The 55,371-nt window shown below is 59.9% G+C and carries 54 protein-coding genes; 26 read left to right on the plus strand and 28 right to left on the minus strand.

The features are described 5' to 3' along the window. The 3 genes from PspCFBP13528_RS25040 to PspCFBP13528_RS25050 all read right to left on the minus strand — a co-directional run. Positions 1-2,263 (minus strand): DUF6531 domain-containing protein (locus tag PspCFBP13528_RS25040; protein WP_137201741.1); only part of this gene is annotated, 2,263 nt, incomplete at its 3' end. Between the two features lie 197 nt (positions 2,264-2,460). Next, on the minus strand, positions 2,461-3,942 hold the full coding sequence (locus tag PspCFBP13528_RS25045; protein ID WP_065949218.1) for a methyl-accepting chemotaxis protein: 1,482 nt from the start codon (positions 3,940-3,942) through the stop codon (positions 2,461-2,463). 95 nt (positions 3,943-4,037) lie between these two features. After that, positions 4,038-4,844 carry a TatD family hydrolase gene (locus tag PspCFBP13528_RS25050; RefSeq protein ID WP_137201742.1) on the minus strand — a complete coding sequence of 269 codons (807 nt, stop codon included), beginning with the start codon at positions 4,842-4,844 and terminating at the stop codon, positions 4,038-4,040. Between the two features lie 236 nt (positions 4,845-5,080). Here PspCFBP13528_RS25050 and PspCFBP13528_RS25055 point away from each other — a divergent pair, with 236 nt between their 5' ends. The 3 genes from PspCFBP13528_RS25055 to PspCFBP13528_RS25065 all read left to right on the plus strand — a co-directional run bounded on the left by PspCFBP13528_RS25055 (position 5,081) and on the right by PspCFBP13528_RS25065 (position 7,606). Next, positions 5,081-6,502: a transglycosylase SLT domain-containing protein gene (locus PspCFBP13528_RS25055; protein WP_137201743.1), complete on the plus strand. Its 1,422-nt coding sequence runs from the start codon at positions 5,081-5,083 to the stop codon at positions 6,500-6,502. 104 nt (positions 6,503-6,606) lie between these two features. Further along, positions 6,607-7,041 (plus strand): DoxX family protein, encoded by a 435-nt coding sequence (locus PspCFBP13528_RS25060; protein ID WP_065949204.1) that lies wholly within the window; start codon positions 6,607-6,609, stop codon positions 7,039-7,041. A 256-nt stretch (positions 7,042-7,297) separates the two neighbouring features. Further along, positions 7,298-7,606: a hypothetical protein gene (locus PspCFBP13528_RS25065; RefSeq protein ID WP_065949203.1), complete on the plus strand. Its 309-nt coding sequence runs from the start codon at positions 7,298-7,300 to the stop codon at positions 7,604-7,606. A gap of 17 nt (positions 7,607-7,623) precedes the next feature. On the opposite strand, the gene PspCFBP13528_RS25070 is transcribed toward PspCFBP13528_RS25065, so the two are convergent. The 3 genes from PspCFBP13528_RS25070 to PspCFBP13528_RS25080 are packed head-to-tail and all read right to left on the minus strand — an operon-like array spanning position 7,624 to position 11,024. Next, positions 7,624-9,363 (minus strand): Gldg family protein, encoded by a 1,740-nt coding sequence (locus PspCFBP13528_RS25070; protein ID WP_065949202.1) that lies wholly within the window; start codon positions 9,361-9,363, stop codon positions 7,624-7,626. Positions 9,364-9,375: 12 nt separating this feature from the next. Continuing rightward, positions 9,376-10,101, minus strand: a complete 726-nt coding sequence (locus tag PspCFBP13528_RS25075) for an ABC transporter permease (RefSeq protein ID WP_101220241.1) — start codon at positions 10,099-10,101, stop codon at positions 9,376-9,378. Next, entirely contained in the window at positions 10,098-11,024 is a 927-nt protein-coding gene (locus PspCFBP13528_RS25080) for an ABC transporter ATP-binding protein (RefSeq protein WP_065949200.1), read from the minus strand. Before PspCFBP13528_RS25080 ends, PspCFBP13528_RS25075 begins: the two co-directional genes overlap by 4 nt. A 238-nt stretch (positions 11,025-11,262) precedes the next feature. Between PspCFBP13528_RS25080 and PspCFBP13528_RS25085 the strand changes: the two genes are divergently transcribed. Both PspCFBP13528_RS25085 and greB read left to right on the plus strand, forming a co-directional pair. After that, positions 11,263-12,267, plus strand: a complete 1,005-nt coding sequence (locus PspCFBP13528_RS25085; RefSeq protein WP_101220240.1) for a hypothetical protein — start codon at positions 11,263-11,265, stop codon at positions 12,265-12,267. 119 nt (positions 12,268-12,386) lie between these two features. After that, positions 12,387-12,860 carry a transcription elongation factor GreB gene (gene greB, locus PspCFBP13528_RS25090; RefSeq protein WP_065892558.1) on the plus strand — a complete coding sequence of 158 codons (474 nt, stop codon included), beginning with the start codon at positions 12,387-12,389 and terminating at the stop codon, positions 12,858-12,860. A 39-nt stretch (positions 12,861-12,899) separates the two neighbouring features. Here greB and PspCFBP13528_RS25095 read toward each other — a convergent pair whose 3' ends face one another. Both PspCFBP13528_RS25095 and PspCFBP13528_RS25100 read right to left on the minus strand, forming a co-directional pair. Beyond that, complete coding sequence (locus tag PspCFBP13528_RS25095; protein WP_137201744.1) at positions 12,900-15,410, minus strand: ABC transporter permease; 2,511 nt, start codon at positions 15,408-15,410, stop codon at positions 12,900-12,902. Further along, on the minus strand, positions 15,410-16,093 hold the full coding sequence (locus tag PspCFBP13528_RS25100) for an ABC transporter ATP-binding protein (RefSeq protein ID WP_065885127.1): 684 nt from the start codon (positions 16,091-16,093) through the stop codon (positions 15,410-15,412). Before PspCFBP13528_RS25100 ends, PspCFBP13528_RS25095 begins: the two co-directional genes overlap by 1 nt. Positions 16,094-16,103: 10 nt before the next feature. Here PspCFBP13528_RS25100 and PspCFBP13528_RS25105 point away from each other — a divergent pair, with 10 nt between their 5' ends. From PspCFBP13528_RS25105 to PspCFBP13528_RS25115, 3 genes are all read left to right on the plus strand, one after another. Next, a complete protein-coding gene (locus tag PspCFBP13528_RS25105; RefSeq protein ID WP_162515438.1) occupies positions 16,104-16,709 on the plus strand; it encodes an arylesterase in 606 nt (201 codons plus the stop codon). Positions 16,710-16,767: 58 nt separating this feature from the next. Continuing rightward, entirely contained in the window at positions 16,768-17,061 is a 294-nt protein-coding gene (locus tag PspCFBP13528_RS25110) for a hypothetical protein (RefSeq protein ID WP_057722836.1), read from the plus strand. Positions 17,062-17,142: 81 nt separating this feature from the next. Then, positions 17,143-18,111: a L,D-transpeptidase family protein gene (locus tag PspCFBP13528_RS25115; protein ID WP_137201745.1), complete on the plus strand. Its 969-nt coding sequence runs from the start codon at positions 17,143-17,145 to the stop codon at positions 18,109-18,111. A gap of 93 nt (positions 18,112-18,204) precedes the next feature. Here the strand turns inward: PspCFBP13528_RS25115 and oprI are convergent, their stop codons facing one another. After that, the gene (gene oprI / locus PspCFBP13528_RS25120; protein WP_003172710.1) at positions 18,205-18,456 is read right to left on the minus strand and encodes an outer membrane lipoprotei OprI; all 252 of its coding nucleotides are present in this window, start codon (positions 18,454-18,456) and stop codon (positions 18,205-18,207) included. 612 nt (positions 18,457-19,068) lie between these two features. On the opposite strand from oprI, the gene PspCFBP13528_RS25125 reads away from it, so the two are divergent. Next, a complete protein-coding gene (locus PspCFBP13528_RS25125; RefSeq protein WP_003233387.1) occupies positions 19,069-19,350 on the plus strand; it encodes a GNAT family N-acetyltransferase in 282 nt (93 codons plus the stop codon). 74 nt (positions 19,351-19,424) lie between these two features. On the opposite strand, the gene PspCFBP13528_RS25130 is transcribed toward PspCFBP13528_RS25125, so the two are convergent. Together PspCFBP13528_RS25130 and PspCFBP13528_RS25135 are read right to left on the minus strand one after the other, a co-directional pair. Then, a complete protein-coding gene (locus PspCFBP13528_RS25130) occupies positions 19,425-20,501 on the minus strand; it encodes a 3-deoxy-7-phosphoheptulonate synthase (RefSeq protein ID WP_065949195.1) in 1,077 nt (358 codons plus the stop codon). Positions 20,502-20,632: 131 nt separating this feature from the next. Beyond that, entirely contained in the window at positions 20,633-21,067 is a 435-nt protein-coding gene (locus PspCFBP13528_RS25135) for a PilZ domain-containing protein (RefSeq protein ID WP_101220238.1), read from the minus strand. Between PspCFBP13528_RS25135 and PspCFBP13528_RS25140 the strand changes: the two genes are divergently transcribed. From PspCFBP13528_RS25140 to cysB, 5 genes are all read left to right on the plus strand, one after another. Further along, positions 21,066-21,452 (plus strand): thioredoxin, encoded by a 387-nt coding sequence (locus tag PspCFBP13528_RS25140; protein WP_065949193.1) that lies wholly within the window; start codon positions 21,066-21,068, stop codon positions 21,450-21,452. The genes PspCFBP13528_RS25135 and PspCFBP13528_RS25140 overlap by 2 nt on opposite strands. Further along, a complete protein-coding gene (locus tag PspCFBP13528_RS25145; RefSeq protein WP_065949192.1) occupies positions 21,449-22,411 on the plus strand; it encodes a putative 2-dehydropantoate 2-reductase in 963 nt (320 codons plus the stop codon). The genes PspCFBP13528_RS25140 and PspCFBP13528_RS25145 overlap by 4 nt, the downstream gene beginning before the upstream one ends. Before the next feature lie 15 nt (positions 22,412-22,426). Continuing rightward, a complete protein-coding gene (locus PspCFBP13528_RS25150) occupies positions 22,427-23,344 on the plus strand; it encodes a 5'-nucleotidase (RefSeq protein ID WP_101220236.1) in 918 nt (305 codons plus the stop codon). A 66-nt stretch (positions 23,345-23,410) separates the two neighbouring features. After that, positions 23,411-23,917: a universal stress protein gene (locus PspCFBP13528_RS25155; RefSeq protein WP_065949190.1), complete on the plus strand. Its 507-nt coding sequence runs from the start codon at positions 23,411-23,413 to the stop codon at positions 23,915-23,917. A 96-nt stretch (positions 23,918-24,013) separates the two neighbouring features. Continuing rightward, entirely contained in the window at positions 24,014-24,988 is a 975-nt protein-coding gene (gene cysB, locus PspCFBP13528_RS25160; RefSeq protein WP_017849520.1) for an HTH-type transcriptional regulator CysB, read from the plus strand. A 6-nt stretch (positions 24,989-24,994) separates the two neighbouring features. Here the strand turns inward: cysB and PspCFBP13528_RS25165 are convergent, their stop codons facing one another. Continuing rightward, positions 24,995-25,477: a GreA/GreB family elongation factor gene (locus PspCFBP13528_RS25165; RefSeq protein ID WP_137201746.1), complete on the minus strand. Its 483-nt coding sequence runs from the start codon at positions 25,475-25,477 to the stop codon at positions 24,995-24,997. A gap of 5 nt (positions 25,478-25,482) precedes the next feature. Further along, positions 25,483-25,851, minus strand: coding sequence for a hypothetical protein (locus PspCFBP13528_RS25170; protein ID WP_137201747.1), 369 nt, complete (start codon positions 25,849-25,851; stop codon positions 25,483-25,485). Between the two features lie 131 nt (positions 25,852-25,982). Here PspCFBP13528_RS25170 and earP point away from each other — a divergent pair, with 131 nt between their 5' ends. Beyond that, a complete protein-coding gene (earP, locus tag PspCFBP13528_RS25175; protein WP_137201748.1) occupies positions 25,983-27,116 on the plus strand; it encodes an elongation factor P maturation arginine rhamnosyltransferase EarP in 1,134 nt (377 codons plus the stop codon). 49 nt (positions 27,117-27,165) lie between these two features. Beyond that, on the plus strand, positions 27,166-27,738 hold the full coding sequence (locus PspCFBP13528_RS25180) for an elongation factor P (RefSeq protein ID WP_137201749.1): 573 nt from the start codon (positions 27,166-27,168) through the stop codon (positions 27,736-27,738). Positions 27,739-27,803: 65 nt separating this feature from the next. On the opposite strand, the gene PspCFBP13528_RS25185 is transcribed toward PspCFBP13528_RS25180, so the two are convergent. From PspCFBP13528_RS25185 to PspCFBP13528_RS25200, 4 genes are all read right to left on the minus strand, one after another. Continuing rightward, positions 27,804-28,820, minus strand: coding sequence for an alpha/beta hydrolase (locus tag PspCFBP13528_RS25185; RefSeq protein ID WP_137201750.1), 1,017 nt, complete (start codon positions 28,818-28,820; stop codon positions 27,804-27,806). 27 nt (positions 28,821-28,847) lie between these two features. Next, a complete protein-coding gene (locus tag PspCFBP13528_RS25190; RefSeq protein WP_065949186.1) occupies positions 28,848-29,267 on the minus strand; it encodes an organic hydroperoxide resistance protein in 420 nt (139 codons plus the stop codon). 177 nt (positions 29,268-29,444) lie between these two features. Further along, on the minus strand, positions 29,445-29,897 hold the full coding sequence (locus PspCFBP13528_RS25195; RefSeq protein WP_065949185.1) for a MarR family transcriptional regulator: 453 nt from the start codon (positions 29,895-29,897) through the stop codon (positions 29,445-29,447). 77 nt (positions 29,898-29,974) lie between these two features. Continuing rightward, positions 29,975-30,925: a LysR family transcriptional regulator gene (locus PspCFBP13528_RS25200; RefSeq protein ID WP_101220233.1), complete on the minus strand. Its 951-nt coding sequence runs from the start codon at positions 30,923-30,925 to the stop codon at positions 29,975-29,977. A gap of 109 nt (positions 30,926-31,034) precedes the next feature. On the opposite strand from PspCFBP13528_RS25200, the gene PspCFBP13528_RS25205 reads away from it, so the two are divergent. Further along, positions 31,035-31,784, plus strand: coding sequence for a sulfite exporter TauE/SafE family protein (locus PspCFBP13528_RS25205; protein WP_065949183.1), 750 nt, complete (start codon positions 31,035-31,037; stop codon positions 31,782-31,784). Here PspCFBP13528_RS25205 and PspCFBP13528_RS25210 read toward each other — a convergent pair. After that, positions 31,774-32,628, minus strand: coding sequence for a LysR family transcriptional regulator (locus PspCFBP13528_RS25210; protein ID WP_065949182.1), 855 nt, complete (start codon positions 32,626-32,628; stop codon positions 31,774-31,776). The two genes, PspCFBP13528_RS25205 and PspCFBP13528_RS25210, sit on opposite strands and share 11 nt — an antisense overlap. 97 nt (positions 32,629-32,725) lie before the next feature. Here PspCFBP13528_RS25210 and PspCFBP13528_RS25215 point away from each other — a divergent pair, with 97 nt between their 5' ends. Both PspCFBP13528_RS25215 and PspCFBP13528_RS25220 read left to right on the plus strand, forming a co-directional pair. Continuing rightward, positions 32,726-32,932: a DUF1127 domain-containing protein gene (locus tag PspCFBP13528_RS25215; RefSeq protein ID WP_065949181.1), complete on the plus strand. Its 207-nt coding sequence runs from the start codon at positions 32,726-32,728 to the stop codon at positions 32,930-32,932. Between the two features lie 44 nt (positions 32,933-32,976). After that, on the plus strand, positions 32,977-34,206 hold the full coding sequence (locus PspCFBP13528_RS25220; RefSeq protein WP_101220232.1) for a winged helix-turn-helix domain-containing protein: 1,230 nt from the start codon (positions 32,977-32,979) through the stop codon (positions 34,204-34,206). 96 nt (positions 34,207-34,302) lie between these two features. On the opposite strand, the gene PspCFBP13528_RS25225 is transcribed toward PspCFBP13528_RS25220, so the two are convergent. Continuing rightward, positions 34,303-35,649, minus strand: a complete 1,347-nt coding sequence (locus PspCFBP13528_RS25225; protein ID WP_065949179.1) for a 3-deoxy-7-phosphoheptulonate synthase class II — start codon at positions 35,647-35,649, stop codon at positions 34,303-34,305. A 123-nt stretch (positions 35,650-35,772) separates the two neighbouring features. Here PspCFBP13528_RS25225 and PspCFBP13528_RS25230 point away from each other — a divergent pair, with 123 nt between their 5' ends. Then, positions 35,773-36,528, plus strand: coding sequence for a spermidine synthase (locus PspCFBP13528_RS25230; RefSeq protein WP_137201751.1), 756 nt, complete (start codon positions 35,773-35,775; stop codon positions 36,526-36,528). A 112-nt stretch (positions 36,529-36,640) separates the two neighbouring features. On the opposite strand, the gene PspCFBP13528_RS25235 is transcribed toward PspCFBP13528_RS25230, so the two are convergent. After that, a complete protein-coding gene (locus tag PspCFBP13528_RS25235; protein ID WP_065949177.1) occupies positions 36,641-37,432 on the minus strand; it encodes a crotonase/enoyl-CoA hydratase family protein in 792 nt (263 codons plus the stop codon). Between the two features lie 422 nt (positions 37,433-37,854). Between PspCFBP13528_RS25235 and PspCFBP13528_RS25245 the strand changes: the two genes are divergently transcribed. Next, entirely contained in the window at positions 37,855-39,528 is a 1,674-nt protein-coding gene (locus PspCFBP13528_RS25245; protein ID WP_065885148.1) for a DEAD/DEAH box helicase, read from the plus strand. 107 nt (positions 39,529-39,635) lie between these two features. On the opposite strand, the gene PspCFBP13528_RS25250 is transcribed toward PspCFBP13528_RS25245, so the two are convergent. Beyond that, on the minus strand, positions 39,636-40,403 hold the full coding sequence (locus tag PspCFBP13528_RS25250; protein ID WP_065949176.1) for a class III extradiol ring-cleavage dioxygenase: 768 nt from the start codon (positions 40,401-40,403) through the stop codon (positions 39,636-39,638). A gap of 103 nt (positions 40,404-40,506) precedes the next feature. Here PspCFBP13528_RS25250 and PspCFBP13528_RS25255 point away from each other — a divergent pair, with 103 nt between their 5' ends. Next, positions 40,507-41,163, plus strand: a complete 657-nt coding sequence (locus PspCFBP13528_RS25255) for a thiopurine S-methyltransferase (protein ID WP_101220229.1) — start codon at positions 40,507-40,509, stop codon at positions 41,161-41,163. 56 nt (positions 41,164-41,219) lie between these two features. On the opposite strand, the gene htpX is transcribed toward PspCFBP13528_RS25255, so the two are convergent. Together htpX and PspCFBP13528_RS25265 are read right to left on the minus strand one after the other, a co-directional pair. Next, positions 41,220-42,107 (minus strand): protease HtpX, encoded by an 888-nt coding sequence (gene htpX / locus PspCFBP13528_RS25260; protein WP_065885152.1) that lies wholly within the window; start codon positions 42,105-42,107, stop codon positions 41,220-41,222. 304 nt (positions 42,108-42,411) lie between these two features. Further along, positions 42,412-43,623, minus strand: a complete 1,212-nt coding sequence (locus PspCFBP13528_RS25265; RefSeq protein ID WP_065885153.1) for a pyridoxal phosphate-dependent aminotransferase — start codon at positions 43,621-43,623, stop codon at positions 42,412-42,414. Between the two features lie 201 nt (positions 43,624-43,824). On the opposite strand from PspCFBP13528_RS25265, the gene msrB reads away from it, so the two are divergent. Next, entirely contained in the window at positions 43,825-44,217 is a 393-nt protein-coding gene (gene msrB / locus PspCFBP13528_RS25270) for a peptide-methionine (R)-S-oxide reductase MsrB (RefSeq protein ID WP_065949173.1), read from the plus strand. 199 nt (positions 44,218-44,416) lie between these two features. After that, positions 44,417-44,902, plus strand: coding sequence for a glutathione peroxidase (locus PspCFBP13528_RS25275; RefSeq protein WP_065949172.1), 486 nt, complete (start codon positions 44,417-44,419; stop codon positions 44,900-44,902). Between the two features lie 16 nt (positions 44,903-44,918). On the opposite strand, the gene PspCFBP13528_RS25280 is transcribed toward PspCFBP13528_RS25275, so the two are convergent. Next, complete coding sequence (locus PspCFBP13528_RS25280; protein WP_101220248.1) at positions 44,919-47,228, minus strand: response regulator; 2,310 nt, start codon at positions 47,226-47,228, stop codon at positions 44,919-44,921. A 161-nt stretch (positions 47,229-47,389) separates the two neighbouring features. Between PspCFBP13528_RS25280 and PspCFBP13528_RS25285 the strand changes: the two genes are divergently transcribed. Continuing rightward, a complete protein-coding gene (locus PspCFBP13528_RS25285; RefSeq protein WP_137201752.1) occupies positions 47,390-48,280 on the plus strand; it encodes an ATP-binding protein in 891 nt (296 codons plus the stop codon). Then, a complete protein-coding gene (locus PspCFBP13528_RS25290) occupies positions 48,277-48,759 on the plus strand; it encodes a GAF domain-containing protein (RefSeq protein WP_101220228.1) in 483 nt (160 codons plus the stop codon). The genes PspCFBP13528_RS25285 and PspCFBP13528_RS25290 overlap by 4 nt, the downstream gene beginning before the upstream one ends. Before the next feature lie 158 nt (positions 48,760-48,917). On the opposite strand, the gene PspCFBP13528_RS25295 is transcribed toward PspCFBP13528_RS25290, so the two are convergent. The 4 genes from PspCFBP13528_RS25295 to PspCFBP13528_RS25310 form a co-directional block, all read right to left on the minus strand. Next, positions 48,918-52,553, minus strand: a complete 3,636-nt coding sequence (locus PspCFBP13528_RS25295; RefSeq protein ID WP_137201753.1) for a transporter substrate-binding domain-containing protein — start codon at positions 52,551-52,553, stop codon at positions 48,918-48,920. 8 nt (positions 52,554-52,561) lie between these two features. Continuing rightward, positions 52,562-53,188: a response regulator transcription factor gene (locus PspCFBP13528_RS25300; RefSeq protein WP_065949168.1), complete on the minus strand. Its 627-nt coding sequence runs from the start codon at positions 53,186-53,188 to the stop codon at positions 52,562-52,564. Between the two features lie 264 nt (positions 53,189-53,452). Further along, on the minus strand, positions 53,453-53,839 hold the full coding sequence (locus PspCFBP13528_RS25305) for a response regulator (RefSeq protein WP_065949215.1): 387 nt from the start codon (positions 53,837-53,839) through the stop codon (positions 53,453-53,455). A gap of 166 nt (positions 53,840-54,005) precedes the next feature. Further along, the gene (locus tag PspCFBP13528_RS25310; protein WP_137201754.1) at positions 54,006-55,337 is read right to left on the minus strand and encodes a deoxyguanosinetriphosphate triphosphohydrolase; all 1,332 of its coding nucleotides are present in this window, start codon (positions 55,335-55,337) and stop codon (positions 54,006-54,008) included. Positions 55,338-55,371 lie beyond the last annotated feature (34 nt).

The following is a 55,371-nucleotide window of genomic DNA, read 5'->3' on the forward strand; positions in this document are numbered from 1 at the left end:
CCTCACCCGGAAACAGCGCCACCAAGCGTCCGGCGTCGTCGTACTGATAGGCCGTCACCGCGCCCAGCGGGTCCTGCTCGACGGTCAGTCGGCCCTTGTCGTCGTAGGATTTGAAATGCCGGGCGCCGTCGGGATCAATGCGCTGTACCAGTCGCGCCCGGTCATCGTGGACATACACTTCCTGGCTGCCATCGGCGTTGTGCACGTTGACGCTGCCGTCATCGCCCCATACATAGCGCGTGTCCATCTGCGAAAAACTGGCCCAGTGCCGGACACAGCGCGCGGCTTTACCAGAGCTTTCCCACGCCCAAAAGAAACTCGCCCCACCGGCCAACTGCCGCTCAAGAATGACGTGCTGTTCGTCGTACCGATAAACCTCGCGCTCACCGACGGCATTGGTCGCCGATACCAGTCGTCCAGCATCGTCATAGGCGTAGGAAACGACGTTTTGCTCGGTCATCCAAACGAAGGGTTCGTGGCCTTGGGCGCGATGAACCTGGTAGTCCACCGCCACAATCCGGCCCAACTCGTAGCGCAAGAGCAAAGAACGCCCTGCACCGTTATCCAGTCGCTCAATGCGCCCCAACCGATCCCGGAAAATGCGCAATCGGTTGTCATACGCATCGCTGATCGCCGTCAGCACGCCGTCGCAAAAGTGATAAAACCGAGAAGACTGGGCCAGCACCAACTCATCCGGTGCAGACCCCAAGTAGATCGCCGCTTCCGCCAGGCTGTTGGTAATCGCCGGCCGAGCAGCCGTCGGCAAGGGCAGGGTGGTCGAGCGATTCTCATGGTCCGTCCACACCACCAAATCGCCTGAAACCACAAGCCGCTGCGCCAGCGCGTGACTCCAGCCAAACCCCAACCCGCAATCCACTTCCACCGCACTGGTGCGGTACAACCGCGTCCACTCGAACGGCAAGATGCCATCGAGCGCGCCATCGGTCAGGGTCAGCAGTTCCTCTCCGGTGACCATCGACACCGGGCAACCGTTAGTAACTGTTTTATCCGCAGAAGCCGCCGCATCGCCCTTCGGGTTCGACGCCACGGCCGGCACGTCATCCACCGACTCCTGCCGCACTAACGCCGTACGCTGCGTCTTATTGCGCACCATCGGCACCGCGTTCGAAACCAGCGTATCGCCCGCCTTCAACGGCGCTACCGGCACTGCCTTGACCGGCGTCGCCGCACTCCCCAGCAGCAACGGTTTGGCCGTCTGCACATGGGTTTCCAGCCCAGGCCCCGGCACCTGCCTGGCCAGCAACTCCAACAACGCCCGCGCCCGGCCGGATTTAATAGAACTCAACACCTGAGCCCCCAACCGAAGCTGCACCCCCATCCCCCGCGTAGCCCATATCAGCAGCAGGTTGATCAAGACTTCACCGGTGATCTCACCCAACAGTTCGTACATCTCGGGCGGCGGCAGCAGGCGTATCCAGCTGACCACCGCCGACAAATAGATAAACAGCAGCGGCTCATCACTGAGCACCAGCAAGCCCTGGGCGAGTGTGTCCTTGCCCAGTTTCAGCAGTTCATCGAGTTCGGCTTGGGAGAGGTACTGCAGCAACTTCTCGCTGTTGGACTTGAGGTTGGCCAGCAGGTCGTACAGCTCGGTGATGTTGTCCCACAGGTTGTAAAAGGCCTTGCCAATCCCGCTTGCAAAGGCCGCGCCCTGTTTGGCGCTGCGCTTGAAGGGCGGGGCCTTGGCGAAATCAGCCCACTGAGGCTCGAAGCGCTCGTGCCATTGCTTGCGCAGATCCGCTTCCAGCCCGGCGACCACCGACTGGTAGGACGCATACAGCGCCTTGACGTGGTCTTTGGAAACATTGGGGTAGAAGGTGATGCGGTACTGCTGATCGCGGGTGCACTCAGGGACTTCAAGCATGCCGCTGGGGCCGATGGTGCGGTGCAGCGGCGCGCCAATGGGCGTGCCGTCCGGTGCAATGGCTTGCAGCGTCACCGGCGTGTTGCCGATGGGGACGAAGCGGGTGCTCTCGAACAGATGCACCAGGGTCAGCCCACCCTGGGCCTTGCATTGAGCGACTGTGCGACTGGGCGTGTCGGAAGAGATCGGCGCCACCAGTGCGACGTCATCCCCGACCTTGAACACCTGCTCGACTTCCAGAGCCGAGCCACTGAAAAAGCTGTCGGCCCACGCGTCGAAGGTGTTCAGGCAATTGCGCAAATCCCCAAGCACACGTTCAACGTCCGGCGCTGTGGGGTCCATGGGCGCCAGGACGAAGCTGGCTATCACCGGAATCAAAAGACGGCCCCGACAACCGGAGCCCTAACGAAAAAAACCATCTGCACTCCTTCGCACTGACTAATCAGGCGAGGGACTTTGCAGCGGTTTGCGGGGCGGGGGAGTAGAGCTTATCTGGCAGTTACGTAGGAAGTTTCGTTTTGACCTCAAGTACTCTGAAACATGGCTGTAGGAGTCGGATTACGGGCTGATCGGTCCTACAGCTTCAACTGCCCAATCGCCTTACTCAGCTCTCCCGCCAGTGTCGCCAGTTCGTTGCTGGTGGTCGCTGAGTCGACGGTCTGCTGCACGGTATTCTCGGTCACATCACGAATGCTCACCACGGCGCGGTTCATCTCTTCGGCGACATGGCTCTGCTGTTCGGCGGCCACCGCAATCTGGGTGTTGCTCTCGCGCATCTGCGCCACGGCGCCGGTGATTTCGGCGAGCGCGGCGCCGGCTTCCTGGGCCTGCTGCACGCAGTCATCGGCCTTGAACGAGCTTTCCTGCATGAAGTCCACCGCGTCGCGGGTGCCGGCTTGCAGCGCCGAGACCATGCGGGTGATTTCGTCGGTGGAGCTCTGCACGCGTTTGGCCAGGTTGCGCACTTCGTCGGCGACTACCGCAAAGCCACGGCCCATTTCGCCAGCGCGGGCAGCTTCGATGGCGGCGTTGAGGGCGAGCAAATTGGTCTGTTCGGCGATGCTGTGGATCACCCCGACCACACCGTTGATTTTCTGGCTGTCTTCGGCGAGTTTCTGGATCATCTCAGCGGTCTGTTGCACACCGCTGGACAGCCCGGCGATTGAACGTTGCACGCGTGTGACCACTTCCTGGCCGCTGCCGGCAAGGGTATCGGCGGTTTGCGAGAGGTCGCGGGTGGCCCCGGCGTGCTGGGCAATATGGTGGACGGTGGCGGTCATTTCGTTGATCGCCGTGGCGGCCTGGTCGGTCTCGCTCTGCTGGCCGAGCATGCCGTGCTGCACCTCGTTCATGCTGCTGGCCAGGCGTGCGGCGCCCTCGTCCAATTGCCTGGCGGTCCGCGCCACGGTGTTGACCACCCGTTGGTAGCCGGCTTGCATGGCATTGAAGGCGCTGGCCATCTGCCCGACTTCATCCTTGCAAGCCAGGGGCACGCGGGCGGACAGGTCGCCGCTCTTTTCTACATGCAGCATCACGTCCTTGAGGGTGTTGAGCTGGCTGAGCAGGAAGCGGATCAGCAGTTGCGAGGCGCCGAGCATCGCGAGCATCAGGATCGCAACCGCCACCGCATAGTTGACGAAGCGTTCGCCGAACACTTGGCGCAGGCTTGGCGCGTAAGCAAGTACGGCGACCTGTTGTCCGTCGGCACGGCGGATGACCTCTGCGCCTATCAGCGGGTTTACGCCGAACAACGGCAGGTGACTGAGTTCGACCCAGCCGCTGGCGCCTTGCAAGATGGACAGATCCTGGCCTGCCCGTTGTGGCGCTTGGTCGCCGGTAAAGGTCAGCCAGTTCTCGCCAGTGGGGAGTGTCTTGTCGGTCGGCCAGGCGTTGAGCACCTGCGCCTGGGCCCTGGCCGAAACCTGGGACGCCTGGCTGCGGGCCTGTTGTTCGAGCTGCACGGCATACAGCACCAGCAGCAGGGTAGTGATGAAAGCCACCGCGTTGACGGCCCAGAATTTGTACTTCAGCGAGATATTGCTAAGCCAGGCACCCATGGAGGTTTTCTCTGATAGCGGAAACAGCATTGGCAAGGTGCCATTATTGTGCCGCTGCTCAGGAAAGGCTTTTTGACATGGGTCAATGCGCCGCATCACTCCACGGCAGGTAAGCCGAAGAAAGCGCGGGCACAGGCGGTACTGTGCGTCGCCAGGTCTTCCAGCGTTTCATGGCGATGCAGGGCAACTTCGCGCAGTACTTCGGTGAGGAAGGCGGGCTCATTGCGGCCGTTCTTCGGCTTGGGGCGCAGCGTGCGTGGCAGCAGGTAGGGCGCATCACTTTCCAGCATCAGACGGCCGCGGGGAATCTCCCTGACTAATGGGTGCAGATGCGTCCCACGCCGCTCATCGCAGATCCAGCCGGTGATACCAATGTGCAGATCAAGGTCGAGGTAGCTGAAAAGCGCCTGTTGTTCGCCAGTAAAGCAATGCACCACGGCGGCGGGCACGTGGTCACGGTAATCCTTGAGGATCTCCAACAGGCGCTGGTTGGCGTCGCGCTCGTGAAGGAACACTGGCAGTTTCAGTTCGACAGCCAGGGCCAGGTGTTCCTCGAGGACTTTTTCTTGCTGCGGACGCGGCGAAAAGTCCCGGTTGAAATCCAGTCCGCACTCGCCGACGGCACGCACACGCGCTTGGTTGAGCAAGTCGCGTAGACGCTGGGCGCTGTCGCTGCTCCAGGTGCTGGCGGAGTGGGGGTGGATGCCGGCCGTGCTGAACAGGCGTTGCCCACTTTCATCGAGGCTCGTGCACAGCGCCATGGCCTGCTCGCTGCCTTCGACACTGGTGCCGGTGAGCACCAATTGTTGCACGCCGGCGGCGTAGGCCCGCTCGAGAACGGCCGAGTGCCTCTCGTCGAAACTGGGGTTGGTCAGGTTGACGCCGATATCAATGAGTTGCATGGTGCTACCTCCGCCTGCGGCCGGAAAGCATATCAGAGCTGTAGATTTATAAGAAAAACGAAGAACTACAACGCGTTATAGCTGTCTTTGAACGTCGCCAGCGACATTGTGGCGGGCCCTTTGCCTCTCACCCTGTCGCCGTTGCACGCCTTGCCAGCGCATAAAGCGCTCTGTTTCTGACGCCCAACACCTGGTTTTTGACGAAGGCGTTGGCCAGTATTCTTTCCGGAGAGCGGATGATCCGACCCTCGGCGTTGCTTATGATGTGCGTGACGTTACTGCTGCCCATGGCGGCGGTCGCGCGTCTGGATGGGCCGCTGGAAGTGACCAAGCCCGGCAAGGTTCGTGACCTGGCAGAAATTCGCTCCAGTCGTACCCTGCGTGTGTTGGTCAACCAGAGCCGTAACAGCTCAGGTGAAGTGCAGGGCCAGGCCATCGGTGTCGAATACCATCGCCTGCGTGCTTTCGAGCAATACCTCAATGGCCGTGCCCGCGATGGGCAGGCGATCAACCTCAAGATCATTCCCAGGGCCAAGGACCAGTTGCTTGGCGCGCTGGCTCGTGGCGAAGGCGACCTGGTGGCCCCCGGCGAACTGCTGGACGTGAAGGCCGCGCACAAGATCAGCAGCAGTGACCCGATCGCCAGCGACGTGCCGTTGTGGCTGGTCGGCGTCAAGGGTGAGCGGCGATTTACCAGGTTGGAGCAGTTGTCGGGCCGTACCCTGGCGTTGACCACCGGCAGTGCGGCGGCCGATGCGATCAGCCAGGTCAACCAGAAACTGGCCCTGCACAAGCGCCCGCCGATCAAGGTGGAATGGGTCGACCCGAGCCTGGCTGTGGAAGACGTGCTGGAGATGGTGCAGGCCGGGATCTTTCACCTGACCATCGTTGAAAAACCGATTGCCGAGCGCTGGTCGAAAATCCTGCCCAAGTTGCGTTTTGACAAGCAGGTGGTCATCAGCGAGCCGGGCGACGAGTACTGGTTCGTGCGCCAGGATGCTTCGATGCTGCGGGCGAGCATCGATCGTTTCCTCAAGACTTACCACACCCCTTCCGATCAGGATGTGGCGTTCCAGCGTATCTATCGACGTCTTTACCAGGTGCGCAACCCGTTGGCCCGCGCCGACCGTCAACGCCTGGAAAAACTGCGCCCGGTCCTGCAAAAGCATGCGCGCGAGCAGGGCATGGACTGGTTGAACCTGGCCGCGCTGGCCTTCAAGGAGTCTGCGCTGGACCCTGGCGCACGCAACAGCGGTGGCCCTACCGGTTTGATGCAGATCACGCCCTCGGCGGCGCAACGGGTGGGCGTGAACAATATCGAGAATCTGGACAGTAATGTGCAGGCAGGCGCGCGCTACCTGGCCATGATCCGTCGCAAGTTCTTCGCCAGCCCCAAGCTCAATGAGCGTGAACGCATGGCCTTTGTGCTGGCGGCGTATAACATGGGCCCGGAGCGGGTGCAGGGCATGCGCACTGAAGCCAGGCGCCGGGGGCTCAACCCCAATCAGTGGTTCTTTCAGGTTGAACGCATTGCCATGGAGCAGGTAGGGATGGGCGGCGTCAGCTATGTTAATAGCGTCAACAAGTACTATCTGGCGTTCGACCGGGAGCGAGAGTCCCTGGAGCCGTCTGTGCCGAAAGTCGCGTCGGGTAAATAATCGAATTTACCGATGTTGATAACGCATTTTTTCGGCTTTTATCATTGTTTAAACTGATTAATATGGCGGCCAACCAACCCCTACCTGAAAAAGGATTTACCCTCATGAGCCCATTGATTACTCGTGTCCTGTCCACTCGCGCAGGTTTCGGCCTGACTGTTCTGCGCATCTTCGTCGGTATCATCTTTGCTGCCCACGGCTCGCAAAAACTCTTCGGCTGGTTCGGCGGTGGTGGTCTGGCTGGCACTGCCCAATGGATGGAAAGCATCGGTCTGGCGCCGGGCACCCTGATGGCAGTGTTGTCCGGCGGCACCGAGTTCTTTGCCGGCCTGGCGCTGATCATTGGCCTGCTCGCACGTCCTGCGGCACTGGGCCTGACCTTCCTGTCGCTGGTGGCGATCTTTTCGGTGCACATTCACAACGGGCTGTTCATGGCCAACAATGGCTATGAGTTTGCACTGGCGCTGCTTGGCGGCTCGCTGGCGGTACTGTTCGAAGGTGCCGGCAGACTGTCGGCTGACCGCGCCATCGCCAACTGACCGTTTCGCCAGGCACCAGGGGCCCGCCACGTGCGGGCCTTTTCGTTGCTCGGGATTCTTGACACTGCCCCGCCAGCTTCTCTAGGATGCTGCTCATGCGCCGATTTAAACAGCTAATTGCGGGGCGCCACTGGGCTCGATGCAGTCCGACAGAACCATGCACTGATCAGCAGGCACGGGTCGAAATACCGCTAAAGCGCTGGTTCGGTGTTGCCTCTCACCTGCCCGCAGACTTTTGAGGCAGAGACACGACACGATGAATGCACTACGCCCTCTGATACGCCTGGCCCCGATCACTGCGGACCTGACTCAGCGCAACCCGAAAATCCTCTTGGGCGGCAAGCACCAGCCGACGCTGCTGCGCTACCTTGATGGCTGGCCGCGTCGCACCGGGCGGCCTTCGGCGTTTCTGATCCAGTTCGTGGAAGACGGCGACTCCCTGACGCGTTTCGCCAGTAACAGCTTTGATCTCGCGGTGATCCAGGCACCGAGTGCAGGCAATGCCGAAGAGGTGATTCGCCAACTGACCCGGATTGCCCGGCAAGGGTTGATTGCCCGTCGCTGATTCCCGCCGCAAAGTGATCAGCTATAGGCCACTGGCGAACATCGGCGTCGACGCAGGCAGCGATACCGTAGCCAGGCTATCAGGCACAGCATCAGTGGTACCGTCGCGATCATCAGCAGCTTTATGTTGCGTTCGAAGCGGTTCAACGGCGCATACGCCTGCGCCTTGAGGGCGTGCAGTTCCATGGGCAGGCGCAGGCGCTCCTTGTTGAGCGCCTGCAATTGGGTATTGGTGTCCACAACCTGGGTGGCCAGGCCTGTGGCCTTTGGATTCAACCGTTGCCACGCTTGTTCGGTACGCTCAAGGCGACGTTCCAGTTCCGCTGCCTTTTCCCGATACGCCTGTGCAGCAGCTTCGCGCATGGGTTCCAGGGTGGTGAACGAACGCGACGTGATGTGCGGGCGTATATTGGCAAGTGATGCGGGAGCCGCCAGGTTATCCAGCGTATTCAGTACGAACTGTATGTTGTTGTTGGCCGTTGCCTGGCTGACAGCGTCGGCGAGTAAATCGGTATCGGCAACCACCACGACTTCGATCCGGGCAGCTTTTTGCAGGCCCGGCGGCTGTCCGCTGAAACCGTCAGGAAATGTCGAATAGGCCGGCCCCTCGAGACGCGCGGCGATCACCTGGCGCTGGCCTGAAGTGGAGGCTTCGTCAATCAGCGCATCGAACTGCGTCGCTGAAGCGAAACGCTCGGCGTCCAGCAGCGCAGACTGCCGAGAGCTTTGCAGCAGCGGGGTGAACGTCGTCCGGTTTTTTCGGGTACGCAAGAGCGCGCCACTGCTTGATACGCTCAGGCTATTGAGTTTCCAGGTGCTGATATCGTGAGCATTCATCGCTTGTCGTGGCAGTTTCAACCTGGCTGGGTGCAATACGGTGGGCATGCCTGGGCCGAGCGTTGCCGACGAGGCGTACAGGCTGTCAACCAGCAGCTTGTTGGCGGGTATGCGTATGCCCCAGGCGGTCAACATGTCATCGAGCTTGGAATCTACCGATACGGCTTCAGACCCCATCTCGCTGACCGGGTCGATGAAGATCATCAGCTTGCCGCCCCTGAAGACAAACTGTTCGATGGCGTAAAGCGCTTGTTCGGCCAGCGCCCTTGGTTGCACGACCATCAAGCTACCTATCGAGGCAGGCACCCGGGAGATGTTGGAGGCCAACTCTGTCAGGTTGAAATGCCCGCGCATCTGCTCCATCAATTGGCTGGCGGACTCATTCAACGGCAGCCCGGACAGCAGGGCGACGCTGGACGGTTGAGGGTGCATCAACCTATAGATCAGTTGGCTGATTTGATACTCAAGCAGCGGTTCGTCGACAGGGTTGAACGCATCGATGCGTTGCATACCTTGGCCGGCACGCGTGCCTATAAGGCCAAGGAATCCGTGTGTGTCATCCAGGCCGAACAAGCTGGCTTTGTAGGCATCTTCGGAAAAGGGGGCCGGATCAATAATGTGCAGATTGATCATGCCGTTGGCGGCTGCTTCGAACTCCTGGAGCAAGTCCTCTACGCGTTGGCCGAAGCGTTTGACGCTTCGGCTTTTTTTCGGGGCTGTGAGCGAGTTGAAGTAATACAAGTCCAGTGGGCTTTCAAGCGTCGCGAGCAGCTGCTGCGTCGAAGGTGACAACGTATGAATTTTCTGTTGTGAAAAGTCCCAGCGGATATCGGGTAGTTTGTTTAGCCAGACCAGATTGAATGCCAGGAACAGTAATGATATGACGGTCAACGTCATACCCATACGAAGAGCGGATCGCATCAGCGACTTTCCTTAGCTGTTTTTATAGTTGAGTGTCACGATGGTTGCAGAAAGGAAGGCAACGATCATGCTGACAAAATATAAACCGTCATGCAGTGTTATTTTGCCGTTGTCCATTGAACCGAAGCGGGAGATCGGGTCAAGTTTCATGAGGCTGTCAACTATCCAGATCGGCGCTTGATGTTCAAGTGCATCCAGGATTAAAGAAAGCCCGCTGATGGTCAGCAGCAAACCCATCGTGAGTAGGAAAATAATAATCCGCTGGTGCGTGAGTGCACATATAAAGCAACCGACAGACAGGTAACTTCCCGCCAGTAGCCAACTTGCCAGAAATTGTGATGCGATCACCCCGTTGTCGGGCGTTCCAAGATAATGGGCGGCCACCACGATAGGAAAATTCAACAACAGAGCCACACTGCATACAACCCAGGCTGCGAGGAATTTTCCGATCACGCGTTCTGCCGAGGTGAGGGGCAGGGTTTTCATCATGTCGGAAAAGCCGATGTTGCGTTCATCACACCACAGTTGCATCGATAAGCTGGGTATCAACAGCAGGTAGAGCCAGGGGTGCAGTTCGAAAAAAGCCTGCAAGTCATTGCTGTCGCGCTCCATCCAGCGATGGGTATGCAACCCCAGCGCCGTACATAGCACCAGGAAAAACGCCACGCTCAGGTAGGTGTGGGGGGTACAGGCATAGCTGGCGAGTTGGCGTTTGAATATCAGGGGCAGCAGTTTCAAGAGGATACCTCGTGGCTCAGATGGTGAACGACATCGTTCAGGCGACCAGGCTCCAGATGCAGTGACGTGATGTTCCAGCCGCGATGGGTGATGAGTGAATTGATGGCGGGGAAGATGGCGTGCCCGGGCATGGCCAGAACCGTCACTTTTCCTGGGCTTTGACGGTCTTCTTCGATGCCGGCAACTCCGGGCAATACGGCAAGGGCGAGTAAATCCAGGGGCGGATCCGCTGCGAGCGTCACCGCTTGGAAGTGCCGGGAGCTGCGCTGCAAGTCCGCCAGCGAAGAGTCGGCAATCAGCCGCCCGCCTGCGATTACCAAGGCACGGGTACAAATCTCGGACAGCGCGTCGTAATGGCGGGAGGCGATGATGATGCTCATTTCTTCGGCCAGGGACTGAACAAGCACCCTGAATTTGAGCCGTTGCTCGGCGTTCAGCCCTTCGGTGGGCTCGTCCAGCAGGAGGACGCTGGGGGAGTGCAAAATGGCTTGTGCAATTGCGACTCTGCGCTTCAAGTCAAGGCTGAGCCTATCGATAGGGCAGTTGAGTACGGGGTGTAGCTCCAGTCGCGTGGCGACCCGGTCCACCTGCCGGCGTTTTTCGGCACCCCTGAACCCTCGAGCGGCGGCAACAAAGTTGAGGATATTTTTGACCGACAGCGTGTGATGGGTTATGCCCCCCTGGAGCTGGTAACCGACGGCTTGCCTGGCGAGAATTGAATGGGTTTGGGTACTCAGACTCTGAATGCTGATGTGCCCACTGGTGGGCCTGGTCATGCCGGAAATCAAATTCAGCAACATTGTTTTACCGGCGCCATGCTCTCCAAGCAATCCCACGCATTCATGGCGTTGGGCACAGAACGAAAAGTCGCTTATCACGCTTTTTTTGCCCAGGTACTTTGTCAGGTTGCTGACTTCTATCATAGGTTTACCGAATCAATTGGGCGGTGCCTGAAGAAGGTTTCGTTGGTGGTGTCGGTGCGTTAAAAAGATTACGTTCAATACCTGCTCTTGGGAACGCTGGGTTCACTTAATAAGTAAAGTCCTACGTTTGAATTGATAATGCGCTGAAACAATTGTGTTGTTCTGAGTACTTAATAATGGTCGGATATTTGTCTGATATTTATATAAGGTTTTCTTTTTGCAATGAGGCCTGACTGCCATGATGCTTCTACGTACCCTTGTTCTTGAGCGCAGCGGGGAGGATGCTCCCGTCAACGGCGCACTGTTGTGTGGCTTTGCGGTCGAACAGACATCCTCCAACTTCCTGGTGTATAGCCTTGATGAAGAAGCCGAACCTGGTCATTCCAGGGTGTATATCGCCGCCTTGCGCAAAAAGCTCGAACGGTACTTTCTTGGCGGGATTGAGTCCAAAGAGGACTTGCAAGTAGCGATGCAAGTCTTTAAGCAAATTCTGATGATGGCGGCGGCATCCGGCAATAAGGAAAATGCCGTCACCGAGTCTCAGATCCCGTTTCACTTCATTGATCTGAAAGGCTGCAGATTGCCGCCTGCCAGGCCCGAAGATCATCACTCAGTGATCGTCAAAAAAGCGCTGGTGATGAAGGTGATTACATTGGGTATGTCCGCCCCCGCTGCGCCTGCCATCGAAAGCAGCGCGGTCATCGTGCCGTCGATCCGCTTCTCATCGCAAATGGTTGCACCGCCGCGGGGCAAGAGTCAGCCGGAGCCCGTGCCGACGCCTGTGGATGAAGTGTTAGTTGAAGAGCCGCCTCATTTGCCGGTCACGGTACCCGAGGTGCCGCGCGAGCCCGTCGAATCCAGCGCGCCGATCGCTCAGGCAGAGCCCATCGAAATGCCGTCGCAACCCCACGCTCCAAAGGAGAAGACCTCCATTCTCGAGATAGACAGCACGCTGAGCAATCTGGCCAGGGTTGCCCAGGAACTCACACAGAAAAAACAGGCGGTCATTGAGCGCGAAGAGATGCTCGAACAGTGGCAGGCTCGACTGCAGCAACAGCAGAATCAGCAGGATGAAAGAAGCCGAGCGTTGGACCAGCACCATTCGCGCCTGCAGGAACAAGAGCTGGAGGTGAGCCAAAGAACCGAAAAAATGGTGCTGATGATGTCGCAGTTATCGCTGATGCGACAACGCCTGCAAGGCACGCTCGTTGAACTCGACCAGGTCCTCGACGGGCAGGGCTGAGTCACTGTCGGGCTGGCTACTTTGCGCCGTTGATTTATGATCGATCCCCGCCAGCCGACGCCAGGGTATGATGCCGTGGTCTGTCGACACTATTGGACATTGCCTGGGGATGTACGCGTTTGAGTACCAAGCTGATTACCAAAGAAGGCCATGAAGCACTGAAAAAAGAGCTGGATTACCTTTGGCGTGAAAAGCGCCCGGACACCACGCGCAAGGTGACGTGGGCAGCCTCCCTGGGAGATCGCAGCGAAAACGCGGATTACCAGTACAACAAGAAGCTGTTGCGTGAGATCGATCGGCGGGTGCGCTACCTGCGCAAACGTCTGGAAGATATGCGCGTGGTGGAATACATGCCCGAGCAGGAGGGCAAGGTGTTTTTTGGTGCGTGGGTCGATGTCGAAAACGAGCAGGGCGAGACCAAGCGTTTTCGCATTGTGGGTTATGACGAGATCTACGACCGGATGGATTACATTTCTATCGACTCCCCCATGGCACGTGCACTGCTGCGCAAAGAGGTGGACGATGAAGCCATCGTACAGACCCCCGGCGGTGAGGTGTGCTGGTGGATTACCCGGATTGAATATGTGAAATAGCAACTGAGGGCCCTTGCTGGAGCAAGGGCCTTCAGCGTTTCAGCCCTCGCGCAGTACCGTCAGCGGGCTGGCGTTGAGCGCACGACGCGTGCCGAACACCCCGGCGGCACCGATCAGCGCCGCACCGATCACCGGCAACAGCAATAGCCAGGGGTGAGGGTGCCAGGTCAGGTCAAAGGCGTAGCGGTACAGCGCCCAGGTCACCAGTTCCGTGCCCAGTGCCGCCAGCAAACCACTGACCGCCCCCAGCAGGCCGAACTCGATGCGCCGGGCCTTGACCAGCAGCCTGCGCTCGGCGCCCAGCGCACGCAGCAGCGCACCTTGGCGGATCCGCTCATCCAACGTGGCCTGCAAGCCGGAAAACAGCACGGCCATGCCTGCAGCGAGCACGAACAGCAGCACGTATTCCACCGCCAGCGTCACCTGGGCAAGGATGCTGCGCAGCTGTTCCAGCAGCGCCTCGACCTGCAGGATAGTGACCGCCGGGAAGGCTCGGGACAGGTCGACGATCTGCTGGTCATGCCCGGGCGCCAGGTAGAAGCTGGTCAGGTAGGTGGTCGGCAAATCCTTCAAGGTGCCCGGTTGGAAGATCATGAAGAAGTTGGGCTGGAAGTTGTCCCAGTTGATGGTCCGAAGGCTGGTGACTCGTGCCTCGCGATTCTCCCCGCCAATGGTGAAGACCAGATGGTCGTTGAGCTTGAGTTTCAGGCTTTCAGCCACCTTGGCTTCCACCGAGACCCCAGGCATGCCATCGCCCGGTTGCGCCGTCCACCAGGTGCCCGCCGTCAGTACGTTACCCTGGGGTAAATCGGCGGCCCAGGTCAGGCTCAAGTCCCGTTGCACCGCGCGATCACCGCTGGAGTCCTTGCTGACGATCTCTTGTACGGGCTCGCCGTTGATGCTGATCAGCCGGCCGGGTACGACAGGATAAAGCGGTGCCGATTGCGCCTGAACTTCCAGAAGACGGGCGCCAAACGCCTCTTTGTCGGCCGGCAGGATATTCAGCGCGAAATAGTTGGGTGCATCCTTGGGCAACTGGTTCTGCCAGGTGTCGAGCAGCTCGCCGCGCAACAGGGCGATCAAGCCCATGGACAGCAGGATCAAGCCAAACGCCAGGGACTGGCCGGCTGCCGCCAATGGGTGGCGCAGCAACTGGCCCAGGCCCAGGCGCCACGGCAGGGAGGCCCGTGCGAGTAACCGGCGCAGGCTTTGCAGTAACAACAGCAGTAAGCCACCGAGGATCAATGCCGCCACCACGCCGCCGCCCAGTAATGCGAAGGTCAACACCAGATCAAGGCTCAGGCGCCACATGATCAGGCCCAGGGCAAAGAGCGCCGCGCCGTAAACCATCCAGGTGCTCGAAGGGATCGGCAGCAGGTCGCGACGCAATACCCGCAATGGCGGCACCCGGCCCAGCGCTGCCAGGGGCGGGAGCGCGAAGCCGGCGAGGGCGACGAGCCCGGTACCGATACCGGCAACGGCCGGCAACAGCCCACCGGGTGGCACGTCCGCCGGCAGCAGATCGTGCAGGAAGTAGAACAGCCCGAATTGTGCGAGCCAGCCGAGGAGGGCGCCGGTCAGGCTCGCCAACAGGCCCAGTACGCTCAGTTGCAGACTGAACAGCAACATGGCTTCGCGGCGTGACAGCCCCAGGCAGCGCAGCAGGGCGCTGGCATCGAAGCGACGACTGGCAAAGCGGTTGGCCGACAGCGCCACGGCCACACCGGCCAGCAATACCGCCACCAGGCTGGCCATATTCAGGTAACGCTCGGCCTTGCCCAGGGCGCCGCCAATCTGTTGGTTGCCATCGCGCGAGTCCTGCAGGCGCTGGTTGGCCGCCAGGCCCGGCTTGACCAGGTCGCGGTAGGTTTGCAGCGCCGTACTGCCGGGTGGGGCGCGCCACAGTTCGCGATAGCTTACGCGGCTGCCAGGCTGGAGCACGCCGGTGGCGTCCAGGTCCGCCAGGTTGATCATCACCCTGGGCGTGAGGCTGTAGAAATTGCCGGCGCGGTCGGGTTCATAGGTCAGTATGCGAGCCAGGCGCAGGGTTTTCATGCCGACGTCGATGCTGTCGCCGACCTTCAGGTCCAGTGCTGTCAGCAGCCGTGCTTCCACCCAGGCTTCGCCGGGTTTGGGGCCACCGCCTGGGGTTTCGGCACCAAAGGGCTCCCCCGTACTTTTGAGCTCGCCCCGCAGCGGGTACTGCTCGTTGACCGCCTTGATACTGGAGAGCTGGATGCCGTTGTCGGCCGCAATAACACTGGAGAATTCCACGATGCGCGCATGATCCAGGCCCAGTTCGGTGCCGGATCGGATTTGCTCGGGACGGGCCGGCGAGCTGCCTTCGAGTACCAGGTCCGCGCCCAGGAACTCGGTGGCGCGCAATAGCATGGCGCCGTTGAGGCGTGCGCCGAAATACCCGATAGCAGTGCTGGCGGCCACCGCCACCAGCAGAGCGAAGAACAACACGCGCAATTCGCCAGCGCGGGCATCGCGCAGTAATTGGCGCATGGCAAGACTGAACAGACGTAACAGCGGCAGGCGTGCCATCAAGGCTCCAGGGGCGCGACCATCAGGCCGGCTTCAAGGCGGATCAGGCGTCGGCAGCGATGGGCCAGGCGCTCGTCGTGGGTGACCAATACCAGGGTCGTGCCGCTCTCTTTATTGAGTTCGAACAGCAGGTCGCTGATGCGCTCGCCGGTATGGCTGTCGAGGTTGCCGGTGGGTTCGTCGGCAAACAGCACGTCCGGCTCGGCGGCAAACGCGCGGGCAATCGCCACGCGTTGCTGCTCGCCGCCGGAAAGCTGGCGTGGCGAATGGGTCAGGCGCTTGCCGAGGCCGACGCGCTCGAGCAGGTGCGTGGCGCGCTCGCGGGCATCTTTGCGGCCGTCGAGCTCCAGCGGCAGCATGACGTTTTCCAGCGCATTGAGGCTGTCGAGCAACTGAAAGGACTGGAATACGAAACCCACGTGTTCAGCACGGATACGCGCGCGTTGGTCCTCGTCGAGACTGCTCAGGGCTTGACCTGCCAGGGTGACTTCACCGCTGCTGGGCAGGTCAAGCCCGGCCAGCAGGCCGAGGAGGGTGGATTTGCCGGAACCGGAACTGCCGACGATAGCCAGGCTGTCGCCCTTGTTCAGTTCCAGGCTCAGTTCGTGCAGGATAGTCAGTTCACCTTCCGCGCTGGGAACCACTTTGCTGAGGTTCCGCGCGGTGAGAATACTTGCGCCCATGGAGAATCCGATGCGAATGTGGTTTTTGAGTGCTGGCCTGGCCTTGATGTGCATGGCCCAGAACGCAGCGGCGGGTACAGTCCTGATCGTTGGCGATAGTATCAGTGCCGGTTTCGGCCTGGATACCCGCAAAGGGTGGGTTGCCCTGTTGGAGCAACGGCTCAAGCAGGAGGGTTTTGACGATAAAGTGGTCAATGCGTCGATCAGTGGCGACACCAGTGCCGGGGGCCTGGCGCGGCTGCCGGCGGCACTTGCAGCGCATAAGCCGGAAGTGGTGGTGATCGAGCTGGGCGGCAACGACGGGCTGCGGGGTCAGCCGCCGGCGCAATTGAAACAAAATCTTGCCTCGATGATTCAGGCGTCCCAGGACAGCGGTGCCAAGGTGTTGTTGCTGGGCATGCAGATTCCACCCAACTATGGCAAGCGTTACGTCGACGCGTTCGCCAAGGTGTTCGGCGAGGTGGCAGAGGAAAAAAAGGTGCCTTTGGTGCCGTTTTTCCTGGAGGGAGTGGGCGGGCATCCTGACTTGATGCAAGCGGACGGCCTGCACCCGGCAGTCGCCGCCCAGGGCAAGTTGCTGGAAAATGTCTGGCCGACGCTCAAACCGCTGTTATGACGCTTTTCTACCGGCAGGCTTTCGGCTAAGGTGGCGCCCCCCCGATTTGGAGCCCCTGATGTCGCGTCCTGCCTGGTCCCTGTTTAACTACCAACTGATCGAGCCGGACGAGCAGCTGGATCTGTTCGCCTGCCAGGAAGTGCGAGTGCATCTGGTAGCGCGTCAACTGGAGTTGGGCGGCTCGATTGATCGCACGCTCTGCGGCACGTTATTGCCGGCGCAACCGCTCTGGTCGTCGGTGGACCGTTCGATCTTCCAGGATCAGCGGCTGTGCCCGTTATGCAGGGCAATCCTGGAGTCGCAAAAGCGCGGCACACCGCCGATCTGGCCGGAGCTGCGCTTCGAGCTCTAGCGCGGCCGGCTTGATGCCAGGCACTCGCTTCACGTATACAATCAGTTTTTTCCTACCGTCGTTCTGCGAAGGATTTTCCGGATGTTGTCGCGCCTTTCCGTCGTTACCTGCTGCCTGTCTTTCGCTGCGCTCTGTGCGGCCGGTCCGGTGTTAGCCTTGCAGTTGCCCTTGCCGCCGCCCGGTGAGGACATCGTCGGTCAGGTCCAGGTGATCAAGGCCAAATACGAAGACACGTTTGCCGACCTGGGCACCACGTATGACCTGGGCTATTCGGAAATGGTCGCCGCCAACCCGGGCGTCGATGCCTGGTTGCCAGGGGCGGGCACGGATATTGTGCTGCCGACACGGTTCATCCTGCCGCCGGGCCCGCGCGAAGGCATTGTGATCAACCTTGCCGAATATCGGCTCTACTATTACCCCAAGGGGCAGAATGTGGTTTACACCTTCCCGTTGGGGATTGGTCGTGAAGGCTGGGGGTCGCCCATTGCCCATACCAGCATCATCGCGAAGACGCCGAACCCCACCTGGACACCCCCGGCCTCGATCAAGGCCGAACATGCCGCCAATGGTGACCCGCTGCCCAACGTGGTACCTGCCGGCCCCGACAACCCGTTGGGCCCGTTCAAGTTCACTCTGGGCACGCCGGGTTATCTGATTCATGGCTCCAACATGAAATTCGGTATCGGTACGCGCACCAGCCACGGTTGCTTCCGCATGTTCAACAACAACGTGTTGGAAATGGCCAGCATGGTGCCGGTCGGCACGTCGGTGCGTATCATCAACGATGCCTATAAGTTCGGCAGCGCCGGCGGCAAGGTCTACCTCGAAGCCCATACACCGTTGAACGACGATGGCACGCCGTCGGTGGTCGACAAGCACACGGCGGTGATCAATGCCCTGCTCAAGCGTGAAGACCTGGCCAACAGCCTGCGGGTGAACTGGGATCAGGTGCGTGACGTGGTGGCGGCGGAGGATGGTCTGCCGACTGAAATCGGTGTGCCGGGTGGCGCGCCAGTGGCGGTGAGCACCCCCATCGATTTGCAGCAATAAACCCGATGTGAGTCCAGAAGCTTGCACGGGAGTTTCAGGCAAAAAAAAGCCGACCCATAAATGGATCGGCTTGATAACAACCCCGAAGGATTATTACTTGCGGCTTGCTTTTTCAAGCATGCGCAGAGCGCGCTCGTTAGCTTCGTCAGCAGTCTGTTGTGCTTTTTGAGCAGCAGCCAGCGCTTCATCAGCTTTACGGTAGGCTTCGTCTGCACGAGCCTGGGAGCGAGCTGCTGCATCTTCCGTTGCAGTCAGACGAGCTTCGGTTTCTTTGGAGACGCTGCTGCAACCGGTAGCCAGAACTGCGGCCAGAGCCAGAGCAGAGAATTTCAGAACGTTGTTCATCGTGTTCCCCTTCAAGGACTTTCTATTAGATGGCTACTGCCTCAGAGTGAGCAAATAGCCGGCGTACATACTACCCATTACTTGTAGTAAGTAAACTGACGTTGCGCAAGAAGCAAAAAAAATTCTTGTACCGAATCTGTTTTGGCTAATCTTTGGGAGGTTTGTATAAAAAGCAGCCGGCTTTTTTCATCCTGCTGAAGATTGGATCCAGGCTGAAAGGGCCGGCCCGCATGCCTCGAGCTTTGTAGATAGATGAAATTTTATATATCCAAGCGGGCACTTGCGTTGCGTCTGCGCGAGCCGCACCGGGTATCTTTTGCTCATCTAGAGGTGACTTTAACAGCGCCAGTTCGTCTCAAGCTGCAACTGCCGGCAATGTTCAGGCGTTCGGTCATCGGTTGATCGAGGCCCTTTCTAATAATCCACCCGTGGCAGGGGATGACGAGTGTGCCTTGAGCAATTGCTGAATGGGTGCCTACTATTCCCTACGTGCAGGTGTGAGCGCTCAGGGTTTTCTCGTTGTCGAAACCGGCACGGGGTGGCGTAGATGTTCCTTCGCCGGAAAAACAGCGGTAAGGTAGGGTCAATATTCAAGACCCGCGAGGAGTAGTGATGAGCGAGGCGTTGTCCATCCACCATGACCAGGCTGGTCATCAGTTCGAGACCAATGTGGACGGTCATCGTGCTTATCTGACCTATATGGACCTCGGGAAGCAGACCCTGGATATCTATCGCACGTTCGTGCCCAACGCGTTGCGTGGGCGTGGCATTGCGGCCGCGTTGACCGAAGAGGCGTTGAAGTTCGCCGAAGAGTCAGGCTATACGGTCATTCCGTCCTGCTCCTATGTGGAACGCTACATGGAGCGCCACCAGCGCCATGCCGCGAAGCTGTGAACGAACAGCCATAAAAAAACGCCGGGTTTAGCCCGGCGTTTTTGTGTGTGCCTGATTCAAAGACACGTGCGGCTTCAGGTGCGTTTGCGTTTGGGCAATACGTCCTTGAGCTTGGCGTGCATGCTGCGCAGGGTATTCTCGGTAGCGGCCCAGTCGATGCACGCGTCGGTGATTGACACACCGTACTGCAAGTCGGCCAGGTCTTTTGGAATGGCCTGGCAACCCCAGTTCAGGTGGCTCTCGACCATCAAGCCGATGATCGACTGATTACCTTCGAGGATCTGGTTGGCGACGTTTTCCATCACCAACGGCTGCAAGGCCGGGTCCTTGTTGGAGTTGGCATGGCTGCAGTCGACCATGATATTTGGCTTGATGCCGGCCTTGTTCAACGCCTGTTCGCAGAGTGCGACGCTGACCGAATCATAGTTGGGCTTGCCATTGCCGCCGCGCAGCACGACGTGACCGTAGGCGTTGCCCTTGGTGGTGACGATGGACACGCCGCCTTCCTGGTTGATGCCCAGGAAGCGGTGAGGGCTGGAGACCGATTGCAATGCGTTGATCGCCACGGTCAAGCCGCCGTCGGTGCCGTTCTTGAAGCCCACGGCCGAGGACAGGCCGGAGGCCATCTCGCGGTGCGTCTGGGATTCGGTGGTACGCGCGCCGATGGCCGACCAACTGATCAGGTCCTGCAGGTACTGCGGGGAGATCGGGTCCAGCGCTTCGGTCGCGGTGGGCAGGCCCATTTCCGCCAGGTCCAGCAGCAGTTGACGACCGATATGCAAGCCGTCCTGGATCTTGAACGAGTCATCCAGGTACGGGTCGTTGATCAAGCCTTTCCAGCCGACGGTTGTACGCGGCTTCTCGAAATAGACGCGCATCACCAGGTACAAGCTGTCGGACACTTCTGCGGCCAGCACCTTCAGGCGCTCGGCGTATTCGTGAGCAGCCTTGAGGTCGTGGATCGAGCAAGGCCCGATAACAACGAAGAGGCGGTGGTCGGTGCCGTCGAGAATGTCACGGATGACTTCGCGGCCCTTGGTGACGGTCTGCAGGGCAGCGTCGCTCAGGGGAATTTCGCGCTTGAGCTGATCGGGCGTGATCAGGGTCTCGTTGGATTCAACGTTAAGGTCATTGATCGGTAAATCAGCCATCGTGTTACTCGTCAGGGTCACGGGTGCCGGCCGCCAGCCATCCCCGTGCGGCGGAGCACAGCATGATTTGGATGCAGGGGGGAGGAACCTTAGCGCGTAATACGGGCTCGCGACAATGGGCAAAGGCCGCTTTAATCCAGCACTGGCTGCACAACTGCCTCGTGGGAGAACTCGCCGGCGTGGCGCGACACCCAATCGCGGGCCAGGGCTTCGAGTTGCTGGGGCGTGGGCTCGGCGGTTTCGTGCAGGCGGCAGTAGCGTTCGATCTGGCACACTTGCTCACCCATGCGCGCGCCGAACAGGGCATGTTCATCGGTAAAACTGATGCCGATGCGATAGCCCGCTTCTCCTTTGCGGCACCACGCGACATAGCCCGGATAGCGGGCGCTGGCGCCCAGGGAGGGGATAGACAGGTCGACCGCCGTGCCAGGACGCCAGGCACGCGGACAGTTGCAGGCGATGCCGCCGCGGCCGATAGTGCGCAGGCGTTGGCGAGGCAAGGGAGGAGACGGACGTTGGATCAATTCGACAGCGACATCATCAGGGTGAGGTAAAAAACGACCCATGTACACGGACTCCGAACACCGTCCCATGGACGGCAGTGGCAGCAGTATAGTGAAGGAACTGGAACTGACCGACCTGGATATCGACCAGCAATTGCTGGGATTGCCCGGGTGTTCGCTGGTAGTGTTTACCAGTGTCGGTTGTTCCAGTTGCCGCTGGGCGCGCCAGCAGTTGCCGAGCTGGCGCTTGCCGGTGGACCGACTGTGCTGGGTGGATGCCGGGCACAACGGCGGCGCGGTCGAACGTTACCAGATCTTTCATTTGCCCGCGCTGTTCCTCGTGTGCGAGGGTCAATTCTACGGGCAATTACAGACACGTCTTACGCAACCAGACCTGACCGACGCGGTAAACCACGCACTGACCCGTACCCCAGAGGATTTGCCATGACCGCCACTGCACACCCTTCGCCACGTATCGGCATCATTGGCACCGGCGCCATTGGCGGGTTTTATGGCCTGATGCTGGCGCGTGCCGGGTTCGATGTGCATTTTCTGTTGCGCAGCGAGTACGCGGTGGTCAGCAAACAGGGTCTGCGCCTCAACAGTAATGTGCACGGCAACCTGCACCTGCATCCGGTGCAGGCATATGCCCAGGCTGCGGATATGCCGCCGTGCGATTGGCTGCTGGTGGGTACCAAATCCACCGGCAATGCCGATCTGGCCCCGACCATCGCCCAGGTTGCGGCGCCGGATGCCAAGGTGGTGCTGTTGCAAAACGGACTGGATGTCGAGGACAGCCTGCGTGAACACCTGCCGGCGTCGCTGCACTTGCTGGGCGGCCTTTGCTACATCGGCGTGCATCGCGCCGCGCCGGGCGTCGTCGAGCATCAGGCGCTGGGGCGGGTCAACCTGGGCTATCACAGTGGTAGCGCGGCCAACGATGAAGCGCGGCAGCAGGCGATTGTCGAAGAAGGAGCCGGGCTGTTTCATCAAGCGGGTATCGAGTCTCAGGCCATGGCCAGCGTGCATCAGGCCCGTTGGCATAAACTGGTGTGGAATGTGCCGTTTAACGGCCTCTCGGTTTTGCTCGGCACCGGGACCCGCGCGCTGATGGCGGATGAATCCAGCCGTGCGCTGATTCAGGCGCTGATGGCCGAAGTGGTACAGGGCGCTCACGCCTGTGGTCATGACATTGCTGCGAGCTACGCCGGGCAGATGTTTGCCATGACCGAAACCATGGACGACTACCTGCCCAGCATGTATCACGACCACGTGCACAAGCGTGCGTTGGAACTGGCGGCCATCTATGCGCGACCGTTGGCCGCCGCCAAAGCGGCCGGCTGCGAATTGCCGCGCATGCAGGCGCTTTACCAGGCCTTGTGTTTTATTGATCGGCACAATCGCTGATTCGGAGGCACTGACATGGTGAAGGGATTGAGCGACAAACTGGTGCTGGCGATTTCATCGCGAGCCTTGTTCGATTTGAGCGAGAGCCACAAGGTCTACCTCGCCGAAGGGGTGGAGCCGTATCGCCAATACCAGATCGAGCACGAGGAGGAAATCCTTGAACCCGGCGACGCCTTCCCGCTGGTCAAGAAACTGCTGAGCCTCAACGCCAGCCTCGGGCGGGCCCGTGTCGAGGTGGTATTGGTGTCGCGCAACAGCGCCGATACCGGTCTGCGAGTGTTCAACTCGATCCAGCATTACGGCCTGGACATTTCCCGCGCCGCTTTCGTTGGAGGGCGTAGTCCCTATCCGTATTTGGCCGCCTTTGGTTGCCATCTGTTTCTGTCGACCCATGCAGAAGATGTGCGCAGTGCGCTCGATGCCGGTTTTGCCGCGGCGACGATCCTCTCGGGTGGGGCGCGCCGGGCATCGAGCGAGGAACTGCGGATCGCGTTCGACGGCGATGCGGTGCTGTTCTCCGACGAGTCAGAGCGCGTCTATCAGGCCGGCGGGTTGGAAGCGTTCCAGGCCAGCGAACGAGAGTCGGCGCGCCAGCCGTTGCACGGTGGCCCGTTCAAGGGCTTCCTGGCGGCGCTCAACCTGTTGCAGCGTGAGTTCACCGACGAGGCATGCCCGATTCGCACGGCACTGGTCACCGCGCGCTCGGCGCCGTCCCACGAGCGGGTCATCCGCACCTTGCGCGAATGGGATATCCGCCTGGATGAATCGCTGTTCCTGGGTGGCCTGGATAAATCCGCGTTCCTGGAAGCATTCGCCGCCGATGTGTTCTTCGATGACCAGGCCGGCCATTGTGAGAGAGCCAGGGAGGTGGTGGCCACCGGGCATGTGCCCCATGGCATCAGTAATGAGTTGAAAATCCAGAGCCAGAGCTGAGCCGAACTGCTCGAGGCGCTGCTAAGCTCATCTAATCTCCGCCAGCCTGGCAACCCAGGGGGTTCTATGATTCGTTCGATGCTGTACGCCACGGATCTTGGCCTGTATGCACCGTATGTCATGCAACATGCCCTGGCGTTGGCGCGAACGTTCAAGGCGGATTTATATGTGATTCATGTGGTGGAGCCCATCGGGCTGTTCGCTGAATCGGTGTTGCAGAGCTATCTTGATGAAAAGGCCCTCAGCGAATGGCAGCGCCAGGGGTTGACCACGGTCATGGCGACGATCGAGCAGCGAGTGCTCGACAGCTTTCGCGAGGAACTGGGGGAAGGGGAGCAGGACCTGAAGTTGATTCGTTCGGTACGGGTGATCCAGGGGGACCCCTGCGAGGTGATTCTCGACCAACTGCATAAACTTTCCGTCGACCTGTTGATCGTAGGCAGTCATAGCCATGCAAGCGCAGCGGCTACACCGCTGGGGCGTACCGCCGCGCGCTTGTTACAGCTGGCGAGCGTGCCGGTTTACCTGGTGCCATCGCTGCAACGTCGGCGCAGTGATGATATTGAGCGGTAAAAACGATAAAAAGTTCTAGATTTCTATATCTTACCTTTAATATAGTTATATACCGTCGCTGATACCCGTGGCGTCTATCTGCTTTGAGGGATTCATATGAAGCTTCAACAACTGCGCTACATCTGGGAAGTGGCGCACCACGACCTCAACGTTTCCGCTACCGCTCAAAGCCTCTACACGTCGCAACCCGGTATCAGCAAGCAGATCCGCCTGCTCGAAGACGAGCTGGGCGTGGAAGTATTCGCGCGCAGCGGCAAGCACTTGACCCGCGTCACTCCGGCGGGCGAGCGCATCATCACCACGGCCGGCGAGATCCTGCGCAAGGTCGAGAGCATCAAGCAGATCGCCCAGGAATTCTCCAACGAGAAGAAGGGCACCCTGTCGATCGCCACCACTCACACCCAGGCACGCTATGCCTTGCCGCCGGTGATCCGCGATTTTATCAAGCAGTACCCCGACGTGGCGTTGCACATGCACCAGGGCTCGCCGATGCAGATCGCCGAGATGGCCGCTGATGGCACCGTCGATTTCGCTATCGCCACCGAAGCCCTGGAGCTGTTCGGTGATCTGGTCATGATGCCGTGCTACCGCTGGAACCGTTGCGTGGTGGTGCCGCAGGGACACCCCTTGGCCAAGTTGCCGAAGCTGACCCTGGAAGCCTTGGCCGAATACCCGATCGTGACCTACGTCTTCGGTTTCACCGGCCGTTCCAAGCTTGACGAAGCCTTCAGCCACCGCGGCCTTACGCCGAAAGTGGTGTTTACCGCAGCCGATGCCGATGTGATCAAGACTTACGTGCGCCTGGGTCTGGGCGTGGGCATCGTCGCCAAGATGGCAGTCGACACTCAGCTCGATAAAGACCTGGTGGTGCTCGATGCCAGCGAGCTGTTCGAATCCAGCGTGACCAAGATCGGTTTCCGGCGTGGCACGTTCCTGCGCGGCTTCATGTGCGATTTCATCGAGAAATTTGCACCGCACCTCACCCGCGAAGTGATGGCCAAGGCGATCCAGTGCCATAACAAGCAGGAACTGGAAGAATTGTTCGACGGCGTTGAGTTGCCGGTTCACTAAACGGGCTCAGCGGGCCTCGGTCACGGTGAAATGCTGCCGGGTGCCCGCCACCCGAATCTCCACCTCGTCATCGACACGCTTGCCCAGCAGGCTTTTGCCCAGGGGTGAGCGCGGGGTGATGACGGTGACCGGTTGCCCGACCACATCGACCTTCAATCCCGCCGCATCCGGCGCCAGGAACAGCCATTGCTGGCGATCGTTCTCGTCTTGCAGGCCTAGCAGCGTACCGACTTCGATCCCGCGCTGATCATCGTAGGCGCGCAACGCCACGTTCTGGCACAGCGTCAGCGACTGCTTGATCTCTTCGACCCGCCTGGCCTGGCCGGCCGCCAGATAAGAAGCCTCCAACCCCAGGGTGTCGTACTTGTTTTCCGCAATGTTCTCTTCGTGTGTCGCGGTCTCGTAGGCGGTCTGCGCGGCGCGTTGAGCGATGTCGAGGTCGGCGCTGAGTTTTTCCAGGACCAACTGGAGGACGGCGTGTTTATTCATGATCTTCAATCACAGAATTGCAGGACATTGGCTTTGGACTTTTCATTCGGGGCGTTCTGGTCCTGTTGCAGCCAGAACTGGCATTTGGGGTTGGACAGGTTGCGCGCATTGTTTCGCGCCTGCTCCAGGGCTTGTTGCTGCTCATGCTTCTGCAGGTTCTGCTGGTACTGCTCAAACATACGGTTAGGCGGCTCCGGTGCAGCAACCGGCGGTTTGCCCAACTGTTGAACCGCTTGGGCCACCGGCGCCAGGCTCTGCGGGAACAGGTAGCGCGAGGCCAGCCAGGTGGTCAGCGCGATGGCGATAAACCCCAGCCACACGCCTGCGGCAATGGCGATGCACAGTTTGAACAGCGACATCGGACGGTCAGACATGGGGCCTCCTGGCTAGCATTGATGGCAAGTTGGCGATTGTCGCACAGCCACTGTGCAGAATAATCGTGATCAAGCCTTCTGCATCGGCGCATTTATGCGGACAATCGAGCCTTTGAGCACTGGAGCCCGGAATGAAAGCCCGCTGGGATATTTTTTGCAGCGTCGTCGACAACTACGGCGACATTGGCGTGACCTGGCGACTGGCCCGGCAATTGGTAGCCGAGCATGCGTGCGATGTGCGCCTGTGGGTCGATGACCTGCGCGCTTTCGAGCGCATGTGCCCGCAGATCGATGTCAGCCTGGAGCAGCAGTGGCAAGAGGGCGTCGATGTGCGCCACTGGCCGTGCGAATGGGCGCCAACCCCTGCGGCCGATGTGGTGGTTGCCGCGTTCGCTTGCCAACTGCCGGCTGACTATATGGAAGCCATGGCCGCGCGCGCGCACACGCCGTTGTGGATGAACCTGGATTACCTCAGTGCCGAGGACTGGGTGGTGGGCTGCCACCGCCTGCCGTCGGTGAAGTTCAAAGGGGTGCAGAAGTACTTCTTTTTTCCTGGCTTTCGCCCGGGTACTGGAGGGCTGTTGCGTGAAGCAGGGTTACTGCAGCAGCGCCAGGCGTTTGAGCAGGATGCTAATGCGCAGCGCCAATTCCTGCAGACCCTGGGCGTGTTTCCGGTAGCCGATGCGCGGCTGATCTCGCTGTTCGCCTACGAAAACGCCGGGCTGGGCAGTTGGCTGGACGTGTTGTCGACAGACGCCCGTGCCACTCATCTGTTGGTGCCGGAAGGGCGCATCCTGGGCGATGTGCAACGCTGGCTGGGCGAGGAGGGGCTGACGGCGGGGGCGATTCATCAACGCGGGGCCTTGACCGTGCAGGTGCTGCCGTTCATGCGCCAGACTCAATACGACCTATTGCTGTGGTGCTGTGACCTGAATGCCGTGCGTGGCGAGGATTCGTTCGTGCGCGCCCAGTGGGCCGGGCGCCCGTTGCTGTGGCACATCTATCGTCAGGACGAAGACATTCACCTGGACAAGCTCGATGCCTTCCTCGAGCTGTACACCGCAGCCTTGTCGCCGGCGGCCAAGGCCGCACTGGTTACACTCTGGCAAGCCTGGAACACCGAGGGCGATATGGCCCAGCCGTGGAAAATGCTGCTGGAACACTGGCCGGAACTCAACAGGCATGCGCAAACCTGGTGTCTGGAACAGGCCTTCCAGGCCGATCTTGCGACGGCGCTGGTACAGTTTTATGAAAGTTGGATATGATACGCCACCTTGATTTTTGTAAATCCCATCCAAATTTCGGATATATGCAATGAAAACTGGTAAAGAACTGAAACCCGGTACAGTGATCCGTCTCGAAAACGACCCTTGGCTGGTTCAGAAAGCTGAGTTCACCAAGTCCGGTCGTAACAGCGCCATCATGAAGACCAAGCTGAAAAACCTGCTGACCGGTTACAAGACCGAGATCGTCTACAGCGCCGATGACAAACTGGACGACGTGATCCTCGACCGCAAGGAAGCGACCCTGTCCTTCATCAGCGGCGACACCTACACATTCATGGACACCACCGACTACACCATGTACGAGCTGAACCCTGAAGATATCGAAGCCGTTCTGCCGTTCATCGAAGAAGGCATGGAAGACGTCTGCGAAGCCATTTTCTTCGAAGAGCGCCTGGTTTCCGTAGAGCTGCCGACCACGATCGTGCGTAAAGTTGCCTACACCGAAGGTTCCGCTCGCGGTGACACTTCCGGCAAGGTAATGAAGCCTGCCAAGCTGAGCAATGGTACCGAGCTGCAAGTGGCCGACTTCATCGAAATCGACGACATGATCGAGATCGACACCCGTGAAGGTGGTTCGTACAAAGGTCGCGCCAAGAAGTAATTCCTGCGCCGCGATACGAACGGAAAAGCCCGACCCTGTGTCGGGCTTTTTTATGCGTGCAGTGTTTACTTCAGGTGTTGCTTGAGTTCATCCGACGCTTGCAGCAAGGCAGAACGTACAGCGGGCACCTGGCTGACCACGTTGAGCAAACCGTAGTCGTGGATCATGCCGTTGTAGCGCACGGCAGTGACCGGCACACCGGCCTGATCCAGTTTGCGGGCGTAGGCTTCACCTTCGTCACGCAGTACATCGGCACCGGCGGTTTGCACCATCGCAGGGGGCAAGCCCTTGAGTTGATCGGTGGTGGCCCGCAGTGGCGAGGCATAGATCTCGGCGCGCTGGTTGGCATCAGTGGTGTAATTGTCCCAGAACCATTTCATCATGTTCCTGGTGAGGAAGTGCCCTTCGGCGTACTGGTTGTAGGAACCCGTATCGAAGTTGGCATCGGTCACCGGCCACAGCAGCAACTGGAACTTGATCGCCGGCGTGCCCTTGTCCTTGGCCATCAGGCTGACCACTGCGGCCATGTTGCCGCCGACACTGTTGCCTGCGACTGCCAGGCGCTTGCCATCGACGTTGATGTCCTTGCCGTGCTCTGCCACCCACTTTGTTGCGCCGTACGCTTGGTTGATCGCCACCGGGTAATGCGCTTGTGGTGATGGGGTGTAGTTGACGAAGACCGCCGCGGCCCCCGAACCCACCACCAGGTCCCGCACCAGGCGTTCATGGGTCGGGTAATCCCCCAGCACCCAGCCACCGCCGTGGAAGAACATGAACACTGGCAACGTACCCTTGACCCCGGCCGGACGCACAATGGTCAGGTCCAGCGGCTGGCCGTCGACCTGAATGGTCTTCTGGCTCACATCCGCCTTTGGCAGGCTCAGCTTCACTGCGGCCTGGGCACCGGTCAGCACCGCGCGGGCCTGCTGGGGCGTCAACTGCTCCATCGGCTTGCCGGTGCCGGCGTTCAGTGCATCCAGGAACCCCTGGGTGGTGTGCTCCACGTCACCGGTGGCGGCGAAGGCCGTGCTGATGGACAGGGCGAGCAGGCTGCCGGTGAGCGCTTTGGCAAATGTGTTCATGTTCTTCTCCGATCAGGGCGGCAGTGGTTAGACGGTTACGTGCAGACGCACATCGACGTTGCCGCGAGTGGCGTTGGAGTACGGGCAGACTTGGTGAGCGGCGTCGACCAGCGTTTGCGCATCATCCTGGGCCAGGCCTGGCAGGCTGATGTGCAGGTCGATATCCAGGCCGAAGCCGCCAGGGATCTGGCCGATGCCTACGTGGGCGGTGATCGCAGCGTCATCCGGGATTTTGCGTTTGGTCTGCCCGGCGACGAATTTCAGGGCACCGATAAAGCAGGCCGAGTAGCCGGCGGCGAACAGTTGCTCAGGATTGGTGGCCTGGCCGCCAGCACCGCCCAATTCCTTGGGCGTGGAGAGCTTGACGTCGAGGATGTTGTCACTGGAAACAGCGCGACCATCACGGCCGCCGGTGGCGGTGGCTACTGCGGTATAGAGCGTTTGCATGGTGTCGTCCTCTGGTTTTAGCGCTAAAGGTTTGTGCGCTAAGTAGTTAGTGAGGCGAATGTATAGCGCTAATGTTTAGCGCGCAAGATAAATTCACAAATATTTTTCAGGCGATTGAAAATAATGTGGGAGGGGCGGTCGCACCGCCCCTCCCACATTTTTAGCGCGTTGCTGTGTTCAGAGTGTGTTCTGCAGGTTGCTGCGCAAAGTAATCAAATCCGCCTGCAGCTTGCGCAACTGCTCCAGGTCCAGCCCGCTGGCCCCCAGGATGCATTGCGGAATCCCCATGGCCTTGTCCTGCAGGGCCCGACCGGCAGCGGTCAGCTCCACCACCACCACCCGCTCATCTTCGCGGCTGCGGGTGCGGCTCAACCGGCCTTCGGCTTCCAGGCGCTTGAGCAGGGGCGTCAGGGAGCCGGGATCGGTGAGCAGGCGGTTGCTGATTTCACCCACGGTCAAACCGTCTTCTTCCCACAACACCATCATGGCCAGGTACTGCGGATAGGTCAGGCCGAGGGCCTGAAGGAGCGGTTTGTATACCTTGGTCATCAACAGCGAGGTGGAATGCAAGGCGAAACACAGCTGGTTATCCAGCATCAAGGATTCACAGGGAGTTGGATTTTTGCTCATGGCGGTGCCTCGAAAGCCGGTATAACGGGAATCTAGCGGGCAAATCTTTAATGCGCCAGATAATTCTGCGCGGACGGTCAGACCCGTCCGCTTTGCAATGCCAGATCCCAAGGTGGTATCGGGCTGAAACGGGACTTCAAGTATTCCAGCAGCAACCGGCTGCGTGCATTGGGTTGCTGTTCCAGGCGTAGTGCGTAGATGCCGGTGGTTTCCGGGCTGGGCAAGCCGTTTTCACAAAACAGTGGCAAGAGTTCACCGCGCACCAGGTATTCGCTGGCCAGCCACGTAGGCAGATGCGCAATGCCCAGCCCTGCCAGGGCGCCGGAGAGCAGGGCCTCGGCATTGTTGGCACTCATGCGGATACGACGAGGCCGATAGATGGCGCGGCGCCCGTCCAGTTCAAAGCGCCAGGCGAACATCGGCGCCAACCCGTCCCAGTCCAGGCCGTCGTGTTCGCTCAATTCCCGCGGGTGCGCTGGCATACCTCGGCTTTTCAGGTAAGCCGGGCTGGCGCAGGCAATGCGCACAATACTGGCCAGCGGCGTGGCGATCAGACGTGTGTCGGCAATATGCCCGGCGCGCAGCACCAGGTCGACCTTGCCCAGGTGCGCGCCCTGCATATCGACAAAGCTGTCGATCAAATGCAGCTGTACATCCAGCCCTGGGTACACCTGCAGGAAATCTGCAATCACTGGCGCCAAGTGCCGTCGCCCGAACGCCGCCGGTGCATCCACGCGGATCAGGCCTTCCGGCGCATGGCTCAGGGACACGGCTTCGGCGCGCGCCAGCTGCAATTCACCGACAATTCGTCGCGCCCGCTCGGCGAAGGCCAGGCCGGCCGGGGTGGGGACCACGGCATGGGTGCTGCGCTGGAACAGGCGGCTGCCGACTGAGTTTTCCAGGCTGTCGATACGCCGCGCCACTGCCGAGGGGGTCAGCGGACGGCGGCGCGCAGCGGCGGAAAAGCTGCCGCTTTCCAGCACATCGAGAAACAGGCTCAGTTGGTCGGTCAACGTATTGGGATTCATGGGTCCGTGCTTGTGCGAGTTTGGCACAGCCATTGTGCGTTGCTGTGCCTTTGCGCGCCATAGCCGACTGCGTAGCATGCAAGACTCAGGGTTTGTGGAGTAACGAGCGGTGTTGGATTTAGCGATGTACCTGGTATTGGGCGCGGCCCTTGGCACAGTAGGCGGCTTGTTTGGCATTGGCGGTGGGCTGATCGCCATCCCCGTGCTGGGTGTGCTGTTCGGGCTCGATCAGCAGATCGCTCAAGGCACCGCGCTGGTGATGGTGGTCCCCAACGTGATGCTGGCCCTGTGGCGGTATCACCAGCGCAACCGCATTGAGCTGCGCCATGCCTTGCCGCTGGGTGTGATGGGGTTCAGTTTTGCCTGGCTGGGTTCGATCTGGGCGGTAGGCCTGGATGCCGGCGCGATGCGGATCGGGTTTATCGTCTTTTTGGTGGTACTGGCAGCCTATAATCTGTTGCGCATGTTCACCCGTAACGCACCGCCGACGGCGCAAATGCGCTATTCCTGGCCGTGGCTGGGCGTACTCGGCGCAGCCTCAGGCGCCATGGGCGGATTGTTCGGTGTCGGGGGCGCGGTGGTAGCCACGCCGGTGCTTACCAGTGTTTTCGGCACCAGCCAGGTGGTCGCCCAAGGCTTGTCCCTTGCGCTGGCGCTGCCCAGCACCGGCGTGACCCTGGTCACTTACGCCTGGCATCACGAAGTGGACTGGCTGATCGGCGTGCCTTTGGCGGTGGGCGGCCTGCTCAGTATCAGTTGGGGCGTGAAAGTCGCTCATGCGCTGCCCGAGCGGGTGTTGCGTGGCCTGTTCTGCGGTTTTCTGGCGGTGTGCGCGGTGATGCTGACATTTAAAGTCTGAACCCTTCGAGAATGTACTCGGCCAGGCATTCGGTGATGGGCGACGTCATTTGCGGGTTGCGCAGCAAGCGCAGATTCATCGACGGCAAGGGCGGGAAGCCTTCGTCGCTGCCCAGCACGCGCAGGTCTTGGGACACCAGGCTTTCCATGCTGACCATCGCGGCCAGGCCGGCACTGACCACCGCCAGGATCGCCGCGCCATTGGAGCTGTGATAAGCCAGGCGATAATCCCGTCCAGCCATATCCAGCGCGGTCTGGGCCCACTGCGTGTAGAGGCAGTCGCCGCCGGAAACCGCCAGCGGCAGGGCCTCGTGCTCGTCTACGCAAAAACACGGCGCTGCGGCCCACACCATGCGTTCAGTGCGCAGGAATTCACCGAGATCGTTGCCGGGCTCGCGGCTGATGACGGTCAATGCCAGGTCCCTTCGCTGCATCAGCACCGATGACGACTCGCAGTGCAACTCGATCTGGATCAGCGGGTAGGCCTTGGAGAACTGCTTGAGAATGCCCGGCAGAAAGCGCATCACGTAATCGTCCGGCGTGCCGATGCGCACCAACCCCACCATATGCGGCTCGCGCAGGGTGTTGAAGACCTCGCTGTGCAGTTTCAGGATACGCCGCGCATACCCCAGCAACACCTGGCCCTCAGGCGTCAGCCGCACCTGACGGCCGTCGCGTTCGAACAGCTTGCGTTGCAGCACGTCCTCTTCCAGGCGTTTGATCTGCATGCTCACCGCCGATTGAGTGCGGTTGACCAGCTCCCCGGCTCGGGTAAAGCCGCCCTGATCGGCGATGGCGACGAAGGTGCGCAGCACTTCCGTGTCGATGCTCGGGTAAGTCGACAATTGATCAATCTCCGAGATGTGTTACATAAGAAACATTCGTTGGATTGATCATAGGCCCAGGCACACACTCGCGTCATCCCCACTGGAGGGCGAGAAGATGAAAGGTCAAAAAGATCATGGGGCGATGGCACGGTCGCCGTTGTCAGGGCTTCTTCACATTATTTCGCGTTGGCCGGCGTTGCATCGCGAACGCCGGATGCTGGCGGGCATGAGTGATGATGCGCTCAAGGATATCGGGCTCAACCGTATCGACGTGGAGCAGGAGATCCACCGGCATTTCTGGGATGACCCGCTGCGCAAGTGACCGGGGATGCAGTAGGGTAGGTGCGAGCATTCAAGGAGCTATCCATGCCCGCCATCCTCTCCTTTTCCCTCAAGCAGGCACGCCGCATGGCGCTGGCGGCCCAGGGGTTTTCCGGGCGCCAGCGGCCGGCGCAGATAAAAGCCGCACACCTCAACCGCCTGATCGAACGTCTCGGCGTGCTGCAGATCGACTCGGTGAATGCGCTGGTGCGTTCCCATTACCTGCCGCTGTTTTCTCGACTGGGCAATTATTCCCCCTTGATGCTCGAACAGGCCGCCTGGAGCCAGGGGCGGCGACGTACGCTGTTCGAATACTGGGGGCATGAGGCCTCGTTGCTGCCCATGGCGATGTACCCCTTGATGCGCTGGCGCATGGAGCGGGCCAGACAGGGGCAGGGGATTTACGCGCAAATGGCGCGGTTCGGGCGTGAGCGGCAGGACACTGTCCAGCGCGTTCTGCAGGCCGTCGAACAGCGCGGCGCATTAGGTGCGGGCAGTCTGTCGACCCGTGAGGAACGCGCCGGGCCCTGGTGGGATTGGAGTGATGAGAAACATGCGCTGGAATGGCTGTTCGCGGCCGGTCTGGTGACCGTGGCGGGGCGGCGAGGGTTTGAACGCCTATACGATTTGCCGGAGCGGGTGATCCCCGGCGACATCCTTCAAACCTTCGTGAGCGACGACGAGGCCCTGCGCGGCTTGTTGTTGCACAGCGCCAGCGCACTGGGCGTGGCCACTGAAAAAGACCTGCGCGATTACTTCCGCCTCGATCCCGTCGACAGCCGCCAGCGCCTGGCCGAGTTGGTCGAGGAAGGCCAATTGCTGAGTTGCCAGGTACAGGGCTGGAAGCAGTCGGCGTATTGCCTGCCCGAGCCGAAAGTGCCACGCAACGTGCCGACCAGCGCATTGCTGTCGCCCTTTGATTCGTTGATCTGGGAGCGTGCCCGTACCGAGCGCCTGTTCGATTTCCGTTACCGGCTGGAAATTTACACCCCACAACACAAGCGGGTGTACGGCTACTACGTCCTGCCGTTTTTGCACAACGAGCGGATCGCTGCGCGCATTGATTTGCGCGCCGAACGGGCCAACGGCTGCCTGGCGGTGCATGCGGTGCACGAGCAAGAGCAGGGCCTGGATGAGCCGGGCATGTTGGCGTTGGCGCTGAACCTGCGGCAGATGGCCGATTGGCTGGGGCTACAGCAGGTCAAGCTCAATTGCCAGCGGGCCAGTGCTGCGCGATTACGCTTGGCAATGCTCAAGATGGATGCTGGGCTTTAGGGCGCCATCGGGGGCAAGCCCCCTCCCACAGGGGAATACGCTCCACATGTGGGAGGGGGCTTGCCCCCGATTGGCGTCAGTCCAGTCGGCAACAATCTAGCGCTTGACCTGTTTCAAGGTTTCGGCAATCAGGAACGCCAGTTCCAGCGACTGATCGGCGTTCATCCGCGGGTCGCAGTGGGTGTGATAACGGTCCGACAAACCGTCCTCGGTGATCGGCCGCGCGCCACCGATGCATTCGGTGACGTTCTGCCCGGTCATCTCGATATGAATGCCGCCGGCATAGCTGCCTTCAGCCTGGTGTACCTGGAAGAACTCCTTCACTTCGCCAAGGATCTGCGCGAAGTCGCGGGTCTTGTAACCGCTGCTGGCCTTGATGGTGTTGCCATGCATCGGGTCGGAGCTCCACAGCACTTGCTTGCCTTCGCGCTGCACGGCGCGAATCAGCCCTGGCAGGTGGTCGCCAACTTTATTGGCACCCATGCGCGCGATCAGGTTCAAGCGGCCAGGGTCGTTGTCCGGGTTGAGAATGTCGATCAGACGGATCAGGTCGTCCGGGTTCATGCTCGGGCCGACCTTGACCCCGATCGGGTTGTTCACCCCGCGCAGAAACTCGACATGGGCGCCATCCAACTGACGGGTACGGTCGCCAATCCAGAGCATATGGGCCGAGCAAGCGTAGTAGTCGTTGGTCAGGCTGTCACGACGTACGAAGGCTTCCTCATAGTTGAGCAGCAACGCTTCATGAGCGGTGAAGAAGCTGGTCTCGCGCAGTTGCGGCGAATCGTCCATGCCGCAGGCGCGCATGAAGGCCAGGGTTTCGTCGATGCGGTCGGCCAGTTGGCTGTACTTCTCGGCCAACGCGGAGTTGGCAATAAAGTCCAGGTTCCACTGGTGCACCTGGTGCAGATCGGCGAAGCCACCCTGGGCAAAAGCGCGCAGCAGGTTGAAGGTGGCGGTGGACTGGTGGTAGCTCTGCAGCAGGCGGTCCGGGTCCGGTACGCGGCTCTTTTCGTCGAAGCCGATGCCATTGACGATATCGCCGCGGTAGGCGGGCAGGGTGATGCCGTCAATGGTTTCATCGTTGGACGAGCGCGGCTTGGCGAACTGGCCGGCCATGCGCCCGACTTTGACCACCGGGCAGCCAGCGGCGAAGGTCATGACAATCGCCATCTGCAGCAGCACTTTGAAGGTGTCACGGATTTTCGCGGCGGAGAACTCGGCAAAGCTCTCGGCGCAGTCCCCGCCTTGCAGCAGGAAGGCGCGACCCTGGGTCACTTCGGCAAACTGACGCCGCAATTCGCGGGCTTCCCCGGCAAACACCAGCGGCGGGTAACTGGCCAGGCTCTGCTCCACTTGCAGCAGGTGTGCGGCATCCGGATAACGGGGTTGTTGCTGGATCGGCAGGGCACGCCAGCTGTCGGGACTCCAGGGTTGGCTCATCATGCACTCGTTGGGTAGGTTGAGGTTCGGACGTCAATGTTAGCAGCAATTAGTGCGTGACCTGCTGGCTTCACTGGCTGACAATCGCGCACTTTGCTGTACAGCAACCCGTTAGGAGTAGTGATGAGCGAGGAGCGTGTCGAGCGCCTGCTGGCCGAAGTCCATGATGATTTCGGCATGATCCGTGTGCTGGAAGTGGCCGATTACCGTTTTCTCGAATTTGGCGACGCCATTGAGCAAAGTTGCGTGTTTACCGCCGACCCGAGCTGGCTGGAGTACGACTACACCCGCGCCATGTTGATCGGGGCGTTGTGCCATCAGCAGCCGGAAAGTGCGCTGTTCCTCGGCCTGGGCGCCGGCTCGCTGACCCAGGCATGCCTCAAGTTCCTGACGCTTGACGATGTTGAAGCCATCGAGCTGCGCCCCGACGTACCGCGCCTGGCGATGGAGTATTTGGGACTGGACGATGATCCGCGCCTGTATATTCGCATCGGCGATGCCCTGCAATTGCTCGATAGCGCCGAACCGGCCGATCTGATCTTTGTCGACCTGTACACCGATGTGGGGCCGGGCGTCGGCCACCTGGCCTGGACGTTCCTCGAAAACTGCCAGAAGAAGCTCAACCCCGGCGGCTGGCTGGTGATCAACCAGTGGGCCACCGATGACGGCAAGCCGCTGGGCGCGGCATTGTTGCGCGGGTTGTATCACCGGCATTACTGGGAACTGCCGGTGAAGGAGGGCAACGTGATTCTGCTGGTGCCTTCGGAGCTGGATCAGGAACTGGACCTGGATGCGCTGGTGGTTCGTGCCGAAGCCTTGGCGCCGCGTCTGGGTTATTCGTTGCAGGCGTTGATCAAGGCGATTCGGCCGGCGACTTAAGTCGTCTGCTCTGGCGCCGTCGGGGGCAAGCCCCCTCCCACATTTTTTGGTTTGTGAATACATTCAAGTGTGGGAGGGGGCTTGCCCCCGATGAGGTCATCACTGTCTACATTCAAATACCTTTGAACACCCCCGGCCGCTTCTCGATCATCGCCCGCACGCCTTCCTTGGCATCCTCACTGTTGAGCAATTTATCCACCATCGGCGGCAGTGCGGCCGCCGCCACGGTCTCACCTTCCTTGCGTGCCAATCGCGCCGACATCAGCGTTGCCTGCACCCCAAGCGGAGCCTGGCGTGCGATGCGATTGGCCAACTCGATGGCGCGCGGCAGCAAGTCTTCGCTGGCCATCACTTCCTGCACCAGGCCCAGGCGCAGGGCTTCATGGGCGTCAAATTCATCGCCGGTCAGCAACCAGCGCATCGCGTTGCCCCAGCCGGCGATCTGATGAAAGCGTAACGTCGCGCCGCCGAACGGAAATATCCCACGCTGCACTTCCATCTGCGCGAAGCGAGTGTTACTGGCGCAAAGGTTGATATCCGCTGCCAGCATCAGTTCGATGCCAATGGTCAGGCAGTAGCCGTGGACGGCAACGATCACCGGCTTATTGACCCTGGGGCCTGCGAACACGCCCCAGGGATCGCAGCCGCCCAGGGGCGGTTGCCAGCCCCCGGCCATTACGCCGCTGACATTGGCCAGGTCGAGCCCGGCGGTGAAGTGGTCGCCATGGGCAAATACCACGGCAACCCGCGCGTCATCGTTTCGATCAAAATCGCCATAGGCCATGCTCAGTTCATTAAGCAGGTCCAGGTCGAAAGCATTGCGCTTGGCCACTCGATCCAGCCCCAACAGCAGGACATGACCCTGGAGTTCACGGCTGACGCGGCTGGTGCTGGCTTGATTCATCGGGTGTGCCCTCGGGCGCGGGTAAGGTTTCAGACCAAAGGACCGGTCTGGGCAGGTGAACCGTTTAAGCGTGATGACCAACAGGGCCGGGCTTTTGAAAAATAGACCCTGGCGCACTTATCTGCAAAGGCTGTGACACAGCACGGTTTCTCAGTGCTTTGCGATAAAAAAAGCTCCCTTTTTCAGCTATTTCCGGTATAGTGCGCGCCGGCCTTTAACCGGGCCGCGTTTAGGTAGCGCAATTCCCCGAAGTCAGCTTCGGCTGCACGTCCGCACAGCGGACTCTCCCTTGACGAATCTTTTTCATTCATTCGTTTTCGCAAATCCCCGCCGACAAAGCAGCCAGGGCGACTCTTGAGTCTCAACACGGCATGCGCAGCTTTGGAGCATGGGTCTTTGCGGATGCACTTAGAGGCAGACCCATGACCCAGGAAACCGGCGGCTTCGCCGCTTTTAATCTTAATCCGAACATTCTCGCCGCTGTCATCGCGACTGGCTACGAAGAACCTTCGGCTATTCAGCAGCAATCGATCCCGATCATCATGGCCGGCCAGGACATGATTGGCCAGGCGCAAACCGGTACCGGTAAAACCGCCGCGTTCGCCCTGCCTATCCTGCACTGCATCGATCCTGCCAAGCGCGAGCCGCAAGCCCTGATCCTGGCGCCAACCCGTGAGTTGGCGCTGCAAGTAGCAACCGCTTTCGAAACCTACGCCAAGCAAATGCCAGGTGTAACCGTTGTGGCCGTTTACGGCGGCGCGCCCATGGGCCCACAACTGAAAGCCATCCGTAACGGCGCACAGATCGTTGTCGCCACCCCGGGCCGTCTGTGCGACCACCTGCGTCGTGACGAGAAAGTCCTGTCGACCGTGAACCACCTGGTTCTGGACGAAGCCGACGAAATGTTGAAGCTGGGCTTCATGGACGACCTGGAAGTCATCTTCAAGGCACTGCCACCGACCCGTCAGACCGTGCTGTTCTCGGCCACCCTGCCGCAGTCGATCCGTGCCATTGCCGAACGCCATCTGCGCGATCCGCAACACGTCAAGATCCAGACCAAGACCCAGACCGTTACCGCGATCGAACAGGCTCACCTGTTGGTTCACGCTGACCAGAAGACCTCGGCTGTATTGAGCCTGCTGGAAGTCGAAGACTTCGACGCCCTGATCATGTTCGTGCGCACCAAGCAAGCGACCCTGGACCTGGCCAGCGCCCTGGAAGCCAAAGGCTACAAGGCCGCTGCGCTGAACGGTGACATCGCCCAGAACCAGCGTGAGCGCGTCATCGACTCCCTCAAGGATGGCCGCCTGGACATCGTTGTGGCGACCGACGTTGCTGCCCGTGGTCTCGACGTTCCACGTATCACCCACGTGTTCAACGTTGACATGCCGTACGATCCTGAATCCTACGTTCACCGTATCGGCCGTACCGGCCGTGCCGGTCGCGAAGGTCGTGCACTGCTGCTGGTGACGCCACGTGAGCGCCGCATGCTGCAAGTGATCGAGCGTGTGACCGGGCAGAAAGTTGCCGAAGTGCGCCTGCCGGATGCCCAGGCTGTTCTCGATGCTCGCATCAAGAAATTGACCAACAGCCTGGCACCCTTGGTGGCTGACGCTGAATCGACCCACGGCGACCTGCTTGACCGCCTGACCGCCGATATCGGTTGCACCCCGCGTGCCCTGGCTGCGGCGTTGCTGCGTAAAGCCACCAACGGTCAAGCCCTGACCCTGGCGGCCATCGAGAAGGAGCGCCCACTGGTGCCGAACAACGCGCCACGCGGTGATCGTCCAGAGCGTACCGGCGACCGTCCGGACCGTGGCGATCGTGAGCGTCGTGCTCCGGTTCCATTGGCCGAAGGTCGTGCTCGTTGCCGTACCGCGCTGGGCGCGCGTGACGGTATCGCGGCCAAGAACCTGCTGGGCGCTATCCTCAACGAGGGTGGCCTGGCACGTGAAGCCATCGGTCGCATCCAGGTCCGTGACAGCTTCTCCCTGGTGGAACTGCCGGAAGACGGTCTGGAAAAACTGCTGGCCAAGTTGAAAGACACTCGTGTTGCCGGTAAGCAGTTGAAGCTGCGTCGCTATCGCGAAGATTGATCCGCCTCCAGGCTGATTGATCGCACATAAAAAATCCCCGACTGGTTCGGGGATTTTTTTTGCCTGGGATTTATGGCCGGCACTCGGTTCTGGTGAGAGGGACTGCGTCAGCCAAAACGATAGATATCCATTCCAAGGGCACCCAGCGTGAAGCCCTGATGCGCCACGCTGAAATCTCCGCCCACCCCCCGCGCGAAGTACAGCGGCAGCAAGTGCTCATCGCTGGGATGGCTGCGTACGGCGTGTGGCGCCTGGCGGCGATAGTCATGCAAGGCTGCGTCGTCATTGGCCGCCAGCTTGTCGACGACCCAGTTGCGAAACTCCAGCGCCCATGGCGTGATGGTCTCAGGCCCTGCGCGCCAATCCAACTCTCCCAGGTTATGGGTGATACTGCCGGAGCCGATCAACAACACACCTTGCTCGCGCAGGCCGGCGAGCGCCTGCCCGACCCGGCTCTGCAGGGCCGGGCCCATGCGGCTGGGCAGCGACACTTGCACCACCGGGATATCCGCCGCCGGGTACATCAGTGACAGGGGCACCCAGGTGCCATGGTCGAATGGGCGGCGCTCATCGATGTGCGCACTTAGGCCATCGGCATGCAGCAGTTCGACGATTTCAGCGGCCAGCCGTGGCTCGCCCGGCGCGGGATACTGCACGGCAAACAGCTCGCGGGGGAAACCCCCAAAGTCATGCCAGGTCTGGGGTGCGCTGCCGCCGCTGACCAGCAACTCCTGGCTTTCCCAATGCGCCGATACCACCACGATCGCCTGTGGGCGGGGCAGCTCGGCCGCCAGGCGTTGCAACGCCGGGCCGCTCGCGCCGGGTTGCAGGGCGAGCATGGGTGAACCGTGGGAGATAAACAGGCTGGGGAGCATAAGAAGGGTCCTGGGCGTTAACATAGGCCCATCTTCAATCAGTTCATCGATCAAAATCTAATATAAGTTTTAACGCTTTTTGATCGAATTTTCGGAGTTATCCATGGAACCCAAGTTTTGGCAGGAGCGTTGGGCACGCAACCAGATCGGCTTTCATTTGCCCGAGGTTAACCCCTATCTGCAGCGGCATTGGCCGCAGTTAGGGTTGGCGGACGGGGCCAAGGTGCTGGTTCCGTTGTGTGGCAAAAGCCTTGATCTGGTATGGCTGGCCAGTCAGGGCTACCACGTGATGGGGGTGGAACTGTCCGAGCAGGCGGTTGAGACGTTTTTCAACGAGCAGGGGTTGGCGCCGCAGATCAGCCGACGGGGCGACTTCAAGGTGTACCAGACGAGCCTGATCGAAGTGTGGTGTGGCGATATCTTCGACCTTGATGCGCAGGCAGTCGCTGATTGCAGCGGCCTGTATGACCGCGCAGCGTTGATCGCGTTGCCGCCGTTGATGCGAGCCCAATACGCCGAGCGCCTCAATGCCTTGCTGGGCCGTGGCGCCAAGGGCCTGTTGGTTACGCTCGATTACGACCAGGTGCAAAAGGCCGGCCCGCCCTTTGCGGTCAGCGATGAAGAAGTGCGCGTGTTGCTGGGTGGGCATTGGGCATTGGACAGGCTCGAAGAAAAGGACATTCTCGGCGAAAGCTGGAAGTTTGTTCAGGAAGGTGTCACCCGCCTTGACGAGCGAGTTTACCGGTTGACCAAGGCCTGAATCGCGCCCACAAAAAAGGGGCGATTCAATCGCCCCTTTTGTCTTGCCCGATGCTGTCAGCCGCGACGACGCAAGGCGTCAATCCGCTCTTCCAGCGGTGGGTGGCTCATGAACATGCGCGCCAGGCCTTGCTTGATGCCGCCGTTGATACCGAAGGCGGTCAGGCTGTCCGGCATATGCACCGGCAGGCCTTGTTCGGAGCGCAGGCGCTGCAGTGCGCCGATCATCGCGCTGGTGCCCGCCAGGCGTGCGCCGGCTTCGTCTGCGCGGAACTCACGTTTACGCGAGAACCACATCACGATGGCGCTTGCCAGGAAGCCCAGCACCAGCTCGGCGAAGATGGTTGCCACGAAGTAGGCGATACCGCGACCTTCTTCGTTCTTGAAGATCACCTTGTCGACGAAGTTGCCGATGATCCGTGCAAAGAACATCACGAAGGTGTTCACCACGCCCTGTACCAGTGCGAGGGTGACCATGTCGCCGTTGGCCACGTGGCCTATCTCGTGTGCAAGCACCGCTTTGACTTCGTCCGGCGAGAAACGCTCGAGCAGGCCCTGGCTGACGGCGACCAGTGCGTCGTTCTTGTTCCAGCCGGTGGCGAAGGCGTTGGCCTCATAGGCAGGGAAAATCCCCACCTCGGGCATTTTGATGCCTGCTTCTTGAGACAACTGCTCCACGGTTTGCATCAGCCATTGTTCATGGCGGGTGCGTGGTTGAGTGATGATCTGGGTACTGGTGCTCATTTTCGCCATCCACTTGGAGATGAACAGCGAGAACAGCGAACCGGCAAAACCAAAGACCGCACAGAAAATCAGCAGCTGATTGAGGTTCAGATCAACCCCGTTGGCCGCCATGAACCCATTGAAGCCAAAAAGGCTCAGGGTGACGCTGGCAATCAGTACGACTGCCAGGTTAGTGGCCAAGAACAGCAGGATGCGCATCATGGTTGTAGAATTCTCCTCATGCTTAATATGTCGCTTACTGCGGGGTATATAAGGTGCGGCCTGGGGTGATTCAACCGAGCGACTATTTCAAACTGTGTCCTACAGCGAAAATGTAGCGCCTTGAAGGGATTTTCCCACAACGAATCCCCTGTCGATTAGCCGCCAAGCGGGTCGTACAGCCCGTTAACACTGGGGCAGGGCGGCTGGCGCGACGCCATCGTTCGGTCCGAGCCCCGCCTTGCCAAAGAAGTGTTGCCAGATAATCGCTGTACGACCAAATGAAGGTCGTACTGCCGCATTTCCCTTACTGGCGATAGGACTTCAGGAAGTTGCCGATGCGACCGATGGCCATATCCAGTTCATCCACGCGCGGTAACGTCACCACGCGGAAGTGGTCTGGCCACGGCCAGTTGAACGCGGTGCCTTGGACTACCAGCAGCTTTTCCGACAGCAGCAGGTCGAGCACGAATTTTTCGTCGTTGAGGATCGGGCAGACTTTCGGGTCAATCCGCGGGAAAGCGTACAACGCCCCCATGGGCTTCACGCAACTGACGCCCGGGATTGCGTTGAGCAGCTCCCAGGTACGGTTACGTTGCTCCAGCAGGCGACCCTGAGGCAGGACCAGGTCGTTGATGCTCTGGTAGCCGCCGAGGGCGGTCTGGATCGCGTGCTGGCTCGGCACGTTGGCGCACAGGCGCATGTTGGCCAGCATATCGATGCCTTCGATATAGCTCTGGGCGTTGTGCTTGGGCCCGGAAATGGCGATCCAGCCGGAGCGGAAGCCCGCCACACGGTAGGACTTGGACAAACCGTTGAAGGTCAGGCACAGCAGGTCGGGTGCCAGGGAGGCGGTGCACACGTGGACGGCGTCATCGTAGAGGATCTTGTCGTAGATCTCGTCAGAGAACACCACGAGATTGTGTTGGCGCGCCAGTTCAAGCATGCCCAGCAGCACTTCCCTGGAATACACGGCGCCGGTGGGGTTGTTCGGGTTGATGATCACCAGGGCCTTTGTGTTCGGGGTGATCTTGGCCTTGATATCGGCCAGGTCAGGGAACCAGTCGGCACCTTCGTCGCAGAGGTAATGCACCGGGTGGCCACCGGCCAGGGTCACGGCGGCGGTCCACAACGGGTAGTCCGGTGCGGGTACCAGCACTTCGTCGCCGTTGTTGAGCAGGGCCTGCAGCGACATCACGATCAGCTCGGACACGCCATTGCCCAGGTAGATGTCTTCAATCCCTACGCCTTCTACCTGCTTCTGCTGGTAATACTGCATCACCGCCTTGCGTGCGCTGAACAGGCCTTTGGAGTCGCTGTAGCCCTGGGCCGTGGGCAGGTTGCGGATCACGTCCTGGAGGATTTCGTCGGGCGCTTCGAAACCAAAGGGCGCCGGATTGCCGATGTTCAACTTGAGGATGCGGTGGCCTTCCTCTTCCAGGCGTTTGGCGTGCTTGAGCACCGGGCCGCGAATGTCGTAGCAGACGTTGGCGAGCTTGTTCGATTTGCTGACCTGCATGGCGATGTGATCCTGAAAATGAACGATCCAGACGGCGTGGGCACTACCGTACTGTGAATCCTGCGCGGCCCGCACCTTAAATACGTTTGAATGCCGGTGGCGCGGGTGCCAGACTGGCGTTTTGAAGAGGCGCAATCATACGTGCCGCCTGATCCACGGAAAAGACACAGATCAGGGTTTTTCAGTTGCCGAGGTGTACCCATGGAAAAGCTGCAGAAAACCGTTGAAGAATGGAAAGCCATGCTCGATCCGGAGCAGTACAACGTGTGCCGTCTCAAGGGCACCGAGCGACCTTTCAGCGGCAAGTACAACGAAACCAAGACCGACGGTGTGTATCACTGCATTTGCTGCAATGAGCCGCTGTTCGATTCCACCGCCAAGTTCGATTCAGGCTGCGGCTGGCCCAGCTTCTACGAGCCGATTGCCGACAGTGCCATGGTCGAGATCCGCGATGTCAGCCACGGTATGATCCGCACCGAAGTCACCTGCGCCAAATGCGATGCACACCTGGGGCATGTGTTCCCGGACGGCCCGCCGCCAACCGGCCTGCGTTACTGCATCAACTCCGTTTGCCTGGATCTGGTGCCGCGCTGAGAAAGCACGTGTTTGGCCAACATGTGGGAGGGGCGGTGTGTCAATCAACCTGTGTATGGGCTGACACGCCGCTATCGGGGGCAAGCCCCCTCTCACATTGGATCCTGGGTTTATGGCACGTCATCATTCCGGCTTATTAGTTTGTACACAATTCAATTGCGTACTATCTTTCTGCTTCCCCTTTGCCAGAGTCACTGCCATGAGCGACAACCTGCTGAGCATCCCTTGCACCACGATCAAGGGTGAGCAAAAGACCTTGGCCGATTTTGCCGGCAAGGCCATCCTGGTGGTCAACACCGCCAGCAAATGTGGTTTCACCCCGCAGTACAAGGGCTTGGAACAACTCTGGCAGCAATACAAGGACCAGGGCCTGGTGGTGCTGGGTTTTCCGTGCAATCAGTTCGGCAAGCAGGAGCCGGGCAATGAAGGCGCGATAGCCGAGTTCTGCGAGCTGAACTTCGGCGTCAGTTTTCCTTTGTTCAAAAAGATCGACGTCAACGGCAGCGACGCCCACCCGCTGTTCGTGCAGCTGAAAAAGCAGGCACCGGGGCTGCTGGGTTCGAAGCATATCAAGTGGAATTTCACCAAGTTCCTCATCGGGCGTGATGGCAGGCAGGTCAAGCGTTTTGCACCGACCACCAAGCCTCAGGATCTGAGCCAGGAGATCGAAGCGCTGCTCAAATGACCGATGCCGGCCCACGTCAGAGGTTTGTCGTCTCAGGCACCCACAGGTCCAGCAGGGCCTTGAGTTCCTCCCGGCGAAACGGCTTGGCCAGGTAATCATTCATCCCCGCCGCACGGCAACGCTCTCGTTCCTCGGACAGGGCGTTGGCGGTCAAGGCAACGATCGGCAGGTCTGGCCAGCGACCGCTCTGGCGAATCTGCCGGCTCGCTTCGTAGCCGTTCATCACGGGCATGTTGCAGTCCATCAACACCATATCGAAACGCTGGTCCTCAAGACATTTGAGGGCTTCGCCACCATGGGCGGCCACAATGACCTCGCAGCCGAGCTTGCCGAGCATGCCTTTGGCCACCAGTTGATTGACCGGGTTGTCCTCCACCAGCAGGATGCGCGCGCGATGGCTGAGGGATGTGACGTCGATTCGGACCGGGTCCGGGATCAGTTGCGTGTCGCTGTGCAAATTACGCTGCAGGATCTGATACAGCGCGTTACGGCTCAACGGGCGGGCTTGCTGTTGCAGCGGTGCCAGGGTCGCGACTTCCTCGCCAGGCATGAAGTTGCCGTAGGCCGTCACTACCAGGATCGGCGCGGTGATGCCCGGCCGCAGGCGGAACAGGCACTCCGGGCAATCGGTGATCAACAGGTCGGGATGCTGGCCGCTCAGGTCGTCTTCCATGGAATAACAACGCGGCGTCAACCCCCAGTGGGGCAGCAGCGTGGTGAGCAACTCTCCCAGGCCACTGCTTTGGTTGGTAATGACGATCACATCCCCCGCCAATGGCACTTGAGCCATCGCCGGCAAGTGGGTGGGCAGCGGGAGGTCGACGCAGAACTGGCTGCCGAAGCCGACCTCCGAACTGATGCTCAAGCGGCCCTGCATGGCCTCGCACAGGTTATGGGTCAATGCGAGCCCCAGGCCCGTGCCGCCAAACTGGCGCGTGATACCGGCGCCGGCCTGGGTAAACGGCTGGAAAATCTTGACCTGCGCGTCCTGCGCAATGCCGATGCCGGTATCGCAGACCTCGATGCGTACTCCATCGCCGTGTTGGCTCAGGCGCACATCCACGCGGCCGAAACGGGTGAACTTCAAGGCATTGGACAGCAGGTTACTGACGATTTGCCGTACCCGCGTCGAGTCGCCAATCACCTGGGCAGGAAACAGCGGGTCGATCAGGCAGGTCAGTTCCACACTGGGCGCGGCGTTTTGCGACAACAGGTTGGCGGTATCTTCCACCAGTGAGCCGAGGTCGAACGGGATACGCTCAAGCTCCAGTTGACCCGCGTCGAACTTGGACAGGTCGAGGATATCGTTGAGCAATTCCACCAGGACTTTGCCGGAGTCGTGGGCGATGGACAGTTGCTGGCGCTGCTCGGCGTTGAGCGTGCTGTCCAGCGACAGGGCAATCATGCCCAGCAGGCCATTGAGCGGGGTGCGGATTTCATGGCTCATATTGGCCAGGAACGCCGCCCGCGCCTGGGCCATTTCCAGTGCGGTCAATCTGGCCGCCTCCAGTTCATCATTGAACTGGCTCAAGCGTTGGTTGCTGGTCTTGAGTTCGAGGGTGCGCGCAGAAACGATGTCTTCGAGCTGGCCCAGGTATTGGGTGAGACGATCCTCGGCATGGCGACGCTGCTGAATCTCGGTCTCCATGTTTTCGAACTGCTGGTTGGCAACGGTGACCAGCACGCCGATTTCGTCATGCTCATGCCCCGGCGGGCAGTCCAGGCGCGCCTGTCTGCGTGTGCTCAACGCTCGAATAATGCGCACCAGCGGTTGGGTGAGCATGACGTAGAACAGGCCCAGCAGGATCCCGGTCAGCAGCAGGCTGCGGATAAAGCCGTTGAGCAGCGTGACCTCGGCGCGGCGCAGGAAGCGGCTGCCGAACGCGTAGGTGTCTACATCAAGGCGCAGCACGCCGAGGGATTCGTTGGGCATGTGGCTGAGGTACAGACGGTCTTCGAATTGACGGTTGGCGCCAAACAGAAAATCGCTGACGGGCCGATAATGGCCTTCCTTGCGCGGCCGGTCCACGTCGGCCAGCACCACGCCGTTGTTATCGATCAACTGGGCGTGAACAATGGCAGGGGAATGCAGCAGGCCCAGGGTCAGTTCCTGGGCGAGTTCGGCATCGATGTTATAGGCGATGCGCGATGCGGGGTTGTGGCTGATTTCGATCAGCGAGCGTATTTCACGGTTGATGGATGCGTCTTCGCTGGCATAATCAATGCCGATTTGGATAAGACTGAGCAAGGTTCCCAAGACGAAACCGACCAGCACAGTCAATCTGGCTTGTTTATAAGACAAGCGGTGGGCGAACTTGATATCCATCGAGTGTTGAACCACTTCACGTTTCCCTTCGCCCGGCAAGCATAGCTGAACATCCACCAATGCTGACTTGCCCGGCATGAATCGAATTTCGCAGCCATGTGCGGTCTGCCACAGGGTTGCCAATACGCCATCTTTTACAAGAACTTGCCAGAGGAATAGATGTGGATTCTCGATTGAATGCCTTTCTTGAACGGGCTGACGCAGTGCTCGCGCGCCTGGAACCCCTGCTACCCGCTCCGCGCCAAGCCATTGACTGGAATCACTGCCTGGCCGCACGCTGGCAGCGCGAAGGCCGCACAGGCTTCCTGTTGCCGCTGCAAGTCAGCCTGGACATGCGCCTGTCGGACCTGATCGGCGTCGACAAGCAACGAGAAACGCTGGCGCGTAACACCCAGCAGTTTCTTGACGGCTTACCCGCCAACCATGCGCTGCTTTGGGGTTCGCGTGGTACCGGCAAGTCCTCCATGGTCCGCGCTTTGCTCGCCCAGCATGCCAAGGCCGGCCTGCGCCTGATCGAAATCGAGCGTGACCACCTGGCCGACCTGCCGCGCGTGGTCGAGCAACTGCTCAAACTGCCGCAGCGTTTCATTCTGTTCTGCGACGACCTGTCGTTCGAGGCAGGCGAAGGCGACTATCGTGTGCTCAAGAGTGTACTGGATGGCTCCCTGGAGCAGGCGCCGGAAAACGTGTTGCTGTACGCCACCTCCAACCGCCGTCACCTGGTGCCGGAGAACCAGAGTGACAACGACAATTGGAAGCGCGTGGATGGCGAACTGCACCCGAGCGAGGCGGTGGAAGACAAGATCGCCTTGTCCGACCGTTTTGGCCTGTGGCTGTCGTTCTACCCGTTCACCCAGGAGCACTTCCTGAATGTGGTGGAACACTGGATCGGTGAGCTTGCAGGCAAGGCCGACCTGCAGTGGCAGCGCGATGAACAGCTCGACATTCTTGCCGTGCGCTGGGCTACCGGGCGCGGTAACCGCAATGGCCGCTGCGCCTATCAGTTCGCCCGTTACTGGGTGGGTCTCACATTGCTGGAGCGTCAACCATGATCGATTTGCAACAGGCCGGCACCGGCCTGGATGGCTATGCTTTGCTATGCGCGCAGCTGGAATCGCTGCTGGCCGATGAGCGGGATTTCATCGCCAACAGCGCGCAATTCTCCGCGTTCCTGTTCAATCAACTGGACGACCTGAACTGGGCGGGTTTGTACCTCAATCGTAATGACGAGCTGGTGCTTGGCCCATTCCAGGGCCAGATTGCCTGTGTGCGGATTCCTTTCGGGCGTGGCGTGTGTGGCGCCGCCGCCGCGACCCGGCAGACCCAGCGAGTGGAAGACGTGCATGCGTTTGCCGGGCACATTGCCTGTGACAGCGCGTCGAACAGCGAATTGGTGGTGCCGCTGGTCAAGAACGGCCAGTTGATTGGCGTTCTTGATCTCGACAGCCCGTCGCTGGCTCGTTTTACGCCTCAGGACCAAGTAGGTATCGAACAGCTGGCGGCTATTTTCCTGCGCTTGACCGATTGCTGAGCGCGCGGGGAATGCCACTCAGTTAAGCGTACACCGCCGTTGTAGGAGCGAGCTTGCTCGCGAAGAATGTCAACGATAACGCGTGCTTGCTGAATGAACGCGGTGCCTGTGAGTTTTTCGCGAGCAAGCTCGCTCCTACACTGGGCGAGCCGTGCCTCCTATTGGCTGTCCAGTTCATGCAGTTGAACGTGTAGCGCCCGTTCCAGCTCAAGCATGAGCTTCTCCAGGGATTTGATACCCGCCTCGACCACTCGCCGATCGTCGTCGCGCGAGCAGGCTTGCTCCAGGGCTTCGCATTGCCCGGCCAACGCATTGGCTTGAACGATGCGTGCGGCCCCCTTGATCTTGTGGGCTTGTTCGATGATGTCCATGGATGACGCCTTGCGATCCAGTAGCGCGATGAGTGCCTGACGATCATGAACGCTGCTGGTCAGCAGTTCTTCGAGCAACCGTCGACTCAGCTGCGGATCTCCTCCCGTCAGCGCGTCCAGGCACTCCAGGTCCAGCCGCTGGCTCGTGGGTTGCGGTGTGATCTGCGCCAGTTGCCGCTCCAGTATCGTGAGACTGATGGGTTTGAACAGGCAGTCATCCATGCCCGCTTCCACGCAGCGTTGTCTTTCTTCCGGTTGGGCATTGGCGGTAAACCCCAGTACCACGCAGGGTGCCAACTGTTCGCGTTGCTCGTATTCACGAATGGAACGGCTTAACTCGTAGCCATTCATGATGGGCATGTTGCAGTCGGCGATCACCAGATCGAACTGTTCCTGGCGCCAGGCCTGGAACCCGGCGGCACCGTGCTCGGCGGCGGTGAATTGATGGCCCAGGTAGCCCAGTTGCTGGCACATCAGCAGGCGGTTCGCCGGGTGGTCATCTACCACCAGCACATTGAGTACCGGGGTAGAGGCCGGCCTGGCTGGCGCATGCTTGTCCACGGTCGTGACCGGATGCAGGCGCGGCATTTTCAGGTTGACGTGTACCTGGGTGCCGACCATGGGCACGCTGCTCAGGCTTAACTGGCCGTTCATCATTGCGCAGAGGCTGCGGCAGATCACCAGGCCCAGGCCGGCGCCGCTTCTGGCCAGGTGCCCGGAGTTGTCGGCCTGGGCGAATGGCTCGAACAGGCGCAGTTGGTCGTCGCGGTTGATGCCTATGCCGGTGTCTTCCACGACCAGCTTCAGTTCGACCTGTTCCGGTGTCTGGCTCGGTTGCACCTCCACCTTGATCTTCACCTGTCCATGTTCGGTGAACTTGATGGCGTTGCTCACGAGGTTGGACAGCACTTGCTTGAAGCGCAGCGGGTCTATCAAGACTTCGATGTCGTTCAGGTCGGGCTTGAATTCCAAGAGCAGGCTGAGGGTTTTCTGGCGTGCTAGACCATCGAAGACACGCACCACGGACTCAATCACTTCCCGCAGATTGACGCGCTCCGGCGCCAGGCTCAGACGCCCGGACTCAATGCGCGCGATATCGAGAATATCGCCTATCAGCTCCAGTAGATCCTTGGCCGAGTTGTACGCGACTTCTATCGCCGGACGGTCGAGATGCCCCTGGTCGGCGCGCTTGAGCGTCAGTTCCAGCATGCCGATCACGGCGTTCATCGGCGTGCGGATCTCGTGGCTCATGGTGGCAAGGAAAGTGCTTTTGGCACGGTTGGCCTCATCGGCGCGTTCTTTGGCAGCACGCAGCTCATCAAACAACTGGCGCCGTTCACTGATGTCGATCCAGCCGCCAATGATGCCCTGGACTTCGCCGATGGAATCGCGGTAGGGCAGGATCCAGTGGTAGATCGTCAGCTTCCTCTCATAGATATGCAGCGAACGGTCCAGGATCAATGGCGTGCCCTCAGCCACCACCCGCAGGTAATCGGCATGGTACTGCGCTGCTTCGGGCGCCAGGGCCATGCTCATCTGGGTCACGCTTTTGCCGATGACATCCTCTCGCTTGACGTCGAATGTCTGCAGGTAGCTGTCATTGCAGGTTTGCAGCAAGCCGTTACGATCGCGTACATAGATGGGGTGTGGCGTTTCGTTGACCAGCGCGCGCATGAACTCGAACTGATCGTTGAGGGCGCGCTCGGCCATTTTTCGTTGCCTGATCTGGCGGCGCATGTAGGCGTTCCAGGTCAGCGAAACCAGGAGCAACAACCCGGTACCGATGACGATCCTGGCAATCAGTTGGTTGTAATTGCGCCAATAGCTGTCGGACTCGACGGTGTAGCCGCGCCAGCGACTGTTGATCACGCCCATTTCATCCGGGGCGATACTGAGCAGCGCTTTGTCGAGGATCGAGCTCAATTCGGTGGCATGGCGTGATGTGGCCAGGGCGAACGTTGCCGGGCTGGTGCCGATGGTGGTAGTGATCTGCAGCTTGTCCTGGAAAACTTTCGAGGACAGGAAATAGTTGGCGATCAACAGCGTGTTCACGGCGCCGTCCACTTGCCCTTGTGCGAGCAACTCGGATGCCCTGAAGGTATCGCCGGTTTCCACCAGTTGAATCCGGGGATAGTCCTTGCGCAAAGTATCGACCAGCGGGGTACCTTGGGTCACCGCCAGGCGCTTGCCCGTCATCTGCTCCAGGTTCAAGGGCGCTCCAGGCTCTTTGCGGGTCAGCAGCACATAGGAGTTTTCCAGGTACGGGCGGCTGAAACTCAACTGCGCCTCCCGTTGGTTACTCGGTACGATGGCCCCGATCATGTCGACCTTCTGTGTGGCGACCTGCTCGATCATAGCGTCGACCTCACGCCCACGCTGAACCGCGAAACGCAAGCCGGTACGCAAGCGAATGAGTTCAAGAAGGTCGGCGGTGATACCGCGAAAGTTGCCTTCGGCGTCGAAGAAGGTGAGGGGGGCAAAGGTTTCGTTGACGATGACCTTCACCACCGGATTCGCCTTCAACCAGCGTTCTTCGCGCGCGGTCAATTGCAGTTTCTTGTCGGTCAGGAGGATATCGCTGCCGGCGCTCCAACGCTTGGCGATGCTGTCACGTTCGTTGATGGGCACAGCCGCCAGCACCGTGTCGACGATGCTCAAGAGAATGAGGTTGTCGTTGCGCAGGGCAAAGCTGAAACCATAAGCTTCATGCTTGCCGAAATTGGCCATGCGAATGTTCTTGAGGTAGCCCTTGTTAATCATGAAATGGGTGGAAATGGTGTCGCCAAGAAACACATCCGCCTGGTCGAATGCCACGGCATTCAGCGCATTCTGATAAGAGGGATAGGGGCGGATATCCGCCTTGGGGTACAGCTTCTCCACCTCTTCGAGGGGCAGATAATGGTAAACCAGGCTCAAGCGCAACCCTTCCAGGCCATTGCTGAGACTACGGTTTTCTCCTTCGCGAGTGACCAGTACCGGCTGGTCCACGGCATAAGGTGCCGACAGAGTGAGATGGGGGTTTGCGGCCTCGAAGCCATTGGAGGAGCCCAGCAAGTCAATGTCGCCGGCTTCAAGGGCTTGAATGGCGGACAACCGTGAAGGGTAACGAAGAACCTTGACCGGTATGTCGAGCGCCTTGGCCAGCAGACCCGCATAATCTGCCGTGAGGCCCTCGTAGTCGCGTCCACTGGAGGTGAGGTCGAACGGCGGGTAGTCAGGCGCGGCAGTACCCAGTACCAGCTCGCGCTTGTACCGCAGCCACTGGCGCTGGGTCCTGTCCAGTCGAGTGTCCAGTTGAACGGTTCCCGCGCGACTCAATAAGGTGAAATGTTGTGGGGTGATGGAGGAGTCCGCGAGCACGGCAGTGCTGAAGTACAGGCTGGCACTCAATATGAACAAGTAGTCCTTGATACGGCTGGGCATCCGCTTTCTCACACTAGCGCGTTTCGTTTTGCCATCTCGATGAGCTCAACTAAAGATTGGGCTTTTAGTTTTTGCATTAACCGCTTTTTATAGGTGCTGACTGTTTTATTGCTCAGGAACATGCCTTTGGCTATTTCTTTGTTAGTGCGACCTTGTGCAAAAAGTTGCAGGACCATAAGTTCACGGTCGTTAACGGCTTTGAACAGTTCCAATTCCTGGGTGTCTGCACCTTCCGTTCCATTTGCATTCAATGCCTGGCTGGGGAAGTAGTTGTAACCGGATAGTACGGCACGAATAGCGCTCAGCAGTTCGGTCAGGTCGCCTTCCTTGCAGACGTAACCGTCAGCGCCCGAGCGCATGCAGCGCGTGGCAAACAGAGTTGGGCACTGGGCCGTGAGCACCAGGGTTTTCATCGAAGTGTTCATGGCGTTGAATCGGCAGAGTACTTCGAGGCCGTCAAGTTTCGGGATGCTGATATCCAGAATGACCAGGTCGGGCAGGCATTCGCGGACCATTTGTATGGCATCGCATCCGTTATCCGTTTCTCCAACGACTTTGTAGCCTTCATGTTCCAGTAACATTCTGATGGCAAGCCGTATAACGGGGTGGTCGTCGATAATAAAAGCGGTGTTCATAATCAAATTCCATGCAGGTGCAAATAAAGCGGTCACATTAGCTCAGAAGAAGCGGCAGCAGCATGAAGCGGGGGGCGAACAAGTACAAAACAGGAAGTTTCCTACATCAAAAAAGGTATAGGCCTACAAGGTGATAGGTAGTTGTGACACCTGATGTGTGGGTTTTCAGGGTGTCTGGCGTGGCTAACGGTAAAATGAGTTTTACCACGGCGGTCAGGTTATTTTTCGCAGTTGATAAGGTTAAAAGTCTTACTTTGATAGGCGTTAAATCAATATCATTAAACTTTCAAGTTCATCTCTTTTCAACGGTTTTAACAAACAGCCTAGTAGTGGAAGGTTGCGCTGTGCAGCCTGTGTGGTCAGTTTGAGCAATTCCGCCGCTGGTAGTCCGCTCAATAGAATCGCGCTGGTAATAAATTGACCGCGGCTGGCGATTTCCACCAATTCCAGGCCGGGCAGGTCAGGTAGGCATTGGTCGCATAACATCAAGTCGTAACAGAATTCGGACTGAATCATTGTGCGTATGGCCTGCTCCGCATTTTCCACGGGGGTGAGTTGGTCGAAACCGAAGCTTCTCAGCAAGCACTGGGTGGCCAGGAGTTGAAAGGGATGGTCCTCCACCAGAAGAATACGAAGGGGGTGTCTGGGCATAAAGAGCACACAGTAAGTCAAGCATCGATGGGAGCGTAGGAGTTGCTCGTCTGGTCCACGGGGGCGTGCGTGATTATTCCTCGGGAATATGTACGAATTCGATCAGGCCGCTCTGTTCCCGTCGTAGGGCAATTCCTTTAGGGCGCAGAGTGGCTTGATCCAGATGTTACTGAGGACTGGAACGGCCTGTCATTTCCCGTGCCATCTCGGTGGCATAGCTGTCGGTCATGCCAGCGATAAAATCGATCATGCGCAGGAACGAGGCATGCAACGACCACGCGGGGTCGGGCGCGCTGTTGCCCAGCAAGTCGAGAATGCGCCGGTTCTTGAACGATGGCGTACGTCCGCCGTGTTGCTCCAGGGCCGCACCGCAAAACGCGTTCAGCAGAATCTCCAGGGTGGTGTAGGCGCCGATTTCATGCAGGGTCTTGCGCTTGTCCTGGAAGATTTTCTTGCGCGCCATGTCCTTGGCATCCAGTACACAACGCTTTGCCGGACCGTGCATGTGCTCAACCAGATCGCCAGGCAGGGTGCCGGCAAGCAGAGCGTCCTGCTGTTCGACGAAGGCGCGCGCCGCCGCGTTGGTCAGGTGCTCGATAGCCTTGCCACGCAGGATTGCCAGCTTGCGACGGCGGGAGTCTGACGCGCCCAGCTGTCGATACGTCTGCGGCAGGTCATCACCCACCAGGTCGAGCAGCAGTGACTCGACTTCGGCGTACTCCAGCAACTCCATTTCCAGGCCATCTTCCAGATCAATCAACGCATAGCAGATGTCGTCGGCGGCCTCCATCAAGTACACCAGCGGGTGACGGGCCCAGCGTTGTTCCTCCAGTTGAGGCAGGCCGAGTTTTTGCGCGATCTGTTCCAGAATCGGCAGCTCACTCTGGTAGCAGCCGAACTTGTGTTTCTTGTAGCCCAACGAGTCCGCGTGGCGGGCAGTCCAGGGGTACTTGAGGTAGGTGCCCAAGGTGGCATAGGTCAGCCGCGTGCCACCGTCGAATTGGTGATATTCAAGCTGGGTCAGTACACGGAAGCCCTGGGCATTGCCTTCAAAGTTGAGGAAGTCATTGCGCTCGGCGCTGCTCATGTCATCCAGCCAGCCGCGCCCGGCGGCCTGTTGGAACCAGTGGCGAATGGCGTCTTCGCCGGAGTGCCCGAAGGGCGGGTTGCCGATGTCATGGGCCAGGCAGGCCGACTGCACCACCATGCCCAGATCGCTTGGGTCGCACCAGTCGGGCAGGGCTGCGCGCAACGTTTCGCCGACGCGCATGCCAAGGGAGCGCCCCACACAACTGACTTCCAGCGAGTGGGTCAGGCGCGTGTGGATATGGTCGTTGCTTGTAACCGGGTGCACTTGAGTCTTGCGGCCCAGACGACGGAAAGCGCCGGAGAAAATAATGCGGTCATGGTCTTTGTGAAAAGGACTGCGGCCCAGTTCTTCAGGGCTGTGCAGCGGCTTGCCAAGACGTTCGCGAGTCAACAGGGTGGGCCAATCCAAGGCGGGTACGCTCCGTACGGTGAATGACAGTTGC

The sequence above is a fragment of the Pseudomonas sp. CFBP13528 genome (assembly GCF_005233615.1).
GTDB lineage: Bacteria > Pseudomonadota > Gammaproteobacteria > Pseudomonadales > Pseudomonadaceae > Aquipseudomonas > Aquipseudomonas fluorescens_AM.

Coding starts and splice junctions, on each gene's coding strand:
- PspCFBP13528_RS25265 (WP_065885153.1), bottom strand. CDS start 43,623: ATGCAGGTCAGCAAATCGAACAAGCTCGCCAACGTCTGCTACGACATT.
- PspCFBP13528_RS25155 (WP_065949190.1), top strand. CDS start 23,411: ATGATTCGTTCGATGCTGTACGCCACGGATCTTGGCCTGTATGCACCG.
- PspCFBP13528_RS25230 (WP_137201751.1), top strand. CDS start 35,773: ATGAGCGAGGAGCGTGTCGAGCGCCTGCTGGCCGAAGTCCATGATGAT.
- PspCFBP13528_RS25125 (WP_003233387.1), top strand. CDS start 19,069: ATGAGCGAGGCGTTGTCCATCCACCATGACCAGGCTGGTCATCAGTTC.
- PspCFBP13528_RS25055 (WP_137201743.1), top strand. CDS start 5,081: ATGATCCGACCCTCGGCGTTGCTTATGATGTGCGTGACGTTACTGCTG.
- PspCFBP13528_RS25225 (WP_065949179.1), bottom strand. CDS start 35,649: ATGAGCCAACCCTGGAGTCCCGACAGCTGGCGTGCCCTGCCGATCCAG.
- PspCFBP13528_RS25195 (WP_065949185.1), bottom strand. CDS start 29,897: ATGAGCAAAAATCCAACTCCCTGTGAATCCTTGATGCTGGATAACCAG.
- PspCFBP13528_RS25215 (WP_065949181.1), top strand. CDS start 32,726: ATGAAAGGTCAAAAAGATCATGGGGCGATGGCACGGTCGCCGTTGTCA.
- PspCFBP13528_RS25300 (WP_065949168.1), bottom strand. CDS start 53,188: ATGAACACCGCTTTTATTATCGACGACCACCCCGTTATACGGCTTGCC.
- PspCFBP13528_RS25135 (WP_101220238.1), bottom strand. CDS start 21,067: ATGGGTCGTTTTTTACCTCACCCTGATGATGTCGCTGTCGAATTGATC.
- PspCFBP13528_RS25045 (WP_065949218.1), bottom strand. CDS start 3,942: ATGGGTGCCTGGCTTAGCAATATCTCGCTGAAGTACAAATTCTGGGCC.
- PspCFBP13528_RS25070 (WP_065949202.1), bottom strand. CDS start 9,363: ATGCGATCCGCTCTTCGTATGGGTATGACGTTGACCGTCATATCATTA.
- msrB (WP_065949173.1), top strand. CDS start 43,825: ATGGAAAAGCTGCAGAAAACCGTTGAAGAATGGAAAGCCATGCTCGAT.
- PspCFBP13528_RS25220 (WP_101220232.1), top strand. CDS start 32,977: ATGCCCGCCATCCTCTCCTTTTCCCTCAAGCAGGCACGCCGCATGGCG.
- PspCFBP13528_RS25295 (WP_137201753.1), bottom strand. CDS start 52,553: ATGCCCAGCCGTATCAAGGACTACTTGTTCATATTGAGTGCCAGCCTG.
- PspCFBP13528_RS25050 (WP_137201742.1), bottom strand. CDS start 4,844: ATGCAACTCATTGATATCGGCGTCAACCTGACCAACCCCAGTTTCGAC.
- PspCFBP13528_RS25150 (WP_101220236.1), top strand. CDS start 22,427: ATGGTGAAGGGATTGAGCGACAAACTGGTGCTGGCGATTTCATCGCGA.
- oprI (WP_003172710.1), bottom strand. CDS start 18,456: ATGAACAACGTTCTGAAATTCTCTGCTCTGGCTCTGGCCGCAGTTCTG.
- PspCFBP13528_RS25305 (WP_065949215.1), bottom strand. CDS start 53,839: ATGCCCAGACACCCCCTTCGTATTCTTCTGGTGGAGGACCATCCCTTT.
- PspCFBP13528_RS25235 (WP_065949177.1), bottom strand. CDS start 37,432: ATGAATCAAGCCAGCACCAGCCGCGTCAGCCGTGAACTCCAGGGTCAT.
- cysB (WP_017849520.1), top strand. CDS start 24,014: ATGAAGCTTCAACAACTGCGCTACATCTGGGAAGTGGCGCACCACGAC.
- PspCFBP13528_RS25065 (WP_065949203.1), top strand. CDS start 7,298: ATGAATGCACTACGCCCTCTGATACGCCTGGCCCCGATCACTGCGGAC.
- earP (WP_137201748.1), top strand. CDS start 25,983: ATGAAAGCCCGCTGGGATATTTTTTGCAGCGTCGTCGACAACTACGGC.
- PspCFBP13528_RS25275 (WP_065949172.1), top strand. CDS start 44,417: ATGAGCGACAACCTGCTGAGCATCCCTTGCACCACGATCAAGGGTGAG.
- PspCFBP13528_RS25255 (WP_101220229.1), top strand. CDS start 40,507: ATGGAACCCAAGTTTTGGCAGGAGCGTTGGGCACGCAACCAGATCGGC.
- PspCFBP13528_RS25200 (WP_101220233.1), bottom strand. CDS start 30,925: ATGAATCCCAATACGTTGACCGACCAACTGAGCCTGTTTCTCGATGTG.
- PspCFBP13528_RS25165 (WP_137201746.1), bottom strand. CDS start 25,477: ATGAATAAACACGCCGTCCTCCAGTTGGTCCTGGAAAAACTCAGCGCC.
- PspCFBP13528_RS25180 (WP_137201749.1), top strand. CDS start 27,166: ATGAAAACTGGTAAAGAACTGAAACCCGGTACAGTGATCCGTCTCGAA.
- PspCFBP13528_RS25190 (WP_065949186.1), bottom strand. CDS start 29,267: ATGCAAACGCTCTATACCGCAGTAGCCACCGCCACCGGCGGCCGTGAT.
- PspCFBP13528_RS25095 (WP_137201744.1), bottom strand. CDS start 15,410: ATGGCACGCCTGCCGCTGTTACGTCTGTTCAGTCTTGCCATGCGCCAA.
- PspCFBP13528_RS25060 (WP_065949204.1), top strand. CDS start 6,607: ATGAGCCCATTGATTACTCGTGTCCTGTCCACTCGCGCAGGTTTCGGC.
- PspCFBP13528_RS25145 (WP_065949192.1), top strand. CDS start 21,449: ATGACCGCCACTGCACACCCTTCGCCACGTATCGGCATCATTGGCACC.
- PspCFBP13528_RS25105 (WP_162515438.1), top strand. CDS start 16,104: ATGCGAATGTGGTTTTTGAGTGCTGGCCTGGCCTTGATGTGCATGGCC.
- PspCFBP13528_RS25115 (WP_137201745.1), top strand. CDS start 17,143: ATGTTGTCGCGCCTTTCCGTCGTTACCTGCTGCCTGTCTTTCGCTGCG.
- PspCFBP13528_RS25290 (WP_101220228.1), top strand. CDS start 48,277: ATGATCGATTTGCAACAGGCCGGCACCGGCCTGGATGGCTATGCTTTG.
- PspCFBP13528_RS25250 (WP_065949176.1), bottom strand. CDS start 40,403: ATGCTCCCCAGCCTGTTTATCTCCCACGGTTCACCCATGCTCGCCCTG.
- PspCFBP13528_RS25080 (WP_065949200.1), bottom strand. CDS start 11,024: ATGATAGAAGTCAGCAACCTGACAAAGTACCTGGGCAAAAAAAGCGTG.
- PspCFBP13528_RS25280 (WP_101220248.1), bottom strand. CDS start 47,228: ATGGATATCAAGTTCGCCCACCGCTTGTCTTATAAACAAGCCAGATTG.
- PspCFBP13528_RS25085 (WP_101220240.1), top strand. CDS start 11,263: ATGATGCTTCTACGTACCCTTGTTCTTGAGCGCAGCGGGGAGGATGCT.
- PspCFBP13528_RS25110 (WP_057722836.1), top strand. CDS start 16,768: ATGTCGCGTCCTGCCTGGTCCCTGTTTAACTACCAACTGATCGAGCCG.
- PspCFBP13528_RS25170 (WP_137201747.1), bottom strand. CDS start 25,851: ATGTCTGACCGTCCGATGTCGCTGTTCAAACTGTGCATCGCCATTGCC.
- PspCFBP13528_RS25140 (WP_065949193.1), top strand. CDS start 21,066: ATGTACACGGACTCCGAACACCGTCCCATGGACGGCAGTGGCAGCAGT.
- htpX (WP_065885152.1), bottom strand. CDS start 42,107: ATGATGCGCATCCTGCTGTTCTTGGCCACTAACCTGGCAGTCGTACTG.
- PspCFBP13528_RS25245 (WP_065885148.1), top strand. CDS start 37,855: ATGACCCAGGAAACCGGCGGCTTCGCCGCTTTTAATCTTAATCCGAAC.
- PspCFBP13528_RS25130 (WP_065949195.1), bottom strand. CDS start 20,501: ATGGCTGATTTACCGATCAATGACCTTAACGTTGAATCCAACGAGACC.
- PspCFBP13528_RS25185 (WP_137201750.1), bottom strand. CDS start 28,820: ATGAACACATTTGCCAAAGCGCTCACCGGCAGCCTGCTCGCCCTGTCC.
- PspCFBP13528_RS25100 (WP_065885127.1), bottom strand. CDS start 16,093: ATGGGCGCAAGTATTCTCACCGCGCGGAACCTCAGCAAAGTGGTTCCC.